47 protein-coding genes and 2 pseudogenes (2 of these 49 running past the window's edge) are annotated in these 56,468 nt (G+C 69.8%); 27 read left to right on the top strand and 22 right to left on the bottom strand.

Features of this window, described 5'->3' with window-relative positions; translation table 11 throughout:
- A protein-coding gene (locus tag BLQ14_RS11195) for a GumC family protein (protein ID WP_092500661.1) crosses the window boundary here: on the top strand, window positions 1-1,668 show its 3' portion. Its footprint begins 510 nt before the window's first position; 1,668 of the gene's 2,178 nt are visible here — the last part of the coding sequence; the start codon falls outside the window, past its left edge; it ends in the stop codon at window positions 1,666-1,668.
- Window positions 1,669-1,722: 54 nt separating this feature from the next.
- Window positions 1,723-2,592, top strand: a complete 870-nt coding sequence (locus tag BLQ14_RS11200; RefSeq protein ID WP_092500662.1) for a phosphate acyltransferase — start codon at window positions 1,723-1,725, stop codon at window positions 2,590-2,592.
- Window positions 2,593-2,598: 6 nt separating this feature from the next.
- Here BLQ14_RS11200 and BLQ14_RS11205 read toward each other — a convergent pair whose 3' ends face one another.
- Window positions 2,599-3,753 (bottom strand): acetate/propionate family kinase, encoded by a 1,155-nt coding sequence (locus BLQ14_RS11205; RefSeq protein ID WP_092500663.1) that lies wholly within the window; start codon window positions 3,751-3,753, stop codon window positions 2,599-2,601.
- 1 nt (window position 3,754) lies between these two features.
- Window positions 3,755-5,533 (bottom strand): sulfoacetaldehyde acetyltransferase, encoded by a 1,779-nt coding sequence (gene xsc, locus BLQ14_RS11210; RefSeq protein ID WP_092500664.1) that lies wholly within the window; start codon window positions 5,531-5,533, stop codon window positions 3,755-3,757.
- Window positions 5,534-5,718: 185 nt separating this feature from the next.
- Here xsc and BLQ14_RS11215 point away from each other — a divergent pair.
- The 9 genes and pseudogenes from BLQ14_RS11215 to BLQ14_RS11255 all read left to right on the top strand — a co-directional run.
- Window positions 5,719-6,085 (top strand): annotated as a pseudogene (locus BLQ14_RS11215) (polyphosphate kinase 2); the annotation flags it as partial.
- A gap of 105 nt (window positions 6,086-6,190) precedes the next feature.
- Window positions 6,191-7,092 (top strand): annotated as a pseudogene (locus BLQ14_RS11220) (NAD-dependent epimerase/dehydratase family protein).
- A gap of 125 nt (window positions 7,093-7,217) precedes the next feature.
- Window positions 7,218-8,129, top strand: coding sequence for an AAA family ATPase (locus BLQ14_RS11225; protein ID WP_092500665.1), 912 nt, complete (start codon window positions 7,218-7,220; stop codon window positions 8,127-8,129).
- 13 nt (window positions 8,130-8,142) lie between these two features.
- Window positions 8,143-9,417: a vWA domain-containing protein gene (locus tag BLQ14_RS11230; protein ID WP_092500666.1), complete on the top strand. Its 1,275-nt coding sequence runs from the start codon at window positions 8,143-8,145 to the stop codon at window positions 9,415-9,417.
- A gap of 60 nt (window positions 9,418-9,477) precedes the next feature.
- Entirely contained in the window at window positions 9,478-10,482 is a 1,005-nt protein-coding gene (locus BLQ14_RS11235) for an XdhC family protein (RefSeq protein WP_092500667.1), read from the top strand.
- Entirely contained in the window at window positions 10,482-11,477 is a 996-nt protein-coding gene (locus tag BLQ14_RS11240; protein ID WP_092500668.1) for a molybdopterin-binding protein, read from the top strand. The genes BLQ14_RS11235 and BLQ14_RS11240 overlap by 1 nt, the downstream gene beginning before the upstream one ends.
- A 100-nt stretch (window positions 11,478-11,577) precedes the next feature.
- A complete protein-coding gene (locus tag BLQ14_RS11245) occupies window positions 11,578-12,060 on the top strand; it encodes a (2Fe-2S)-binding protein (RefSeq protein ID WP_092500669.1) in 483 nt (160 codons plus the stop codon).
- 126 nt (window positions 12,061-12,186) lie between these two features.
- Window positions 12,187-14,553 (top strand): xanthine dehydrogenase family protein molybdopterin-binding subunit, encoded by a 2,367-nt coding sequence (locus BLQ14_RS11250; protein WP_092500670.1) that lies wholly within the window; start codon window positions 12,187-12,189, stop codon window positions 14,551-14,553.
- A gap of 112 nt (window positions 14,554-14,665) precedes the next feature.
- On the top strand, window positions 14,666-15,457 hold the full coding sequence (locus BLQ14_RS11255) for an FAD binding domain-containing protein (RefSeq protein ID WP_092500671.1): 792 nt from the start codon (window positions 14,666-14,668) through the stop codon (window positions 15,455-15,457).
- An 82-nt stretch (window positions 15,458-15,539) separates the two neighbouring features.
- On the opposite strand, the gene infC is transcribed toward BLQ14_RS11255, so the two are convergent.
- The 6 genes from infC to BLQ14_RS11285 all read right to left on the bottom strand — a co-directional run bounded on the left by infC (window position 15,540) and on the right by BLQ14_RS11285 (window position 20,343).
- Complete coding sequence (gene infC, locus BLQ14_RS11260; protein WP_425412110.1) at window positions 15,540-16,115, bottom strand: translation initiation factor IF-3; 576 nt, start codon at window positions 16,113-16,115, stop codon at window positions 15,540-15,542.
- A gap of 66 nt (window positions 16,116-16,181) precedes the next feature.
- The gene (locus tag BLQ14_RS11265) at window positions 16,182-17,024 is read right to left on the bottom strand and encodes a ferredoxin--NADP reductase (RefSeq protein ID WP_092500878.1); all 843 of its coding nucleotides are present in this window, start codon (window positions 17,022-17,024) and stop codon (window positions 16,182-16,184) included.
- A gap of 85 nt (window positions 17,025-17,109) precedes the next feature.
- Complete coding sequence (locus tag BLQ14_RS11270; RefSeq protein WP_092500673.1) at window positions 17,110-17,496, bottom strand: DUF934 domain-containing protein; 387 nt, start codon at window positions 17,494-17,496, stop codon at window positions 17,110-17,112.
- A gap of 97 nt (window positions 17,497-17,593) precedes the next feature.
- Window positions 17,594-18,358, bottom strand: coding sequence for a phosphoadenylyl-sulfate reductase (locus BLQ14_RS11275; RefSeq protein WP_092500674.1), 765 nt, complete (start codon window positions 18,356-18,358; stop codon window positions 17,594-17,596).
- Window positions 18,348-20,015: a nitrite/sulfite reductase gene (locus tag BLQ14_RS11280; protein WP_092500675.1), complete on the bottom strand. Its 1,668-nt coding sequence runs from the start codon at window positions 20,013-20,015 to the stop codon at window positions 18,348-18,350. The genes BLQ14_RS11275 and BLQ14_RS11280 overlap by 11 nt, the downstream gene beginning before the upstream one ends.
- Window positions 20,008-20,343: a DUF2849 domain-containing protein gene (locus tag BLQ14_RS11285; protein ID WP_092500676.1), complete on the bottom strand. Its 336-nt coding sequence runs from the start codon at window positions 20,341-20,343 to the stop codon at window positions 20,008-20,010. The genes BLQ14_RS11280 and BLQ14_RS11285 overlap by 8 nt, the downstream gene beginning before the upstream one ends.
- Before the next feature lie 120 nt (window positions 20,344-20,463).
- Here BLQ14_RS11285 and BLQ14_RS11290 point away from each other — a divergent pair, with 120 nt between their 5' ends.
- Window positions 20,464-20,952 (top strand): Lrp/AsnC family transcriptional regulator, encoded by a 489-nt coding sequence (locus tag BLQ14_RS11290; protein ID WP_092500677.1) that lies wholly within the window; start codon window positions 20,464-20,466, stop codon window positions 20,950-20,952.
- Window positions 20,953-21,218: 266 nt separating this feature from the next.
- Here BLQ14_RS11290 and BLQ14_RS11295 read toward each other — a convergent pair whose 3' ends face one another.
- The 4 genes from BLQ14_RS11295 to BLQ14_RS11310 all read right to left on the bottom strand — a co-directional run bounded on the left by BLQ14_RS11295 (window position 21,219) and on the right by BLQ14_RS11310 (window position 26,308).
- Complete coding sequence (locus BLQ14_RS11295; protein WP_092500678.1) at window positions 21,219-22,388, bottom strand: type III PLP-dependent enzyme; 1,170 nt, start codon at window positions 22,386-22,388, stop codon at window positions 21,219-21,221.
- 224 nt (window positions 22,389-22,612) lie between these two features.
- Window positions 22,613-24,109, bottom strand: coding sequence for an NAD(P)(+) transhydrogenase (Re/Si-specific) subunit beta (locus BLQ14_RS11300; RefSeq protein ID WP_092500679.1), 1,497 nt, complete (start codon window positions 24,107-24,109; stop codon window positions 22,613-22,615).
- 13 nt (window positions 24,110-24,122) lie between these two features.
- A complete protein-coding gene (locus BLQ14_RS11305; protein ID WP_092500879.1) occupies window positions 24,123-25,694 on the bottom strand; it encodes a Re/Si-specific NAD(P)(+) transhydrogenase subunit alpha in 1,572 nt (523 codons plus the stop codon).
- 170 nt (window positions 25,695-25,864) lie between these two features.
- The gene (locus BLQ14_RS11310) at window positions 25,865-26,308 is read right to left on the bottom strand and encodes a methyltransferase family protein (RefSeq protein ID WP_092500680.1); all 444 of its coding nucleotides are present in this window, start codon (window positions 26,306-26,308) and stop codon (window positions 25,865-25,867) included.
- Between the two features lie 213 nt (window positions 26,309-26,521).
- Between BLQ14_RS11310 and BLQ14_RS11315 the strand changes: the two genes are divergently transcribed.
- Together BLQ14_RS11315 and dusA are read left to right on the top strand one after the other, a co-directional pair.
- Entirely contained in the window at window positions 26,522-27,592 is a 1,071-nt protein-coding gene (locus BLQ14_RS11315) for a DUF475 domain-containing protein (protein WP_211295332.1), read from the top strand.
- Window positions 27,593-27,775: 183 nt separating this feature from the next.
- Window positions 27,776-28,783 (top strand): tRNA dihydrouridine(20/20a) synthase DusA, encoded by a 1,008-nt coding sequence (gene dusA / locus BLQ14_RS11325; RefSeq protein ID WP_092500683.1) that lies wholly within the window; start codon window positions 27,776-27,778, stop codon window positions 28,781-28,783.
- A gap of 10 nt (window positions 28,784-28,793) precedes the next feature.
- Here dusA and BLQ14_RS11330 read toward each other — a convergent pair whose 3' ends face one another.
- From BLQ14_RS11330 to ccmI, 3 genes are read right to left on the bottom strand one after another with little or no spacing between them, the layout of a single operon-like run.
- A complete protein-coding gene (locus BLQ14_RS11330) occupies window positions 28,794-29,054 on the bottom strand; it encodes a DUF1289 domain-containing protein (RefSeq protein WP_245657088.1) in 261 nt (86 codons plus the stop codon).
- Window positions 29,044-29,532, bottom strand: coding sequence for a Holliday junction resolvase RuvX (gene ruvX, locus BLQ14_RS11335; protein WP_092500685.1), 489 nt, complete (start codon window positions 29,530-29,532; stop codon window positions 29,044-29,046). The genes BLQ14_RS11330 and ruvX overlap by 11 nt, the downstream gene beginning before the upstream one ends.
- Window positions 29,529-30,761 carry a c-type cytochrome biogenesis protein CcmI gene (gene ccmI / locus BLQ14_RS11340; RefSeq protein WP_092500686.1) on the bottom strand — a complete coding sequence of 411 codons (1,233 nt, stop codon included), beginning with the start codon at window positions 30,759-30,761 and terminating at the stop codon, window positions 29,529-29,531. Before ccmI ends, ruvX begins: the two co-directional genes overlap by 4 nt.
- Before the next feature lie 221 nt (window positions 30,762-30,982).
- Here ccmI and BLQ14_RS11345 point away from each other — a divergent pair, with 221 nt between their 5' ends.
- The 7 genes from BLQ14_RS11345 (at window position 30,983) to rarD (ending at window position 38,497) form a co-directional block, all read left to right on the top strand.
- Window positions 30,983-32,227 (top strand): sarcosine oxidase subunit beta family protein, encoded by a 1,245-nt coding sequence (locus BLQ14_RS11345; RefSeq protein ID WP_092500687.1) that lies wholly within the window; start codon window positions 30,983-30,985, stop codon window positions 32,225-32,227.
- A complete protein-coding gene (locus tag BLQ14_RS11350; protein ID WP_092500688.1) occupies window positions 32,227-32,748 on the top strand; it encodes a hypothetical protein in 522 nt (173 codons plus the stop codon). Before BLQ14_RS11345 ends, BLQ14_RS11350 begins: the two co-directional genes overlap by 1 nt.
- 4 nt (window positions 32,749-32,752) lie before the next feature.
- Complete coding sequence (locus tag BLQ14_RS11355) at window positions 32,753-33,082, top strand: sarcosine oxidase subunit delta (protein ID WP_092500689.1); 330 nt, start codon at window positions 32,753-32,755, stop codon at window positions 33,080-33,082.
- A gap of 85 nt (window positions 33,083-33,167) precedes the next feature.
- Complete coding sequence (locus BLQ14_RS11360) at window positions 33,168-36,170, top strand: sarcosine oxidase subunit alpha family protein (protein WP_092500690.1); 3,003 nt, start codon at window positions 33,168-33,170, stop codon at window positions 36,168-36,170.
- A gap of 1 nt (window position 36,171) precedes the next feature.
- Window positions 36,172-36,741 carry a sarcosine oxidase subunit gamma gene (locus BLQ14_RS11365; RefSeq protein WP_092500691.1) on the top strand — a complete coding sequence of 190 codons (570 nt, stop codon included), beginning with the start codon at window positions 36,172-36,174 and terminating at the stop codon, window positions 36,739-36,741.
- Between the two features lie 105 nt (window positions 36,742-36,846).
- On the top strand, window positions 36,847-37,455 hold the full coding sequence (locus BLQ14_RS11370; RefSeq protein WP_092500692.1) for a superoxide dismutase: 609 nt from the start codon (window positions 36,847-36,849) through the stop codon (window positions 37,453-37,455).
- Between the two features lie 100 nt (window positions 37,456-37,555).
- The gene (rarD, locus tag BLQ14_RS11375; RefSeq protein WP_092500880.1) at window positions 37,556-38,497 is read left to right on the top strand and encodes an EamA family transporter RarD; all 942 of its coding nucleotides are present in this window, start codon (window positions 37,556-37,558) and stop codon (window positions 38,495-38,497) included.
- Here rarD and BLQ14_RS11380 read toward each other — a convergent pair.
- Window positions 38,434-38,988, bottom strand: a complete 555-nt coding sequence (locus BLQ14_RS11380) for an LOG family protein (RefSeq protein WP_092500693.1) — start codon at window positions 38,986-38,988, stop codon at window positions 38,434-38,436. The genes rarD and BLQ14_RS11380 overlap by 64 nt on opposite strands.
- 117 nt (window positions 38,989-39,105) lie before the next feature.
- On the opposite strand from BLQ14_RS11380, the gene BLQ14_RS15545 reads away from it, so the two are divergent.
- Window positions 39,106-41,130: a LysM peptidoglycan-binding domain-containing protein gene (locus tag BLQ14_RS15545; protein ID WP_245657089.1), complete on the top strand. Its 2,025-nt coding sequence runs from the start codon at window positions 39,106-39,108 to the stop codon at window positions 41,128-41,130.
- 14 nt (window positions 41,131-41,144) lie between these two features.
- Here BLQ14_RS15545 and BLQ14_RS11390 read toward each other — a convergent pair whose 3' ends face one another.
- Entirely contained in the window at window positions 41,145-41,606 is a 462-nt protein-coding gene (locus tag BLQ14_RS11390) for an Lrp/AsnC family transcriptional regulator (protein WP_092500694.1), read from the bottom strand.
- A gap of 141 nt (window positions 41,607-41,747) precedes the next feature.
- On the opposite strand from BLQ14_RS11390, the gene putA reads away from it, so the two are divergent.
- Window positions 41,748-45,233 carry a bifunctional proline dehydrogenase/L-glutamate gamma-semialdehyde dehydrogenase PutA gene (putA, locus tag BLQ14_RS11395; protein ID WP_092500695.1) on the top strand — a complete coding sequence of 1,162 codons (3,486 nt, stop codon included), beginning with the start codon at window positions 41,748-41,750 and terminating at the stop codon, window positions 45,231-45,233.
- A gap of 92 nt (window positions 45,234-45,325) precedes the next feature.
- Here putA and BLQ14_RS11400 read toward each other — a convergent pair whose 3' ends face one another.
- Window positions 45,326-47,080, bottom strand: coding sequence for a hydantoinase B/oxoprolinase family protein (locus tag BLQ14_RS11400; protein WP_092500696.1), 1,755 nt, complete (start codon window positions 47,078-47,080; stop codon window positions 45,326-45,328).
- On the bottom strand, window positions 47,077-49,131 hold the full coding sequence (locus BLQ14_RS11405) for a hydantoinase/oxoprolinase family protein (protein WP_092500697.1): 2,055 nt from the start codon (window positions 49,129-49,131) through the stop codon (window positions 47,077-47,079). Before BLQ14_RS11405 ends, BLQ14_RS11400 begins: the two co-directional genes overlap by 4 nt.
- Before the next feature lie 108 nt (window positions 49,132-49,239).
- Here BLQ14_RS11405 and BLQ14_RS11410 point away from each other — a divergent pair, with 108 nt between their 5' ends.
- Both BLQ14_RS11410 and BLQ14_RS11415 read left to right on the top strand, forming a co-directional pair.
- Window positions 49,240-50,637 (top strand): hypothetical protein, encoded by a 1,398-nt coding sequence (locus BLQ14_RS11410; protein WP_245657090.1) that lies wholly within the window; start codon window positions 49,240-49,242, stop codon window positions 50,635-50,637.
- 81 nt (window positions 50,638-50,718) lie between these two features.
- Window positions 50,719-52,011, top strand: a complete 1,293-nt coding sequence (locus tag BLQ14_RS11415; protein WP_092500698.1) for an ABC transporter substrate-binding protein — start codon at window positions 50,719-50,721, stop codon at window positions 52,009-52,011.
- A gap of 159 nt (window positions 52,012-52,170) precedes the next feature.
- Here the strand turns inward: BLQ14_RS11415 and moaA are convergent, their stop codons facing one another.
- Window positions 52,171-53,178: a GTP 3',8-cyclase MoaA gene (gene moaA / locus BLQ14_RS11420; protein WP_092500883.1), complete on the bottom strand. Its 1,008-nt coding sequence runs from the start codon at window positions 53,176-53,178 to the stop codon at window positions 52,171-52,173.
- Between the two features lie 86 nt (window positions 53,179-53,264).
- Here moaA and BLQ14_RS11425 point away from each other — a divergent pair, with 86 nt between their 5' ends.
- Complete coding sequence (locus tag BLQ14_RS11425; protein ID WP_245657091.1) at window positions 53,265-53,789, top strand: hypothetical protein; 525 nt, start codon at window positions 53,265-53,267, stop codon at window positions 53,787-53,789.
- A gap of 4 nt (window positions 53,790-53,793) precedes the next feature.
- Complete coding sequence (locus tag BLQ14_RS11430) at window positions 53,794-55,416, top strand: AMP-binding protein (RefSeq protein ID WP_092500699.1); 1,623 nt, start codon at window positions 53,794-53,796, stop codon at window positions 55,414-55,416.
- A gap of 64 nt (window positions 55,417-55,480) precedes the next feature.
- Here BLQ14_RS11430 and BLQ14_RS11435 read toward each other — a convergent pair whose 3' ends face one another.
- Both BLQ14_RS11435 and glmS read right to left on the bottom strand, forming a co-directional pair.
- Window positions 55,481-56,185 carry a DNA alkylation repair protein gene (locus BLQ14_RS11435; protein ID WP_425412105.1) on the bottom strand — a complete coding sequence of 235 codons (705 nt, stop codon included), beginning with the start codon at window positions 56,183-56,185 and terminating at the stop codon, window positions 55,481-55,483.
- Window positions 56,178-56,468 carry the end of a glutamine--fructose-6-phosphate transaminase (isomerizing) gene (gene glmS / locus BLQ14_RS11440; RefSeq protein ID WP_092500700.1) on the bottom strand. The gene runs 1,536 nt beyond the window's last position, so the window shows 291 of its 1,827 coding nt (coding positions 1,537-1,827); its start codon lies beyond the right edge, outside the window — the gene reads right to left on this strand; its stop codon occupies window positions 56,178-56,180. Before glmS ends, BLQ14_RS11435 begins: the two co-directional genes overlap by 8 nt.

The raw sequence follows: 56,468 nt of genomic DNA on the forward strand, positions 1-56,468 counted from the left end.
GGGCTCACCCAGGTTTTCGAGATCTCCGTGACGGCGCGTGAGCCGGAGCGCGCTGCACGCATCGCCAATGCGGTGGCCGAGGCCTATCTCGAGGGCCAGATCGCGGCGCGCACCCGCGTCGTCGAGCACGCGCGCGAGCTGTTGCGGGCCGAGGTTGCGCGCGCGCGCCAACGCCTCGCCGATGCCAACGCCGCCTTCGACGCCTTTCTTGCAGAGAATGTCGAGTTGCTGGTGAGCGACGCCGGCCGCGGCGACGTGCGCGCGCTCGATGCGGCGCTCGCCGAGCTTGCCGCCCGCCAGCGCTCCGTCGGCGAGAGCCTTGCCGCGGCCCAGCGCGCCGCAGGGGCCGGAGACTGGCAGGCGCTCCCCGAGCGGCTGTCGGATGCCGCGCTCGCCGCGCTGATCGACAAGCGCGAAGCCTTTCGCCGCCAGCTTTCACGCACGCCGCCGGACAGCCCGGCAATGGCCGACCTTCGGCGCGTCATTGCGTCGCTTGACGAGCGCATCGAGGCCGAAACCGATGCTGCGCTGCAGGACATGCGCGCCGAACTGGCCGAGATCGAGCGCCGCAAGGGCGAGATCGGCGCCGAGCTGCGGCAGGCGGTGCTTGGCGGTGCGCTGTCGTCAACCGCGCTGGCGCGACTGCACGAGCTGCGGCAGGAGGCGGGAATCGCCCGCGAGCAGCACGCCGCGCTCCTCGCGCGCCAGCGCGCGCTCGAGGCGCAGGCTCCCATCCAGGTCGCCGATGCGCGCATCGTCTCGCCGGCGCTCGCGCCCGGCAGCCCCTCCTTTCCCGACCGCGGCCTTGTCCTCTCAGTGGGCGCGCTCGTCGCCGCGGGCCTCGGGTTCGGCTTCGCGCTGATGCGCGAGCTCTGGTTCGGGGCTATCGTGTCGCCGGCGCAACTCGAATCCGCCGTCGCGCGGCCCCTTGCGGCGGTCATTCCCCGGCACGGGGGCCGCGAACCCCCGGCCGATGCCGTGGTGACCGCGCCGCAGGCACCCTGTGCCGAAGGCGTCCGCGGCCTTCGCGCCGCGATCGACAGGCACCTTCCGGCGGGCCGCCCCGGCGGGCGGGTCGTCATGCTCGCCTCCGCCGCCCCCGGCGAGGGCAAGTCGACCCTGGCGCTTGCCCTTGCCCGCGCCGAAGCGCAGATCGGCCGGAGGGTCATCGTCGTCGATGCCGATCTGCGGCGGCCCCACCTGGCCGCGCTTCTCGGCGCAACGCCCCTCTACGGGCTTGCCGATTACCTCGCCGAGCCCGACATCGAACCGGAGGGAGACGGGTTTCTGATCCCCGACCCGCTCAGTGAGGCCTCGGTTGTGGTTGGCCGCCCCTGGAGGGAGGGGCCGACCGACCGGCTGATCCTGTCCCCCGCCTTCGCGACGGTGATGCGGCATCTGCGCAGCATTGCCGACCTCGTGGTGATCGATACGCCGCCGCTTCTGGCCGTGGTCGATGCGGAGATTCTTGCCAACCATGCCGATGCGGCGGTGCTGGTCACGCGCCACGGGCGGACAGCGCAGGCGGACGCGCGAATGGCCGCCGCGCGCCTCGCCTCCGCGATGGGGTCCGAAAAGCCGCTCCTGCCGGTTCTCAACGCCTGTGGCAGAGGTGATGCCGCCTATGGGCTTCCGCCGTCTGGCTTGCCCGGCTGGGCGGGCTATTGACCTGCGTCCGGCCTGCTGGCCCATTGAGGAAGGCGGATTGTCAGGAGGGCGGCAATGGCGGGCGTGCTCGAGCGGGCAATGGAACGTGCCAGGGCGCGCGCGGCGCGCGTGGTCTTTCCCGAGGCGGAAGAGCCGCGGGTCGCGGCGGCGATTGCACGGATGCAGGCGGAGGGCATCTGCCGGCCGGTGCCGCTCGTTGCAGAGCCGGCCGAGGCGCATGTCACCGCGCTCGCCGAGCGGCGTGGGGTGAAGCCGCAGATCGCGCGACGGATGCTCGCGCGCCCGCTCTACCGCGCCGCGGCGATGGTGGCCGCGGGCGAGGCCGAGGCGATGGTTGCCGGGGCCGACGCGCCCACCCGCCGGGTGATCGAGGCCGCCTCCATGGTCATCGGGCTCGCGCCCGGTGTCTCCACCGTCTCCTCCTTCTTTCTGATGCTCTTTCCGGGCGGGCGCGAGATGATCTTTGCCGATTGCGCCGTCAACGTCGCGCCCACCGCCGGGGAGCTTGCCGACATCGCCCGTGCCACCGCGGCTTCGGCGCGCGCGCTTCTGGGCGAGGCGCGGGTGGCGCTTCTGTCCTATTCCACCGGCAGCTCGGGCGCGGGCGCTTCGGTGGAGATCGTGCGCGCGGCGGCCGAGGCCACGGGCTTTCCCGGGCCCTTGCAGGCCGACGCCGCGCTCAACGCATCAATCGCCGCGAAGAAGGGCGCGCCGGGCGGGGGAGAGGCCAATGTGCTGATCTTTCCCTCGCTCGATGCCGGCAACATCGCCTACAAGCTCGCCCAGGAGCTTGCCGGCGCGCAGGCCGTCGGGCCGTTCCTGCAGGGCTTTGCCCGCCCTGTCTGCGACCTCTCGCGCGGCGCGCGCGTCGAGGACATCATCGCCGCCACCGCCGTCACCGTGGCGATGGACGCGCCCGGCTGAGCCCTCTCACCCCGCCCCGAGCAGCGCTAGCGCATCCGCCGCAATCACCCGTTCCTCCTCGGCGGGCACAACCCACAGTCCGATGGCCGAGTCGGGCGCATGCAGGCGCGGGCCACCGGCCGCGTTTGCCGCTGCGTCGAGTCGCGCGCCGAGCCAGGTCATGCCGGCCGCGATGCAGGCGCGGATGGGCGCGGCGTTCTCGCCGATGCCGCCGGTGAAGGCCACAGCGTCCACCCCGCCCATAGCCATGATGAGCGAGCCCGCGTGCCTCAGCGTCCAGTAGCAGAAGTGCTCCACCGCGAACGCAGCCTCGGGCGTGCCCGCCGCGAGCAGCTTGCGCATGTCTGAGATGCCGCCCGAGAGCGCCTTGAGCCCGCTGTCGTGGTTGAGGATCGCCTGTGTGCGCTCAAGCCCGTGAATCTCCACCATCCTCAGCACGGCGGTCGCGTCGATGCTGCCCGCCCGCGTGCCCATGGGCAGCCCGTCAAGCGGCGAATAGCCCATGGTGGTGGCGACCGATCGGCCCTCGAGAATGGCGCAGGCCGAGGCGCCGTTGCCGAGGTGAAAGGCCAGAAGCCGCCGGGGCAGGGGCGCGCCCGAGATCTCGGGAAGCCGCGCGACAAGCGAGGAATAGCTCAGCCCGTGAAAGCCGTAACGGCGGATGCCGCGCGCCTCCTCCGCGCGCGGGATGGCGTAGCGCACCGCCACCTCGGGGTTGCTGGCGTGAAAGGCGGTGTCGAAACTGGCGAACTGTGGCAGCCCGGGGGCAATCTCGGCCAGCGCCTCTATGGCGGCGAGGTTGTGGGGGTTGTGCAGGGGCGCAAGCGGCACGCAGGCGCGGATCGCGGCCAGCGTTTCGGCCGTGATCCGCACCGGCCGCGTGAGCGCCGCGCCGCCATGCACCACCCGGTGGCCGGCCGCGCGAAGGCGCTTCACCTGAACGCCAAGCGCGGCCAGCGCCTCGAGCACCGCGGTGAGCGCGGCGCGGTGGTCGGGCAGGGCCAGCGTGCGCGCCCGCCCGTCGATCACGAGGCGGGCATCACCGCCGATGCCGGCGGCAATGCCCCGGTGCCGCTCTCCAAGCGCGCCATCGAAGAGCGCGAACTTGATCGAGGACGACCCCGCGTTCAGAACCAGAATGTCGCCGGCCGCACCGGCCACTTCAGGCGCCCTTCTGCGGGCGCATGTCGGCGGGGTCGATCCCGGCCACCTCCACCGGCTTCTTCATCGCATCGCGCCGGAAGGGCTCGCCCAGCTCCTGGTTGATGAGCGCCTCGATGAGCGTGGTGGTGTTGTTCTCCATCTGGTCGCGGATCGCCTCGTTGAGCGCCGCGGTGAGCTCGTCCATGGTGCGCACCACCACGCCCTTCAGCCCGCAGGCCTCAGCGATTCCTGCATAGGAGACATCCTCGTCAAGCTCGGTGCCGACGAAGTTGTCGTCATACCACAGCGTCGAGTTCCGCTTCTCAGCCCCCCACTGGTAGTTGCGGAACACGATCTGCGTGATCGCCGGCCACTCGGGCCGGCCGATGGCGGTGAGTTCGTTGACGGCGATGCCGAAGGCGCCATCCCCGGCAAAGCCCACCACCGGCGTGTCGGGGCAGGCGATCTTGGCGCCCACGATCGCCGGCAGGCCATAGCCGCAGGGGCCGTAAAGGCCGGGGGCGAGGTATTTCCGCCCCTTCTCGAAGCTCGGATAGGCATTGCCGATGGCGCAGTTGTTGCCGATGTCCGAGGAGATGATGGCATCGCGCGGCAGCGCTTGCATGATCGCCCGCCAGGCCATGCGCGGACTCATCCAGTCGGGCTTGGCCTTGCGCGCGCGCTCGTTCCAGGTGGTGCCGGGGTCGTCCTCCTCGTGATCCATCGAGGAAAGCTCCTGCGCCCAGCGCGACTTGGTCTGCGCGATCAGATTGCGCCGCTCCTCGCGGCCCGCGTCTCCGGCCGTGTCCGAAAGCCGCTCGAGAATGGCGCGCGCCACCTTGCCCGCGTCGCCGACGATGCCGACGTCGATCTTCTTGGTGAGCCCAATGCGGTCGGGGTTGATGTCGTTCTGGATGATCTTCGCCTCGCGTGGCCAGTAGTCGATGCCATAGGCAGGAAGCGTGGAGAAGGGGTTGAGCCGGTTGCCGAGCGCCAGCACAACATCGGCCCTTGAGATGAGCTCCATCGCCGCCTTTGAGCCGTTGTAGCCCAGAGGCCCCGCATGCAGCGGGTGCGAGCCGGGAAAGGCGTCATTGTGCTGATAGCCGCAGCAGACCGGCGCATCGAGCCGCTCGGCGAGCGCCACCGTGTCGGGGATGGCGCCGGCAAGGATCACGCCTGCGCCGTTGAGGATGACCGGAAACTTCGCCTCCGACAGAAGCCTTGCCGCTGCCTCGACCTCGCTTTCGCCGCCGGCGGGGCGCTCGAACCAGATGGGCTCGGGAAGCTCGATGTCGATCACCTGGGTCCAGAAGTCGCGCGGGATGTTGATCTGCGCCGGCGCCGAGGCGCGCCAGGCCTTCATGATCACGCGGTTGAGCACCTCGGCCACCCGCGAGGGGTCGCGCACTTCCTCCTGATAGGCGACCATGTCCTGGAAGACATGCATCTGCTCCACTTCCTGAAAGCCGCCCTGGCCCATGGTCTTGTTGGCCGCCTGCGGGGTGACCAGAAGAAGGGGGGTGTGGTTCCAGTACGCGGTCTTCACCGCGGTGACGAAATTGGTGATACCGGGGCCGTTCTGGGCGATCATCATGCACATCTTGCCGCTCGCGCGGGTGAAGCCGTCGGCCATGAACCCGCCCGAGCCTTCATGCGCGCAGTCCCAGAAGGTGATGCCCGCCTTCGGAAACAGGTCCGAGATCGGCATGAAGGCCGAGCCGATGATGCCGAAGGCATGCTGAATTCCGTGGCGCTGCAACACCTTCACGAAGGCTTCCTCGGTGGTCATCCGCATCTGGCGCTCTCCCTGACTTGCACCTGACCGGCCCGCGGGCCGTCCTCTTGCGCGCGGACCCTACTGCCCTCTACCCGCCCCCGATAGGGCCAGAGAAGAGGTGGCGATAGATCCAGTCTTGCCCGCAGAAGCAGGAAGCAGATGGGGCGTCAAACCTGCGCAGCTGACGGCGCGCCTGCCCGTGCCGCCGCTTCAGGGGCCGCGAGACCGGCGCGCTCAAGCAGTGGAAGCTCCCGCCTATCGACAGGACCAGCCGCGACAAATGGGACGACTGCACCGCGGCGAAGGAGGCGATGTTCTTCCACACCGACACGGCTGACGCGCCGTGGACGATCGTCAAATGGGATGACAAGAAGCGCGCGCCTCGATTACGTGCGCCACTTCCTGCATTCGCTCGACTACCCCGGCAAGGATGCCGGGCTCGTCCATGTCCCCGGCCCGCTGATCGTTGGCTGCGCGCAGGTCGTCGTCCTGCATTCCGACCGCATCCGCGGCGTCTACCCGCATCCGCACACCCGTACGCGTCGCGCGAAGACTTGCGGAGGCACTTGACTGCAACCCGTGCGGCGGGGGACAAGGCCCTGCTCCAGACGCCCCCGCAGGCAAGGGCGGGCGAGGACACGGGGGCGCGGGAACAGCAGGACGCGAGGCTGCAGGATTCGCATTCTCCTCACCGGCGGCACCGGCAAGGCCGGCCGCCACGCCGTCGCTTACCTGATCGAGCGCGGCCACCGCGTGCTCAACGTCGATCTGAAACCGCTCGACGCCCCGGTATGGACAACCGCATCGCCGACATCACCGATGCGGGGCAGATGTATGACGTGATGTCCTCCTATGCCGGATTCGACGAGCTCGAACCGGGCACCGGCGTGCCGCGCTTCGATGCAGTGGTGCATTTCGCCGCCATCCCGCGCATCCTGATGACCGCCGACAACGAGTGCTACCGCACCAATGTGCTCGGCACCTACAACGTCATCGATGCGGCGCTGAAGATGGGCGTGCGCAAGATCGTCTTCGCCTCCTCCGAGACCACCTACGGCATCTGCTTCGCCGATGGGGAGGTAAAGCCCGACGACCTGCCCATCGACGAGGATCACCCCACCGTGCCGATGGACAGCTACGCCATGTCGAAGGTCTGCAACGAGGCCACGGCGGGCAGCTTCCAGCGCCCCTCGGGCGCCGACATCTACGGCCTGCGCATCAACATCGTCTTCGAACCCCATGAATACCAAGATAATTTTTCTGCCTACATCTGCATGGAGAATTACCGGCTGGGAGACTTCTTCGCCTGTATCGATGCCCGCGACCTCGCCGCGGCCGTCGAGGCCTGCCTGCGGACGGACGGGCTCGGCTACCAGATCTTCAACGTCTCCAACGACGACCATTCGGTGAATCTCACCACCTCCGAGATCCTCGAGCGCTTCTATCAGGGCATGCCGGTGAAGCGCGCGCTGGGCGAGAGGGAGACGCTCCATGCCAATGACAGGCTCAAGCGCATGACCGGCTGGCGGCCGCGCCACAGCTTGCGAGACTGCCTTGACGATCCAGCACGCGCCTGATCCCATCATCCTGGTGAAAATACCCTTGCCGAAGGCACGCGCCCGGCACGGGCGCGGCCGCCCCCTTGTGCGCGCCCGCGCAACGTGCAGCATGGGGGCGCGCAGGAGCAGCGGGAGGCCGGGCAGTGCTCAGGGATGTGAAGTCGATCGAGGAGGTGCAAGAGCTTCTGGCCGGGCAGAAATACGTCTGCGGCCGGGCGCTGGCCACGGTGGTGTTTCTGGCGCTGAAGCTGAACAAGCCCCTGTTTCTCGAGGGCGAGGCCGGCGTCGGCAAGACCGAGATCGCCAAGGCGCTTGCCGGGGCGCTGGGGCGCGAGCTGATCCGCCTGCAGTGTTATGAGGGGCTTGATGCCGCCTCGGCCGTCTATGAATGGAACTTCGCCGAGCAGATGATCGCCATCCGCACCGCCGAAGCCGTGGGCGGGGCCGACCGCGAGACGCTGAAGGATGAGCTCTTCAGCGAGGAATACCTCATCGAGCGGCCGCTTCTGAAGGCGCTGCGCCCGCATGTGGACGGCCCGCCGGTGCTGCTCATCGACGAGATCGACCGCACCGACGAGCCCTTCGAGGCGTTTCTTCTCGAGGCGCTTTCCGACTATCAGGTGACCATCCCCGAGCTTGGAACGGTGCGCGCGCTCACCCCGCCGATCGTGGTGCTCACCTCCAACCGCACCCGCGAGGTGCATGACGCGCTCAAGCGCCGCTGCCTCTACCACTGGGTGGATTACCCGAGCTTCGAGCGCGAACTTGAAATCCTGCACGCTCGCGTACCCGAGGCGGCCGAGAGCCTCAGCCGCGAGGTGGTGGCCTTCGTCCAGCGGCTGCGCGAGGAGGATCTGTTCAAGAAACCCGGTGTGGCCGAAACCATCGACTGGGCGAAATGCCTGCTCGCGCTCGACGTGGTTTCGCTCAGCCCCGAGGTGATCGCCGACACGCTCGGCGCGATCCTGAAATACCAGGACGATATCATGCGCATCCAAGGCTCGGAAGCCGCGCGCCTTCTCAACGAGGTCAGGGCGGAGCTCGCCCCGGCGTGAGCGGGTCGCGGCAATGACGGACGGCGAGAGAACAGCCACCCCCCTCGACATCCCCGAGGACGGCAGGCTTGCCGAAAACATCACCCACTTCGCCCGTGCGCTGCGCAAGGCCGGGCTGCGCGTGGGCCCCGGCCACACCATCGAGGCGATCCGCGCGGTGCAGGCGGCGGGCTTCACCGAGCGGGCCGATTTCTACTGGACGCTGCACGCCGTCTTCGTCTCCCGCCCCGAGGAGCGCGCGGTTTTCCATCAGGTCTTCCGCCTCTTCTGGCGCGACCCGCGCTATCTTGAGCACATGATGGCGATGCTCCTGCCGGCGGTGCGCGGCGTGCAGGAGGAGCGGCGCGCAAAACCCGCCGAGAAGCGGGCGGCCGAGGCGCTGCTTGACGGGGTGGAGCGCGAGGCGCCGTCTCCGCCCGAGCCGCCGGAGGAGAGCGAGGAGCTTGTCATCGACGCTTCCCGCACCGCCTCGGCCGAAGAGCGGCTCAGAAGCCTCGATTTCGAGCAGATGTCGGCCGCCGAGATCGCCGAGGCCAAGCGGATGCTCGCGCGCCTCGCCCTGCCGGTGCCCCCCATCCGCTCGCGCCGCACCGAGACGAGCCGCCTTGGCCGCATGGCCGACTGGCGGCGCACCCTGCAAAAGGCGGCGCGGCAGGGCGGCGAGATCCGCGCCCTGTCGATGAAGTCGCCGCGCATCCGCTGGCCCAACCTCGTGGTGCTTTGCGACATCTCCGGCTCGATGTCGCAATACAGTCGGATGATCCTGCATTTCATCCATGCCGTGGCCAACAGACGGGGCGCAGGCTGGGCCAGGGTGCATGCCTTCACCTTCGGCACGCGGCTGACCAACATCACCCGGCACCTGCGCCAGCGCGATGTCGATGCCGCGCTCGCCGCGGCCGGCGCCGAGGCGCAGGACTGGGAGGGCGGCACGCGCATCGGTGCGTGCCTGCATGAATTCAACCGCGACTGGTCGCGGCGGGTGATGGGGCAGGGGGCGGTGGTGATTCTCATCACCGACGGGCTTGACCGGGGCGACCCGGAGGAGCTCGCCCATGAGATGGAGCGGCTGCACCTCTCGGCGCGCAAGGTGATCTGGGTCAACCCCCTCCTGCGCTTCGAGGGCTTCGCGCCGCTTGCCCGCGGGGTGCGGGCGATGCTGCCGCATGTGGACAGCCTGCGCGCCGGCCACAACATCGACTCGCTCACGGCACTGGCCGAGGCGCTGGCCCGCCCCGACGAGATCGGCGAGCAGGGCCGCCTCGCGGCGCTGGCGCGCGCGGGGTGAGCATGGCGACTGGCGCGGGGCGCCGCGCCGCGCCATATTCGGCGGGCAAGGAGGAGGCGCATGACCACGACCGACCGCACCGATCACGAGGATATCCCCGCCATCGCGCTTGACTGGCACCGCGCCGGCAAGGGCGCGGTGCTGGCCACGGTGGTGGAGACCTGGGGCTCGGCGCCGCGGCCGGTGGGCAGCCAGCTCGTGGTCTCGGGCGCGGGCGAGATCGAGGGCTCGGTCTCGGGGGGCTGCGTGGAGGGCGCGGTGGTGGTCGAGGCCATGGACGCGCTTGCCGACGGGCGCGCGCGCATCCTCGAGTTCGGCGTCTCCGATGACGAGGCCTTCGCGGTGGGGCTCGCCTGCGGCGGGCGCATCCGGGTGATGGTGGAGCCGGTCGGCGCGCAGATCCCCGAGGCGATGCTGGCCGAGCTTGTCGCCGCCCGTGCCGCGCGCGAGCCCATCGCCTATGTCGTGGATACAGAGAGCTGGACGCGCCGGCTTGCCCGCCCCGGCGACGCGGAACTCGGCGAGACGCTCGCCGCGCGTTTCCGCGCCGACCGCTCCGGCTTCGAGCCCGACGGCAGGACCTTCATCGCCATCCACAACCCGCCCTTGCGCATGGCCGTTGTGGGCGCGGTGCACATCGCCCAGCCGCTGATGGTGATGGCCCGGCTCGCGGGCTATGACGCCGCGCTCATCGACCCCCGCGAGACCTTCGGCTCGGCCGCGCGATTCCCCGGCGAGCGGATCATCGACGACTGGCCCGACGAGGCGCTCGCCGCCTTCGGGCTTGACGCGCGCACCGCCGTCGTCACCCTCACCCATGACCCCAAGCTCGACGACCCCGCCATCGAGGCGGCGCTCAGGTCGGACGTCTTCTACCTCGGCTGCCTCGGCTCCACCCGCACCCACGCCAAGCGTGTGGCGCGGCTCAAGGAGCGCGGCTTCACCGATGAAGAGATCGCCCGCATCCATGCCCCCGTGGGGCTCGACATCGGGGCGATGTCGCCCGCCGAGATCGCCATCGCGATCATGGCCGAGATCACCCGCGTCTTGAGAAAGGGCGCCTGATGCGCTTCGGCCCGGTTCCCGTCGCCGCCGCCGAGGGCGCCATTCTGGCCCATTCCGTGCCGGTGGAGGGCGGGCGCATCCGCAAGGGGCAACTCTTGCAGGCCGATGACATCGCCCGCCTCGCCGCGGCGGGGCTCGGCGAAGTCGTGGTGGCCCGGCTCGAGCCCGGCGACATGGGCGAGGATGCCGCTGCCGAGGTGGTGGCGGCCGCGCTCGTGCCTCAGCCGGAGGCGGCGGGCCTCACGCTGACCCCGGCGGCGACGGGGCGGGTCAACGTCTACGCGCGCGGCCCCGGCGTGCTGCGGGTCGATGCGGCGGCGATCCATGCCGCCAACCGGGTCGACCCGATGATCACCATCGCCACGCTGCCCGACTTCTCCCGCACCGGCGAAAGGCTCATGGTGGCCACGGTGAAGATCATCTCCTACGGCGTGCCGGCGGCCTCGGTGGAGGCGGCGGCGCTCGCGGCGCGCGGGGCGCTGCGGGTGGCGCCGGTGCGGCTGAAGACGGCGAGCCTGATCATCACCGACATCGGCAGCGGCCCCGGCAAGGGCGAGGAGGCGACGCGCGCGCGGCTTGCCGCGCTCGGGATGGAGCTTGCCGAGGTGAGGGTGGTGCCCCACCGGGTCGGGCTGCTCGCCGGGGCGCTCGCGGAAGTGACCACCGACCTCGCCCTGATCCTCACCGCCTCGGCCACCTCCGACCCGCGCGACGTGGGCCCCGAGGCGGTGCGGCGCGCGGGCGGGGTGGTGGAACGGTTCGGCATGCCCGTCGATCCGGGCAATCTCCTGTTTCTGGGCCGCATCGGCGCACGGCCGGTGATCGGGCTTCCGGGCTGTGCGCGCTCGCCGGCGCTGAACGGGGCGGACTGGGTGCTCGAGCGGGTGGTCTGCGGGCTTTGGCCGAGCGCTGACGACATTGCCGCCATGGGGGTGGGGGGGCTTCTCAAGGACATCCCCGCGCGCGGCCTGATGCGCGAGCGCGCGCGCCGCTGACGCCGCCCCCTGGCGAATCGGTGCACAAGCAAAATCAGGGGCTTCTCATTCGCCTGAACCCGTGCTTCACTCTCGCCCGAACAATCATGGGAGGAGCAAGATGGCACAGGTCTCCATGACCGTGAACGGCAAGCCCGTGACCGGCGAGGTCGAGGGGCGCACGCTTCTGGTCGATTTCCTGCGCAACGGTCTGGGGCTCACCGGCACGCATGTGGGCTGCGACACCAGCCAGTGCGGCGCCTGCGTGGTGCATGTCGATGGCCGCGCGGTGAAGTCCTGCACGATGCTCGCGCTCGAGGCCGAGGGCGCGGAGGTGAAGACGATCGAGGGCATGGCCAACCCTGACGGCTCGCTGTCGGTTATCCAGCAGGCGTTTCAGGACCATCACGGTCTCCAGTGCGGCTTCTGCACGCCGGGGATGGTGATGAGCGCGGCCGCGCTCCTGGCCGAGAACCCCAAGCCGACCGAGGCGGAGATCCGCCATTATCTTGACGGCAACCTCTGCCGCTGCACCGGCTATCACAACATCGTCAAGGCGATCCTCGCCGCCTCGGGGCAGGATGTGAGCATCGCCGCCGAATAACCGCTCCCGCATGCGCCCGGCGGCGCGCGGTCATGCGCCCGCCCCGCCGCGCGAGACGGGAGGAGGCGCCGCAAGGCGCGGGCCGGAGCGCAAGGCGCCGGCCGCAGGAGACAAGGGAGGAAGGAAATGCCAAAGGATCATGGCATTGGCGCCAGCCAGAAGCGGCGCGAGGATGTCCGGTTTCTCACCGGGCGGGGGCGTTACACCGACGACATCAACCTGCCCGGACAGGCCTACGTGGCTTTCGTGCGCAGCCAGGTGGCGCATGGCATTCTGAAGGGCGTCGACACCTCGGCGGCCGAGGCGAGCCCCGGTGTCCTGCGTGTCTTCACCGGCAAGGATTTCGAGGGCGTGGGCGGGCTGCCCTGCGGCTGGCAGGTGACGGACCGTTTCGGCCAGCCGATGCAGGAGCCCGCGCACCCGGTGCTTGCGCAGGGCAAGGTGCGCCATGTCGGCGAGATCATCGCCGCGGTGGTGGCCGAGACCTACGAGCAGGCGCGCGACGCGGCCGAGAAGGTGGTGCCCGACATCGAGGAGCTGCCGGCTGTGGTGGACATGCGCGCCGCCCTCGCCGACGACGCGCCGAAGGTGCACGACGATCTGAAGAACAACCTCTGCTATGACTGGGGCTTCGTCGAGGAAAACCGCGAGGCGGTGGACGAGGCGATCCGCAACGCGCCGCATGTCACCACGCTCGAGCTCGTCAACAACCGGCTGGTTCCCAACGCCATGGAACCGCGGGTGGCGATCGGCGACTACAACCCCGGCACCGACGAGTCGACGCTCTACACCACCTCGCAGAACCCGCATGTGATCCGGCTTCTGATGGGCGCCTTCGTGCTCGGCATCCCCGAGCACAAGCTGCGGGTGGTCGCGCCCGACGTGGGCGGCGGCTTCGGTTCGAAGATCTTCCACTATGCCGAGGAAGCCTTCTGCACCTTTGCCGCCAGACAGCTCAAGCGGCCGGTCAAATGGACGGCGCAGCGCTGGGAGTCCTTCATGTCGGACGCCCACGGCCGCGACCATGTGACGAAGATCGAGCTTGCGCTCGACAAGGAGGGGAACTTCCTCGCCGTCCGCACCGAGACGCTGGCCAACCTCGGCGCGTATCTCTCGACCTTCGCGCCCTCGGTGCCGACGTGGCTGCACGGCACGCTGATGGCGGGCAACTACAAGACCCCGCTCATCTATGTGAACGTGAAGGCGGTGTTCACCAACACCGTGCCGGTCGATGCGTATCGCGGGGCCGGGCGGCCGGAGGCGACGTATCAGCTTGAGCGCGTGATCGACAAGGCTGCGCGCGAGCTGGGGATGGACCCCATCGAGATCCGGCGCAAGAACTTCATCACCGAGTTTCCCTATCAGACGCCGGTGGCGCTGGTCTACGACACGGGCAACTACCATTGCACCATGGACAAGCTCATCGAGATCGCCGATCTCGACGGCTTCGAGGCGCGGCGCAAGGCGAGCGAGGAGAAGGGCCTTCTGCGCGGGCTCGGGGTGAACTGCTACATCGAGGCCTGCGGCATCGCGCCCTCGAACCTCGTCGGCCAGCTCGGCGCGCGGGCAGGGCTCTACGAGAGCGCCACGGTGCGGGTAAACGCCACCGGCGGCGTGGTGGTGATGACTGGCGCGCACAGCCACGGGCAGGGGCATGAGACGACCTTCCCGCAGGTGATCGCCGAGATGATCGGCATCGACGAGTCGATGGTCGAGATCGTCCATGGCGACACCGCCAACACGCCGATGGGCATGGGCACCTATGGCTCGCGCTCCATCGCGGTGGGCGGCGCGGCAATGGTGCGGGCGGCCGAGAAGGTGATCGCCAAAGCCACGAAGATCGCCGCGCATCTGATGGAGGCGGCACCCGAGGACATCGAGCTGAAGGGCGGGGAGTTCATCGTCAAGGGCACCGACAAGCGGATTGCCTGGGGTGACGTCTGCCTTGCGGCCTATGTGCCCCACAACTACCCGCTCGAGGAGCTCGAGCCGGGGCTTGAGGAGACGGCCTTCTATGATCCGGCCAACTTCACCTTCCCCGCCGGCGCCTACGCCTGCGAGGTGGAGGTTGACCCAGAGACCGGCAAGGTCACCATCGACCGCTTCGCCGCCGCCGACGATTTCGGCAATGTCATCAACCCGATGATCGTCGACGGGCAGGTGCATGGCGGGCTCGGCCAGGGCATCGGCCAGGCGCTGCTTGAAGGCTGCGTCTATGACGAGAACGGCCAGCTTCTGACCGGCTCCTACATGGACTACGCGATGCCGCGGGCCTCGAACCTGCCATTCTTCACCGTCGACCATTCCTGCAAGACGCCCTGCACCCACAACCCGCTCGGAGTGAAGGGCTGCGGGGAGGCCGGTGCCATCGGCTCGCCGCCGGCCGTGGTCAATGCGGTGATCGACGCGCTGCATCGCGCAGGCCACACCCATGTGACCCATATCGACATGCCGCTGACCCCGGCGCGGGTGTGGCAGGCGATCCACGGCTGAGCGTATCGGGCGGCGGCGCGCCCGGTTCCGCCGCCGGAATTGGGTATTTGGACCAGGATGATGGGAGCTTCGGGGTGCTTGATCCCGAACGTCCCGCCCGAGGAGGAACGAGATGTACGAATTCGAATTCGCACGCCCCACAAGTCTCGCCGAGGCGCTGGCAGCGCTGAAGGCCGAGGATGCCCAGCCGCTCGCGGGTGGCCAGACGCTGATACCGACCCTCAAGCAGCGGCTCGCAAGCCCGTCGGTGCTGGTGAGCCTGTCTGCGATCGAAGAGCTCAAGGGCGTGCGCCGGGAGGGCGACACGCTCTGCATCGGCGCGGCCACCACCCATGCCGAAGTGGCGCGCGAGGCGGCGGCGCACTACCCGGCGCTCGCCGCGCTCGCCGGGGGCATTGGCGATCCGGCGGTGCGCAACCGCGGCACCATCGGCGGCTCACTTGCCAACAACGACCCGGCGGCCTGCTACCCGGCCGCGGTTCTGGCCTCGGGGGCCACGGTGGTGACCAACGCCCGCGAGATCGCCGCTGACGACTTCTTCCAGGGGCTGTTCACCACCGCGCTCGAGGAGGGCGAGATCATCACCGAGGTGCGCTTCCCGATCCCGCAGGCGGCGAACTACCAGAAGTTCGAGCAACCGGCGTCGCTGTTCGCGCTTGTCGGCGTGTTCGTGGCGCGCTTCGCCGACGGGGTGCGCGTTGCGGTGACGGGGGCCTCCGAGGAGGGCGTCTATCGCTGGGAATCGGCGGAGGAGGCGCTTTCCAAGGAATTCCGGCCCGATGCGCTGATGGGGCTGAGGATGAACCCCGCGAACATGATTCACGACATCCACGGCACCAAGGAATACCGCGCCCATCTCGTGGGTGTGCTTACGCGCCGGGCGGTGGCAGCGGCGCGCGGCTGAGCCGCGGCAACGCCGCCAAAGACGACGCCCCGCCAGTGGCGGGGCGTTTTCCTTGCGGTACCTGAACTCGGCCCGGCGCGTGTCAGCGGCTGACCGGCCCGATCATCATCACCATCTGCCGGCCTTCCATCTTGGGCATGTTCTCGACCTTGCCGAGGCCCTCGACATCGGCCGCGACGCGCTCGAGAAGCTGGCGGCCGAGATCCTGATGCGCCATCTCGCGGCCCCGGAAGCGCAGCGTCACCTTCACCTTGTCGCCATGCTCGAGGAAGCGCTTCACGTTGCGCATCTTGACCTCGTAGTCATGCTTGTCGGTGTTGGGGCGGAACTTGACCTCCTTGACCTCGATGGTCTTCTGCTTCTTCCGCGCCTCGGCCTCCCGCTTCTGCTGCTCGTACTTGAACTTGCCGAAGTCCATGATCTTGCAGACGGGGGGGGTCGCGTTGGGCGAGATCTCCACCAGGTCAAGGCCCACCTGCTGGGCCAGCGCCAGCGCCTTTTGCGGTGGCACCACCCCGAGGTTCTGTCCATCCGGGCCGATCAGGCGAATCTCGGGCGCCCTTATCCGTTCGTTGACGCGGGGGCCGGTATCGCGAACGGGCGGGGCGTGGTGCGGTCTGCGGGCTATGGCTGTATCTCCCTGGTCACTGCCGAAAATCGAGACCGGAAACTACCTTTCGCCCCGCGCCGTTTCAAGCGGCAAAATCGCGTCCGGCGGCCCGTTTCAGTCAAGAAAGGCCTTCTCGACCACATAGGTCTGGGGATCGGAGTTGGCGCCCTCCTCAAGCTCCCAGTCCTCGAGCAGCGCCTTGAGCTCGAGGTTGAAGGCAAGATTGCCGCAGATCATCGCCCGGTCCTTCTCAGGCGTGATCGGGTCGAGCCCGAGATCCTCGAACACCTCGCCCGAGCGCAACAGGTCGGTGATGCGGCCCATCTTGTGGCTCTCCTCGCGGGTGGTCGTGGGGTAGTAGTGGAGCCGCTTCTCGAAGCCCGCGCCAAAGAGCTCCTGATAGAGTTCATTGGTGCGCAGGTCCTCGATGAGCTCGCGCCCGTAGGTCAGCTCGCCCACCTCCCGGCAGGTGTGGGTCAGAATGACCTGATCGTATTTCTCCCAGGTTTCCGGCTCGCGCAGGAGCGAGGCGAAGGGGGCGATCCCGGTGCCGGTGGCGAAGAACCAGAGCCGCTTGCCGGGCAGGAGCGCGTCATGCACCAGCGTGCCCACGGGTTTGGGGCGCAGGATGATCTGATCGCCCGGGCGAATGTGCTGAAGCCGCGAGGTCAACGGCCCGTTCGGCACCTTGATCGAGTAGAACTCGAGCTCGTCTTCCCAGCTCGGCGAGGCGATCGAATAGGCGCGCAGCAAGGGCTTGCCGTTGTCGCCCATGAGCCCGATCATCACGAATTCGCCGGCGCGAAAGCGGAAGCTCGGCGGCCGCGTCACCCGGAAGCGGAACAGCCTGTCGGTGTAATGCTGCACCTCGGTCACGGTCTGCGCATCGGGCAGGGCGGGCTTCCTCGGCGCGGGGGTGGCGGCGGCGGTGTCGGTCACGGGTCTGAGCTCGGTCATCTTCATGCATCATCCGGCGGGGTCGGTGGCCCGATACCGCCGGAGCCTCTGATAGTCGTTGATCTGGATCAGGAAAAGGGCCGCATCAGCCGCGCAGCCGCGACTGATGGTCGTGCTCGCGCCAGTTGGCGCGGGAAAGCCACTGCTCTTCAGGCTGGCGGCGGGCGAGCGCATCATCGATCTCGACCTCGTCGAACCCCGAGCGCCGGGCCATGGCATACTGCTCGGCAATGACGTGACCCGCCGCCCGCAGCCGCCCGCGATAGCCCATCAGCCGCAGCCGCCGGGCAATGGTGAAACCGCGCCCGTCGGCAAAGCTCGGAAACAGCACGCGGATCATCTCCACGCCGTCGAGCCGGCCGGCAAGCTCCAGAACATTCGTGTCCGGAGCCAGCTCGAGCGCGCGCGGCGCCTCGAAGCCGCCCTGCCAGTCGTCGGGCGAAAAGCCCTTGTCGGTCACGATCACCGTCATGTCCTGTCCTCCAACCCGGGGCCGTGCCGGGTGTCATCATCCTGGTTCAAATACCCTCGCCGAAGGCGCGCGGCGCAAGCCGCGCTCCCCCCGCGCCTCAGCCGCGCGCCGCCGCTCCGTCGGGGCCGGGGCCGCGCACCGCGCGCCCACCGATGAAGTGGATGCCGCATTCGGTCTTCGCCCGGCCCGGCCAGCGCCCGGCGCGCGGATCCTCGTCGTCCGAGGTCGGCTGGGTGCAGGGCGCGCAGCCGATCGATCGGTAGCCGAGGCTCACCAGCGGATGGCGCGGCAGCTCGTGTGCGTCCATGTAGCCGCGCACCTCCTCGGCCGACCAGCGCGCCAGCGGATTGATCTTCAGGCGTCCCGTTCCGGTTTCCGCCTCGACCACCGGCAGCGCGCGCCGGGCACCGCCCTGATAGCGCTTGCGCCCGGTGATCCAGGCGGCAAAGCCCTCGAGCGCGGCCGCGAGCGGCTCGGTCTTGCGCAGGGTGCAGCATCCGTCCGGGTCCGACAGGTGCAGGATGCCGTCGGGATCGCGCCTGAGCACCTCGGCGCGGTCGGGGGTGATCCGGCGCACGTCTTTGAGGCCCAGTTCCTCGGCCAGCCGCCGCTGATAGGCCAGCGTCTCGGCAAACAGCATCTCGGTGTCGAGAAACAGCACCGGCAGCGACGGCTCAAGGCGCGAGACCATGTGCAAGAGCACCACCGACTCGGCGCCGAAGGAGCTGACCAGCGCAAGCGGGGCCAGCGCCTCCTCGGCCAGCGCGGCGGCAAGGATCTCCTCCGCCGCCGCTCCCTCGAGACGGGCGTCAAGCGCGGCCGCCCGCTCCGCGAGCGTCCGGGTTTCGGCATCAAGCGGCATCGGCCTTCTCCTCGCCATAGAGCGCGGCGTGGAAGGGCGCGTGGCCCACCCGCCGCAACGTCTCGCCAAACCGTTCCGCGGGGCTCTCGCGCAGCTCGAGATAGGCCAGCATCAGCCGCTCCACCGCGGGCACGATCTCGTCGTAGGAGAAGCCCGGGCCGGTCCGGCTGCCGATGGCCGCCTCGGGCCCGGCGTCGCCGCCCAGCGTGATCTGATAGGTCTCCACGCCCGCACGCTCGAGGCCGAGAATGCCGATGTCGCCCAGGTGATGGTGGCCGCAGGCGTTGATGCAGCCCGAGATCTTGATCTTCATCGGGCCCACTTCATGCTCGATCCTGAGTTCCTCCACGCGCCGGGCAATGCCCTGGGCGACGGGAATGGAGCGCGCGGTCGCGAGCGCGCAGTAATCCATGCCGGGGCAGGAGATGATGTCGGAGGCAAGCCCGACATTGGCCGTGGCCAGCCCCGCGGCCTTCAGCCGGGCGTGGATCTCGGGCAGATCGGCCTTGTGGACATGCGGCAGCACGAGGTTCTGCTCGTGGCTCACCCTGATCTCGCCGTGGCCGAACTCCTCGGCGAGATCGGCGACAAGGCGCATCTGCGCGGCGGTGGCATCGCCCGGCGTCGCGCCATGGGCCTTCAGGCTGATGGTCGCGATGGCGTAGCCCTCGGTCCGGTGGGGGGCGAGGTTGGTGTCGGCCCAGGCGCGGAAAACCGGGTCGGCCGCGCGGGCGGCCTCGAAGGGGGCGGTGTCGCGGCGGACGAAATCGGGTGCGCGGAACATCCGCGCAATCCGCGCGAGCACCTCCTGATCGACGCCGGTGAAGCTGGGGCGCAGCTCGGCAAAGCGGGCCTCCACGAGCTCGCGGATGCGCTCGATGCCCAGCTCGTGCACGATGATCTTGATGCGCGCCTTGTACTTGTTGTCGCGCCGTCCGAACTCGTTGAAGACGCTCAGGATCGCCTCGACGTAGGGCAGCAGGTCTTCCTTGGGCAGGAAACTGCGCACGACCTTGCCGAGCATCGGCGTGCGCCCGAGCCCGCCGCCCACCAGCACCTCGAAGCCTTCCGCCCCGTCGGCGTTGCGCACGATCCTCAGCCCGATGTCGTGAACAGCCGTCGCCGCCCGGTCCCGCGGGCTTCCGGTGATGGCGATCTTGAACTTGCGCGGCAGGAACTGGAATTCGGGGTGGTCGGTGGACCACTGGCGCAGAAGCTCGGCCCAGGGGCGCGGGTCGGCGATCTCGTCGGCGGCGGCGCCGGCGAAGTGATCGGCGGTGACATTGCGCACGGTGTTGCCCGAGGTCTGGATGGCGTGCATGTCGACCTCGGCCAGCGCCTCGAGGATGTCGGGAATGTCGATCAGCCGCGGCCAGTTGAACTGGATGTTCTGGCGCGTGGTGAAATGGCCGTAGCCCTTGTCCCACCGCTCCGCGATCATGGCGAGCTGGCGCAGCTGGCGCGGGTTGAGCGTGCCGTAGGGGATGGCCACCCGCAGCATGTAGGCGTGCAGCTGCAGATAGACGCCGTTCATCAGCCTCAGCGGGCGGAATTCGTCCTCGGTCAGCGAGCCGTCGAGCCGGCGCGCGACCTGGGCGCGGAACTGCCTGATGCGCTCGGCCAGAAAGGCGCGGTCCTCTGCGGAATACTCATACATTTCCCAGGGCCTCCTGCTTGCCGTGGGGGTAGTTGGAAGGACCCTTGGCGCGGAACGCCTCGCGGAAATGCGCAGGCTCGACCGCGCCGCCAGGGCCGCGGCGGGCGGGGGCGAGATAGGCGCCGACCACCCGGTCGGGCTGGCCCTGCGCGAACAGAAGCCGGATCTGCGCATGCGCCTCGTCCTCGATCAGCTCGGCCTCGGCAATGCGCGGTGTCCAGCGGTCATCGGCGGTGAGATACACCACCTCGCCGCCCAGAAGCTCGTTGGCGGTAACCACCTGCGCCTGGGGTGCGCCGGGTTTGCGCCTCGGTGATGCGCTCGTCATGGCAACCTCCTGCTCTGCATGGCTTGCCTTTGGCGGGAAATTAGGAGATTTTCCCCACGAAACGCCATAGGGTCGGAAAAATAAGAACACTTGTTCTCCAAAAGGTGAAGGGAAAAGACGATGTCCCAAGATCGGGCGAAGGAGGAAACGCCGGTCCGGCTTGACGAGCTTGACCGGAAAATCCTCGCCGAACTGCAGCGCGACGCCTCCCGCTCGCTTGACGAGATCGCCCGCGCGGTGGGCTCGTCGAAGACCCCGGTATGGAACCGCATCCGCAAGCTCAAGGCCGCCGGCGTGATCCGCAAGGAGACGGTGATTCTCGACCCGGACGCTCTGGGGCTCGAGGCCTGCTTCTTCGTGCTCGTGCGCACCTCCGAGCACGAGGCCGGCTGGCAGGCGCGGTTCCTCGAGGCCTTGCGCGCGCGCCCCGAGGTTCTCGAGGCGCACCGGCTCGCAGGCGAGATCGACTATATCCTGAAGGTGCGGGTGAAGAACGCGCGCGCCTATGACGCCTTCTACCAGGCGCTGATCTCGGAGGTGAAGATCTTCAACGTCACCGCGCTCCTGTCGATGGAGGAGATCAAGGCCACCACCGAGCTGCCGTTGTAGAGCGCGGTGCGCTCACTCGACTTCATTCCGCCCGGGGCGCGGGACGCGGCCCGGGCATGCGCCCGCCCGCCCCCTGGCGGGCGCATTCGCGCCCACCCGGGCGGCCGCATGCCCTCCGTTCGGCTTTCCGGCAAATCGGTTTGGCTTCCACATGCTGCAAGAGCGGGATGAGGTCGAATGGAACCGCCCGCTCCGCGGCACCGCGATGACGCGGTGCGTTGCCCTTGCCGATTCAACCCCGCTTCATCTCGTTCCAGCTGCGCGCCTCAGATCGCCACCACCTCGAGCGGCGGAAAGCCGTTGAAGCCGACAGAGGCGTAGGTGGAGGTGTAGGCTCCGGCGTTGCGGATGATCACCCGGTCGCCGGCGGCGAGCGAGAGGGGAAGCATCACCGGCCGGCGCTCGTAGAGCACATCGGCCGAATCGCAGGAGGGACCGGCGAGGATGCAGGGGCCCGTCGCCTCGCCATCCTTCTCCGTCAGGATCGGATAGCGGATCGCCTCGCCCTCGCACTCCGCAAGCCCCGAGAAGCGGCCGATGTCGAGATAGACCCAGCGGTGCAGATCCATGGGCGACTTGCGCGCCACAAGCAGCACCTCAGCCCCGATCGCGCCCGCCTCGGCGACAAGCCCGCGCCCCGGCTCGGCCATGATCTCGCGCGCGTCGGGAAAGCGCGCGTCCACCTGCGCCATCACCCCCTCGGCGTAAGTCCGCGGCGCGGGCACGGCGCTGTCGTAAGCCGCGGGAAAGCCGCCGCCGATATTCAGAAGCCGCAGGTCATGACCTGCCGCCCGCGCCGCCGCCCAGACCGCGGCGACCTGATCGAGCACCGGCCGCCACATGGAGGGCGCGCGCGTCTGCGAGCCGACGTGAAAGGAAAGCCCCGCCGGCTCGAGCCCCAGCGCGCGCGCCCGGTCAAGGAGCGCAAGCGCCGTCTCGGGCGCGCAGCCGAACTTGCGGCTCAGCGGCCAGTCGGCCTCGCTCGAGGCGACGGCAAGGCGGATGTAGACCGAGGCGCCGGGCGCGTGCGCCGCGATCTTGTCAATCTCCTCCTCCGCGTCGGCGGCAAAGAGGCGCACGCCCGCGGCATGGGCGAAGGCGATGTCCGCCGGCCGCTTGATGGTGTTGCCGAAGCTGATGTCGGCGCCGCGCGCGCCCGCGGCGATGCAGGACTCGATCTCGGCGCGGGAGGCGGCATCGAAGCGACAGCCCTCGGCGGCGAGGCGGGCGAGGATCGCGGGGTGCGGGTTGGCCTTCACCGCGTAGTGGATCGCGGCCCGCCCGAGCCCCGCTGCAAGCGCGCGGTAGCGCGCGGCAACGGCCTCGGTGTCGATCACCAGCGTCGGCCGCTCAAAGCGGCTCCCGGCGATGAAGCGCTCGGCACGGGTGAGGCAAGCGAAGCGAGGGGCGCGGGCGCCCTCGGGCAGCGTGGTCATGGGTCTCTCTCCAACAGACCGGGGGCCGGACAGGGCCCGAGTTCCAGCGGGGAGACGTTACCGTCGCTGCATGGGCGCGAAGCCGGGGCTCCGGCCAGAGGCGCGTGCGTTGGCGTCCGTGGCGCGCGACATGGCTGTTCCGGTCGCGAAAATCAAGAAAAAAATGCGGCCGGCGCACATTCCGCACGCCGGCCGCCGGGTCTGCCGCGCGCGGCGGCAGGATCTCAGTCGATGCGCGACAGGAGCGCGTCGATGGACTCGCGCGCATCGCCATAGAGCATGCGCGTGTTCTCCTTGTAGAACAGCGGGTTCTCGATGCCCGAATAGCCCGTGCCCTGACCGCGCTTGAGCACGATCACGTTCTTGGCCTTCCACACCTCCAGAACCGGCATGCCGGCGATGGGCGAGTTCGGATCCTCCTGCGCGGCGGGGTTCACGATGTCGTTGGCGCCGATGACGATGACGACATCGGTATTGGGGAAGTCGTCGTTGATCTCGTCCATCTCCAGCACGATGTCATAGGGCACCCGCGCCTCGGCCAGAAGCACGTTCATGTGCCCCGGCAGCCGCCCGGCGACGGGATGGATGGCAAAGCGCACCTCCTTGCCCTTCGCCCGCAGCTTGCGCGTGAGCTCGGCGACGGCGTTCTGTGCCTGCGCCACCGCCATGCCGTAGCCCGGCACGATGATGATCGAATCGGCCTCCTCAAGAAGCGCGGCCGCGCCGTCGGGGTCGATCGGCACCATCTCGCCCGAGACCTCGGCCGCAGGCCCGCCGGTGCCGCCGAAGCCGCCGAGGATCACCGAGATGAAGGAACGGTTCATCGCCCGGCACATGATGTAGCTCAGGATCGCACCCGAGGAGCCGACGAGCGCACCCACCACGATCAACAGGTCATTGCCGAGCGAGAAGCCGATCGCCGCGGCCGCCCAGCCCGAGTAGCTGTTGAGCATGGAGACGACCACCGGCATGTCGGCTCCACCGATGCCCATGATGAGGTGATAGCCGACGAAGAGCGCGGCGAGCGTCATCACGAGGAGCGGCAGAAGCCCGCCGCTCTGGAAATACCACACGATGCACAGAAGCGAGACGAGCGCGGCAGCGGCGTTGAGCGCGTGCCCCCCCGGCAGCTTCTTCGCCGCCGAGGTGATCTTGCCCGCGAGCTTGCCGAAGGCCACCACGGAGCCCGTGAAGGTCACCGCCCCGATCAGGATCCCGAGGAAGAGCTCGAGCCTGAGCACCGCGATCTCGGCAGCGGTCTTCTTGGCCACGACCGCGGCGAAGCCCTGAAACTGGCCGATCACCGGCTTGGCCGCCGCCACCACATCGGCGTTGGCGTGCTCGGGCAGCGGAAAGGGGATCCCGGCGGCCATGTAGGCGGCGGTGACGCGCCCGATCTCGAGATGGGCGTTGAAGCCCACGAAGACGGCCGCGAGGCCGACGAGGCTGTGCATGGCCGCGACAAGCTGGGGCATCTCCGTCATCTGCACCCGCTTGGCCACATACCAGCCGATCACGCCGCCCGCGGCGATCAGGATCAGCGACAGCCCCCAAAGCCCCGCACCGGGCCCGGCGAGCGTGGCGACGACCGCCAGCGCCATGCCGACGATGCCGTACCAGACGGCGCGCTTGGCGCTCTCCTGGTTCGACAGCCCGCCCAGCGACAGGATGAAGAGGACGGCGGCAACGACATAGACCGCAACGGTGAAACTGGTTCCCATGATCTCCGCCTCCTCAGGACTTCTGGAACATGGCGAGCATGCGCCGGGTGACGAGGAAGCCGCCGAAGATGTTGATCGCGGCCATGAACACCGAGGCGGCGGCAAGCACCACCACGAGCCATGAACCCGATCCCATCTGCATGAGCGCGCCCACGATGATGATCGAGGAGATGGCGTTGGTGACTGCCATCAGCGGCGTGTGCAGGCTGTGGGCGACGTTCCAGATCACCTGGAAGCCGACGAAGACGGCGAGCACGAAAACGATGAAATGGGCCATGAAGCTCGCCGGCGCATAGGCGCCCACAAGCAGCATCGCAAGGCCCCCGAGCGTCAGCAGGCTCACCTGCCGGCGCGTGGCGGCGCGGAATTCGGCAAGCTCCTGGGCGCGTTTTTCTTCGGGCGTCAGCTCCTTGGGCTTGGGTGCCTTCGCCGGCGAGGCGATGGCCTGCACCTTCAGGGGCGGCGGTGGCCATGTGATCTCGCCGCCATGGGTGACGGTGGCCGAGCGGATGACGTCATCCTCCATGTTCACCACCGCCACGCCGTCCTTGTTCGGCGTGAGGTCGCTGACCATGTGGCGGATGTTGTTGGCATACATCGTCGAGGCCAGAGGCGCCATGCGACTCGGAAAGTCGGTGTAGCCGATGATGATGACGCCGTTTTCGGTGACGATGCGCTCGTCGGGCACGGTGAGATCGCAGTTGCCGCCGCGCTCGGCGGCGAGATCGACGATCACCGAGCCGCGCTTCATGGCCTTGACCATGTCCTCGGTCCACAGCTTCGGCGCCGGGCGGTTGGGGATGAGCGCGGTGGTGATGACGATGTCCATCTCGGGGGCAAGCTCGCGGAACTTCTCGAGCTGCTTTTGCCGGAACTCCTCGGACTGCGGCGCGGCATAGCCCCCCGTGGCCGCCGAATCCTGGTTCTCGTCGAATTCGAGAAAGACGAACTCCGCCCCCATCGACTTGATCTGCTCTGCCACCTCGGGGCGCACGTCGAAGGCATAGACCTGCGCGCCGAGGCTCACCGCGGCGCCGATCGCGGCAAGCCCCGCCACGCCCGCGCCGACCACCAGCACCTTGGCCGGCGGCACCTTGCCCGCCGCCGTGACCTGACCGTTGAGGAAGCGGCCGAAATTGGCGCTCGCCTCGATCACCGCGCGGTAGCCGGCGATGTTGGCCATGGAGCTCAGCGCATCCATCTTCTGGGCGCGCGAGATGCGCGGGACCATGTCCATCGCGATGACGGTGGACTTCTTCTCGGCGCAGAGTTTCAGAAGCTCCTCGTTGGCGGCCGGGTAGAAGAAGGAGATCAGGATCTTGTCCTTCGTCAGCCGCTTGGCCTCGGTCTCGGTGGGCGGGCGCACCTTGGCCACGATGTCGGCGGCCTTCCACAGACCGGCGGCCGTCTTGACCACTTCGACACCGGCTTCTTCATATTCCGCGTCGGAAAAGCCTGCCGCCTCGCCCGCGCCCGACTCGATCAGGCATTCATAGCCCAGCTTCTGCAGAGCACGGGCGCTCTCGGGGGTCATGGCGACCCGCGCTTCCCCCCTTGCCACCTCCTTTGGCGTGCCGATCTTCACGTCTCTCGCCCCTTTTCGCACAACCGCCGCCTCTTCGGGCGGCCGGAAGGTTTCATATACCACCGATCAGGAATGCGCCACATTTCACGGGAATGCGCCCCTCAACCGAAAGTTTGCGACATCCTGCCGCGCGCGCGCAACAAAGTTTCGTGCCGGGTTCCCACGGCCGCTCAGATCCAGCGCCGCGTGCGCTCGGCCCACCGCTCCCAGGCCGGGCCGAAGGAGGCGCGCAGGCGGCGCTCCTCGGGGATGATGAACCGCCGCTGCAGCACCCAGGCGAAGACGGGGATCAGCAGAAGCGGAAGCGCGGCCCCGAGCCAGACCAGAAAGCCCGCCAGAAACAGCACATCGCCGAGATAGATCGGATTGCGCGAGAAGCGGTAGATGCCTGTCGTCACCAGCGCCCGTGCCTCGCGGTGGGGCACAACCGTCGTGCGATGGCGGCGCAGCTCGACGACGGCGGCAAACATCAAGACCAGCCCTGCGGCCACAAGCACCGGCCCCACCGGCACCGACCAGGGCCCCAGCGGCGGCTCGGGCAGGAGCACCGCAAGCCCCCAGCCCATGGCACAGAAGGCGGCAAGCCAGACCGGCGGGGTGTCGATCCACTTCATGGGCCACTTCATGGCGCCGAGCCTAGGCGTCGGGCGGGCGGCGGGCAAGGCGGCGCGCAGGGGGCGGAGCGGGCCGCTGACGCGAAAGCGCCGCACCGGCCGCGGCCGTCGTCTTGCAAGGACGCTGGCGAGTTCATAGCTCGGGGGCGTGTTCAACGCCCTCCCGGCAGCCGGCATCCGGGGCCGTGAAGGAGGCATGATGGCAGGCCGACGATGACCACAGCGATGCGATATTTCCGCTGGGCCTTTGCCGTGACGGCGCTCGGCATCGTGCTCGCCGGATGGCTCGGCTGGGTGACGCATGGCACGCTTTCGGGCGTGATTGCCTTTCTTGTCATCGGCGTCGTGCTCGCGGCGCTGGAGATCTCGCTTTCCTTCGACAATGCGATCGTCAATGCCAACCGGCTGAAGACCATGAGCCCCGTCTGGCAGCAGCGCTTCCTGACCTGGGGCATCCTGATCGCCGTCTTCGGCATGCGCATCGTCTTCCCGCTGGCGGTGGTGGCCTTCGCCGCGCGCCTTGGGCCGCTCGCGGCGGTGGAGCTCGCCGCCGTGAAGCCGCAGGAATATGCCCGCATCATGAACGAGGCGCACCTGTCGATCGCCGCCTTCGGGGGGGCGTTTCTGATGATGGTGGCGCTCAACTACTTCATCGACGAGGGCAAGGAGGTGCACTGGATCCACGCCCTCGAGACGCGGCTGCGGCGGCTCGCGCCGATCCGGGGCATGCAGATTACCGTGGTCCTCGTGGTGCTACTCGCCTTTGCGTCGCGGCTGCCCGAGGCGAAGAAGGCCGAGTTCCTGTTCGCCGGCCTCCTGGGGCTCGTCGTGTTCACGGTGGTCGAGATCGCCTCCCACCTTCTCGATTCGCGTGACCGCGCTCTCGCGGCGGCGGGGCGCTCGGGGCTCGGGGGCTTTCTCTATCTCGAGGTGCTTGACGCGAGCTTCTCCTTCGACGGGGTGATCGGCGCCTTCGCGCTGACGCAGAACCTCTTTCTCATCGCCATTGGCCTTGGCGTGGGCGCGATGTACGTGCGCTCGATGACCATAATGCTGGTCGAGCGGCAGACGCTCACTCAGTTCCGCTTTCTCGAGCATGGCGCCTTCTATTCGATCTTCGCGCTGGCGCTGATCATGTTCGCCCAGTCGATGGTGCACATCCCCGAGCTCGTGACCGGCTTCATCGGCGCGGGGCTGATCGGGACGGCGCTGTGGTCCTCGGTGTGCTGGAACCGCAGGAACGGCGCCGCGCTCTCCGGGAGGCCGGAGACGGCGGGTGAGTGAGCGCGGCGCGCCCGGAAGGCGAAGCGGGGCTTGCGCCGCGGCCCGCAGGCTGCCTCCGGCGGGGGTATTTGGGCCAGGATGATTGGATCGGGGCTGGTTCGGTGCTTGCGGGCGGCAACTGGCCGTGGCAGCGGATGGCGCGCGCGGGGCAGGCGCGCGGGCGGGACGAGACATGGTGACGGAATGAACGCAATCGGTACTGCGGCGCGGCTTTCGGTCGCGCCGATGATGGACTGGACCGACCGCCACTGCCGGTATTTCCACCGGCTGATGAGCGCCCACGCGCTGCTCTACACCGAGATGGTCACCTCGGCGGCGCTCGTTCGCGGGGGTGCGCGGCATCTCATCGCCTTCGATCCCGCCGAGCACCCGGTGGCGCTGCAGCTTGGCGGCTCGGACCCGGCCGAGCTGGCGCATGCCGCGCGGATCGGTGCCGATGAGGGCTATGACGAGATCAACCTCAATGTCGGCTGCCCCTCGGACCGGGTGCAGTCGGGCTGCTTCGGCGCGGTGCTGATGAAGACCCCGGCGCTTGTCGGCGACTGCGTGGCAGCGATGGCGGCGGCGCAGGCGCGGGAGGTGACGGTGAAGTGCCGCATCGGCGTGGACGAGGACGAGCCGCGCGAGGTGCTGCCGCGCTTTCTCGAGGTGATCCGCGCGGCCGGGGTGCGGCGGGTGACGGTCCATGCCCGCAAGGCCTGGCTCAAGGGTTTGTCGCCAAAGGAGAACCGCGAGATTCCGCCGCTCGACTACGGCCTTGTGCACGAGATGAAGCGCGCCTTTCCCGATCTTCACATCTCGCTCAACGGCGGGATCGCCGGCCTTGCCGAGGCGCGGGAGCATCTGGCCGCGGGGCTTGACGGGGTGATGATCGGGCGCGCCGCCTATCAGCGCCCGGCCGACATCCTGATTGCCGCCGATGGCGAGATCTTCGGCAGCGCGCCGCGGTTTTCCGACCCCGTCGAGGTGGCCCGGGCGATGCGCCCCTATCTCGCGCGCCATCTCGAGGCGGGCGGGCGGCTGCACGCGGTCACGCGGCACATGCTGGGGCTTTTCGCCGGCCGTCCGGGCGCGCGGCTGTGGCGGCGCATGCTCTCGGAGGGGGCAGCGCGGCCGGGCGCGGGCCTTGAGGCCTATGACGCGGCGCTTTCGGCGGTGGAGGAGGCGGCTGCGGAACTTTCCGCGTCCTGAAGCGGGCGGCTCAGTCCTTGCCTGCGCCGCGCGCCTGCCGGCGGGCCGCGCCGCGCGCCCGGCCGCCGCGGCGCCGGGCGATGCGGCCCGCGCGCGCGGGCAGCTCCCCGATCACCTGCCGGCGTTCATCGGGGGTCATGGCGCTCCAGCGGGCGATTTCCTCGATGCTGCGCAGGCAGCCCACGCAGAGCCGCGCCTCGGGGTGGATCACGCAGACCTTCACGCAGGGGCTTTCCACCTCGTCGCGGCGCCAGATGTCGTCACTCGCCACCGGCGCGCTCCCTGTGGAGATGGGCGAGCCGGTCGAGCGCGCCCTGAAGGATGTAGCCGGCGGCGACATGGTCGATCACCTCGCCGCGCCGCCTGCGCGACGCATCCGCCTCGAGGAGCGCGCGCTCGGCGGCCACGGTGGACAGGCGCTCGTCCCAGAAGGTGATGGGCAGATCGACAAGGCGTGCAAGGTTGCGGGCAAAGGCGCGGGTTGACTGGGCGCGGGGGCCTTCGCTGCCGTCCATGTTGCGCGGCAGGCCGAGGACAAGGCCCACGATGGCGCGCTCGGCGACGAGCGCAAGCAGCGCCTCGGCATCGAGCGTGAACTTGCGCCGCCGGATCGTCGTCAGCGGGCTCGCCACGCGGCGTGAGGTGTCAGAGACCGCGACACCAATCGTCTTCGTCCCCAGATCGAGGCCCGCGAGCGCCCCCTGGGCGGGCAGGGCGGCCGCGAAATCCGCGATCTCCTCGAAGATCACTGCGCCACCCCCGCGCGCTCGGCCGCCGCGCGCACCGTGGCAAGTGCGGCGGTGTCTCCGGCGAAGACCTCCTGCGCCTCGCTCCAGATCCGCGCCGCCTCCTCGCCCCGGCCCAGCACGCCAAGTGCGGTGACAAGCCGCGCCCAGTCCTCGGGCGGGCCGCCCTCGGAGGCGAGGCGGTCGGAAAGCCGCGCCACCATGCCCTCGATCATTGCCTGGCGCTCCTGGACGCTCATCTGGCCCGCGGCCTCGATGTCCTCGGCCGTGGGCCCAGGCCGGGCGCCGCCGGCGGAGGGCGGGCTGTAGCGGATGCCGGCATCCGCGGCGATCTCGGTGATTCGCTCGCGGATCGGCGCCGCCCAGGGCGCATTGGGCGCGCTCTCCTCCAGAAGCGGGCGCCAGATGCGGAAGGTCACATCGGGCCGGCCGTTCTGGGCAAACATCAGCCCCGAGTAGAAGCGCGCCACCGGATTGTGCGGGTCATCCGCGAGTACCCGGCTCAAGGCGGCTTCCGCCTCAGGCGAGACGTAGCCGTTCGCTGCCCGGATCATCAGTTCGGCAAGCGTCAGCCAGTCCTCGGGCGAAGCGGACTCGCCCTTCAGCTCGATGACCTTGGCCTGAGCCCGCCAGGCGGCGCCGTAATTGCCGATGCGCGCCTCGTTCTGAGCGAGCAGGATCTGCCCCTGCAGATCGTCCGGCCGTCCGGCGACCACCTCGCGCAGCCTCTCCATCAGCTCGGCATAGCGCGGATCGAGCTCGGCCATCGAGGGCGGCGTCTGGCCGATCTCGGCCTCCATCTCGGCCTGGCGCGGGCGCTCGGCGCGCGCCTTCTCGGCCTCGGCCAGCCGCTCGGAAAGGGGCAGGTCGGGATAGCCCGGTGCACCCAGATAGCGGTAGGCGGCAAGCGAGCCGGCGGTGACGACGATCACCGCGAGCGCCGCGGCCGCCAGCGTTGCCCCGCGCGGTGCCGCGCCCGCGCGCTGCCTGCCGCGCGCGGCGCGGTCTGCCTCGAGCAGGCGGCGCTTGATTTCCAGCCGGGCGCGCTCGGCCTCCTCGGCGCCGATCACGCCGCGGGCAAGGTCGCGATCCACCTCGGCAAGCTGGTCGCGGTAGACCTGAATGTCGGTCGCCTCGGCGCCGTCCTCCCCGCTCTGCCCGCGCACAAGCGCAAGCGCGATGCCGCCCGCCACGGCGAGCGCGAAGAGCGCGGCGACTGTCCAGAAGATCATCTCGGGCCTCTCCCTTTCATGGTCCTCCCATCTAGGCCGCCACGACGGAAGGGAAAAGGCCCGCGGCTTCACCGATGTGTAACCGCGCGCGCCGATCCGGCGCCCGGGCGCGCATCACCATGTCGGAAAACCCCGCCTGAGTGCCGCACTCCGCCTTGGCAAGCGCGCGCCCGCGCGGCATACCCCGGGCGCGAGGGGCCCTAGCTCCGGGGGATCGGTCCATGAAACGCTATTCCGCCTTTGCCATCGTCCGCGAGGCGTTCCGCCAGCACACCGGCTGGCCGCGCGCCTGGGCCTCGCCCGAGCCGCGCGAGCGCTACGACGTGATCATCGTCGGCGCCGGCGGACACGGCCTTGCCACCGCCTATTACCTCGGCCGCAACTTCGGCATCACCAATGTCGCGGTGCTCGAGAAGGGCTGGCTTGGCGGCGGCAACACCGGGCGCAACACCACCATCATCCGCTCCAACTACCTGCAGGATGCCTCCGCGGCGATCTATGAGAAGGCGCGCTCGCTCTACGAGACGCTGAGCCAGGAGCTGAACTTCAACCTGATGTTCAGCCCCCGCGGGGTGATGATGCTCGCCCAGACCGAGCATGAGGTGCGCGGCTACAGGCGCACCGCCGAGGCCAATGCGCTGCAGGGGGTGGAAACCGAATTCATCGGGCGCGAGCGCGTGAAGGAGCTCTGCCCGATCATCAACATCGAGGGCCCGCGCTATCCTGTCCTCGGCGCGCTCTGGCAGCCGCGCGGCGGCACCGCGCGCCACGATGCGGTGGCCTGGGGCTATGCGCGCGCCTGCTCGGACATGGGCATGCACATCATCCAGAGGTGCGAGGTCACCGGCATCCGCACCGAGGGCGGGCGCGTCACCGGGGTGAGCACCACCCGCGGCGACATCGGCTGCAACAAGCTCGGCATCGTCGTTGCCGGGCACTCGGGCGTGCTCGCGCAGATGGCCGGCTTCCGCCTGCCCATCGAGAGCGTGGCGCTGCAGGCGATGGTCTCCGAGCCCGTCAAGCCCTGCATGGACGTGGTGGTGATGGCCAACACCGTGCACGGCTACATGAGCCAGTCCGACAAGGGCGAGATGGTGATCGGCGGCGGCGCGGACGGCTTCAATAACTACACCCAGAGGGGCTCCTTCCACCACATCGAGGAGACGGTGCGCGCGCTGTGCGAGACCTTCCCGATCATCTCGCGGCTGAAGATGCTGCGTCAGTGGGGCGGGATCGTGGACATGACCGGCGACCGCTCGCCGATCATCTCGAAAACGCCGGTTGAGAACATCTTCATCAACTGCGGCTGGGGCACCGGCGGCTTCAAGGCCATCCCCGGCTCGGGCTGGGCGATGGCCGAGCTGATGGTCAAGGGCGAAAGCCCGCTCGCCGCCGAGTTCGGGCTGAACCGCTTCCGCGAAGGCCGCTTCATCGACGAATCCGTCGCCGCGGGGGTGGCGCACTGATGCGCGCGGGCGCGGCCCTCACCCTCGCCACGCTGCTGCTTCTGGCAGGCGCTCCGGCGCGCGCCTTCCACGACGAGTTCGGCGACACCTACCAGCTGCGCCTTGGCGACTTCACGCTCGTCGGCCGCTACCGCGCCGGCTCCTGCGCGCTGCAGGGCAGCTTCCGCAGCCTGCGGGGCGCGCGCACCATTTTCACCGTCTACTGGCTGCCCGGCCGCTCGCTCCATCTGGCCACCCATCACTCGCAGGTGGCGCGGGTCAGCGGCCGGCAGACGATGCAGTTCCGCTTTCCCGACGGCACGGCGATGGCCTTCGCCACCACCCGCAACGGCAACCAGCTGCAGACGCGAATTGGCTTCGGCGCGGCCGCGCAGCGCTTCTACGAGGCGATCGAGCGCAACCCGTCCATGCGCATCGAGCTTCCGGCAGTGGGCGACGCGGTCAATGTCAGCCTCGAGCAGCGCGAGGAGGCCGTGGCCGCGATGTTCCACTGCCGCGACGACTACCTGCACAGGAGATGAGGCGATGCTGATCCTGCACTGCCCCTATTGCGGCGTGATGGCCGACGAGACCGAGCTCGCCCCCGGCGGCGAGGCGCATCTGCGCCGCGCCGGCCCCGAAAGCTCCGACGAGGAATTCATGGCCTATCTCTTCGAGCGCGAGAACCCGCGCGGCGTGCATTTCGAGCGCTGGCGCCACGCGCTGGGCTGCGGCAAGTGGTTCCACGCCGCGCGCGACACCGCCACGCTCGAGGTCTTCGGCACCTATCCCGCGCAAGTGACCGAACCGCCCGAGGCGCTTCTCGAGACGATCCGCGAAAAGCGCCCCGGCTGGCAGTGGAGGGATCTGAAATGATCCATCATCCTGGTTCAAATACCCCCGCCGGAGGCAGGCGCGCGCCAGCGCGCCTCACCCCGCCCCGCACCGGGAGGGCCCGCCGATGAGCACGCGCCTTGCCGCGGGCGGGCGGCTCATCGACCGCTCCCGCCGCCTCGAGTTCACCTTCAACGGCCGCCGCCTCGCCGGCCACCCCGGCGACACGCTGGCCTCGGCGCTCCTGGCCAACGGCCAAATGCTGGTGGGCCGCTCCTTCAAGTATCACCGCCCGCGCGGCATCCTCGCCTCCGGCCCGGATGAGCCGAACGCGCTCGTGGGCCTCGGCAGCGGCGCGCAGTTCGAGCCCAACCAGCGCGCCACCATGACCGAGCTCTTCGACGGGCTCGCGGCCACGAGCCAGAACCACTGGCCGAGCCTCGAGTTCGACATCGGCGCCATCAACAACCGGCTCGCCCGCTTCTTCCCGGCGGGCTTCTACTACAAGACCTTCATGTGGCCGCGCGCGGCTTGGAAGCGGCTCTACGAGCCGGTGATCCGCCGCACCGCAGGGCTGGGCCGCCCGCCCGCCGAGCCCGATCCCGACCGCTACGAACACTTCCATGCCCATGTCGATGTGCTGGTGGTGGGCGGGGGCATCGCAGGGCTTGCCGCGGCGCGCGCGGCCGGCCTCTCGGGCGCCTCGGTGCTCCTGATCGAGCAGACCGCGCACTGGGGCGGGCGCGCGCCGGTGGATGGCGCGGTGATCGACGGCAAGCCGGCCGAGGAATGGATCGCCGACACCATCGCCGAGCTCGAGGCGATGGAGAACGTGCGCCTGCGCCGCCGCTGCATGGGCGCGGGCGTCTACGACCACGGCTATGCCCTCGCCTGGGAGCGGCTCACCGACCACGCTCCGGGCACCGACGCGCCGCGCCACCGGCTGTGGAAGATCCGCGCCCGCCGCATCGTCTCGGCGATCGGCGCCATCGAGCGGCCCATTGCCTTTGCCGGCAACGATGTCCCCGGCGTGATGCTGGCCTCGGCGGTGCGCGATTATCTCGTCAACTGGGCGATCTCGCCGGGCGACCGCACCGTCGTTGTCACCGCCCACGACGATGCCTACCGCACCGCGATCGCGCTGAAGGAGGCGGGGCTCGAGGTGCCGGCGATTCTGGACGCGCGGGCCGAGGCCGACGGGCCCCTGCCCACCCGCGCCCGCGAGCTGGGGCTGAGGGTGATGACCGGGCGCGGCGTGGCGAAGGTGCTCGGCCGCAAGCGCGTCACCGGCGTCGTGGTCTGCGCCCACGCGGGCGAGGGTGCGCCCCTCGAGACCATCGCCTGCGACGCCGTGGCGATGTCGGCGGGATGGTCGCCGGCGGTGCATCTGTGGTCGCACTGCGGCGGCAAGCTCCTCTGGGACGAGGCCGAGCACTGCTTCCGTCCTGATCCCGACCGCCCGCCCACCGGCCACGACGGCACCGGCTTCGTCATCTGCGCGGGCAGCTCGAGCGGCGCGGTGACCACCGCCGAGGTGCTCGCCGATGCCCACGCGGCAGGCAGGCGCGCGGCGAAGGAGACGGGCCACAGCGCCACCCGCAAGGCCGCGCCGAAGGCCGAGGCGGAGGCGCGCGGGCCGTCCGGCGCGCTGTGGCTGATGCCGCAGGGGGCGAGTGCCGAGAAACGCGCCAAGGCCTTCCTCGACTACCAGAACGACGTGAAGGTCTCCGACGTGGAGCTTGCCGCGCGCGAGGGCTACACCTCGGTCGAGCACACCAAGCGCTACACCACGCTCGGGATGGCCACCGACCAGGGCAAGACCTCCAACATCAACGGCATCGCGGTGCTCGCCCAGGCGCTTGCCGAGCCGATCCCGCAGGTCGGCACCACCACCTTCCGCCCGCCCTGGTCGCCGGTGACGCTCGGGGCGATCGCGGGCGAGGCGAAGGGGCCGCTGTTCCAGCCCATCCGCAAGACGCCGATGCACGGCTGGCACGAGGCCCATGGCGCGGTGTGGGAGCCGGTGGGCCAGTGGCGCCGGCCCTACACCTATCTGCGCGCGGGCGAGGACAAGCGTGCGGCGGTGAACCGCGAGATCACCAACACCCGCACGAATGTCGGGCTCCTCGATGCCTCCACGCTCGGCAAGATCCTCGTCAAGGGGCCGGACGCGGGGCGTTTCCTCGACATGCTCTACACCGGCATGATGTCCACGCTGAAGCCGGGGCGCTGCCGCTATGGGCTCATGTGCAACGAGAACGGCTTTCTCATCGACGATGGCGTCGTGGCGCGGCTCGATGAGGAGACCTTCCTGTGCCACACCACCACTGGCGGGGCCGACCGCATCCACGCCCACATGGAGGAATGGCTGCAGACCGAGTGGTGGGACTGGAAGGTCTACACCCTCAACCTCACCGAGCAGTATGCCCAGATCGGGGTTGTGGGCCCCAGGGCGCGCGATGTGCTCGAGGCGCTGGGGGGCATGGACGTTTCCGAGGAGGCGCTGCCCTTCATGGGGTGGGCGGAGGGCACGCTTGGCGGTTTCGACGTGCGCATCTTCCGCATCTCCTTCTCCGGCGAGCTGAGCTTCGAGATCGCGGTGCCGGCGGGGCAGGGGCTTGAGCTGTGGGAGGCGCTCCATGCCGCCGGCGAGCCCGTCGGCATCATGCCCTACGGCACCGAGGCGCTGCATGTGATGCGCGCCGAGGTCGGCTTCATCATGATCGGCGACGAGACCGACGGCACGGTGATTCCGCAGGATCTGGGCCTTGACTGGGCGATCTCGAAGAAGAAGCCCGACTATCTGGGCAAGCGCGCCCAGATGCGCCCGCACATGACCGACCCCGAGCGCTGGAAGCTCGTCGGTCTCGAGACGCTCGACGGCTCGGTGCTGCCCGAGGGCGCCTATGCGGTGGAGGAGGGGGTCAACGTCAACGGCCAGCGCCGCACCCAGGGCCGCGTGACCTCGACCTACTACTCGCCCACGCTCCAGCGCGGCATCGCGCTGGGTCTCGTGCGCCGCGGCCCCGAACGGATGGGCGAGGTCATCGACTTTCCGCGCCGCGACGGAACGGTCATCAAGGCGCGGATCGTCTCGCCCGTCTTCCACGAGCCCAAGGGGAGAGCATGAGATGCTGGTGAAGGTCGACAGGCGGCGCGGTGCGGAGGGCTTCTGCTCGGTCAGCGAGCTCGCCCCCCGCGGCATGATCACCCTGCGGGGCGATCTTTCGGCGAAGAAGCTGCAGGCGGCGGCGATGGCGGCGGCGGGGGTGAAGGCCTTTCCGGGCCGGCTCGGCGCGGTGGTGGAGGGCGAGCGCGCCATCCTGTGGTTCTCGCCCGATGAGCTCCTGATCCTCTGCCCAAAAGCGGAGGTGGGCGAGGCGCTCGAGAAACTGGGCAAGGCGCTGAAGGGCACGCATCATCTTGCGGCCGATGTCTCGGATGCGCGCGCGATCTTTGCCGTGGCGGGCAAGAGCGCGCGCGAGGTGCTGGCCAAGCTGACCCCGGCCGATGTCTCGCCCGAGGCGCTGCCGGCGGGCATGGTGCGGCGCTCGCGGCTGGCGCAGGTGCCGGCGGCGTTCTGGCCGTCGGGCGAGGATCGCTTCGAGATCATTGCGTTCCGGTCTGTGGCTGACTACGTGTTCGAACTGCTCGCCACCGCGGCGCGGACGGGCGGCGAGGTGGGCTGGTTCGCGCGATGAGAGGAACGCGGGGCGCAAATTCGCGCGCTTCGCCTTGACCTTCGCCGCGCCTTAAGGTCCATCTCGAAAAAGACAAGTTCCGGATTCCAGATTATGGAGGCTCAGATGGCTTTCGAACTTCCCGATCTTCCCTACCCGCATGACGCGCTTGAAAGCCTCGGCATGAGCCGGGAGACGCTGGAGTATCACCACGACCTGCACCACAAGGCCTATGTGGACAACGGCAACAAGCTCATCGCCGGCACCGAGTGGGAGGGCAAGTCGGCCGAGGAGATCATCCGCGGCACCTACCAGGACGGCGCGGTCGAACAGAACGGCATCTTCAACAACATCTCGCAGTACTGGAACCACTGCGAGTTCTGGAAGATGATGAGCCCGAAGCAGACCGGCATTCCGGGCGAGCTGGAGAAGGCGCTGAACGAGTCCTTCGGCTCGGTCGATGAGTTCAAGAAGCAGTTTACCGCCGCCGGTGCGGCGCAGTTCGGCTCGGGCTGGTGCTGGCTGGTCAAGGACGCCGATGGCGGGCTCAAGGTGACGCGCACGCCCAACGGCGTGAACCCGCTGTGCTTCGGTCAGACCGCGCTTCTGGGCTGCGACGTGTGGGAGCACTCCTACTACATCGACTACCGCAACCGCCGGCCGGCCTATCTCGAGAATTTCGTCAACCGGCTGGTGAACTGGGAATACGTCGCCGAGAAGCTCGCCTCGGCCTGAGCCGGGAGCGGCGCGCCGGCACGCCGCCATGGCGCGCGCCGGCGCGGCATGTTTCGGGGCCGTCCCCTGGCGGGGGCGGCCCTGAGCAATGGAGAGGGCGGTGAACGAGGCGCAGAAGGGCATTCTCGCGGTTGTGGGAGCGGGCAGCATCTGGGGCCTCTCGCCGCTCTACTACAAGCTTCTTGCCCATGTGCCGCCGCTCGAGGTGCTCAGTCACCGCACGCTGTGGTCGCTGGTCTTCTTCGGCGGCGTTCTGGCGCTGCAGGGGCGGCTGCGGCTGGTGCCGGCGCTGATTCTCAGCCGCGACATCGTCAAGCTGGTGCCGGCGGCGGCGATGATCTCGCTGAACTGGTTTCTCTTCATCCACGCGGTGCAGACGGGGCGCGGCGTGGAGGCGAGCCTTGGCTACTACATCCTGCCGCTCGTGGTGGTGCTCCTCGGCATGGTGGTCGTCGGCGAGCGGCTGCGGCGGGCGCAGGGCGTGGCGGTGGCGCTTGCGGCGCTGGCCGTCACCGTGCTCTCGATCGGCCTGGGCGCGGCGCCGGTGGTGCCGCTCGCGCTGGCGTTCTCCTTCGGCTTCTATGCGCTCATCAAGCGGGGGATGGCGGCCGGACCCACGGCTTCGGTCACCGCCGAGGTCGCGCTGCTGGCGCCGCTCGCGGCGCTGTGGCTGTGGGGCGTGCACGCGCAGGGCTGGAACGGAATCGTCGGGCGCAACCTCGCCACCTTCGGCGCCTCGCTGCCGGACAGCCTGCTTCTGATGTTCTCGGGCCCGATCACCGCGTTGCCGCTGATCCTGTTTTCCTATGGCGCGCGCCACGCCTCGATGGCAACGGTGGGGCTTGTGCAGTATCTCAACCCGACGCTGCAGTTCCTGTGCGCCACGCTGGTCTTCGGCGAGGTCGTGACCTTCTGGCACGCCATGGCGCTGCCGCTGATCTGGGCGGCACTCGCGATCTACTCGATCGACAGTCTCCGTCAGGGCAGGGCGGCGCGCAGCTCCGCCTCGAGCGCCACCGCGGAGGGGGCGACCCCGACGTAATCCTTCAGCGAGGGATCGGCGAAGCCCTGGGCGATGACATGGTCGAGAAGCGCGATGAGCGGCGACCAGAAGCCCCCGGTATCGAGCAGGAAGATCGGCTTGCCGTGCAGGTGCAGCTGCCGCCAGGTGAGAATCTCGAAGAACTCGTCGAGCGTGCCCGCGCCACCGGGCAGCACCACGATAGCGTCGGAGTTCATGAACATCACCTTCTTGCGCTCGTGCATGGTCTCGGTGACGACAAGCCCCGCGCGATCGCCGCGCGTGCGCTCGAGCTTCATCAGATGCACCGGGATCACGCCCAGCGTCTGGCCACCCGCGGCCTGCGCGGCGCTGGCCACGACCCCCATGATCCCCACATCTCCGGCGCCATAGACGAGCCGCCAGCCGTTGGCGGCGATGAGCTCGCCGAGCCGTAGCGCCTCCTCGGCGATGGCCGGATCATGCCCGGAGCGGGAGCCGCAGAAGACGCAGACGGATGCGGTGATGGACATGGGCGCACATCCCTTTATCTGATTGCCTTGGTGCCAGAGATACGGGGGCAGTGATAGGGCGTGGGCTATTGTGGCTCAAGCACCTCTCCTGTATCGCAGGGCAAACGGAGAACAGTCATGGCGTTCTTCACCGGAAAGGGAGCCGGAGCAGGGCTGACGGTGGGCGCGGCCGTCACCGCGGTGGTCGCGCTTGCGGCCGCGCTGGGCTGGCGCATGGCCAATCCCACGGCTCCGGTCGAGCCGCCCGCCGCGGTGACGCCGTCGCCGCAGGCCGCGCTGCCGGGGTCCGCCGCCCCGGCCGGCGGAGAGGTGGAACCTCGCCGGAGCACCCCCCCGGGCCCGCCCACGGAGACAGCAAGAGCCGGTGACGCCGGCCCGACCGCGAGTGACAAGGCCCGCACGCCCTCCGCGACCGCCGGGGGCGGCGGCGCCACAAGGGACGCCACCGAGGCGGCGGACGCCGCGGCGCCGAGCTTCGACATCCTGCGGGTTGACGCGGAAGGAGCGGCGCTCGTGGCCGGGCGCGCGGCGCCGGGCGCGCGTGTGGCGGTTCTGCTTGACGGCGAGGTCGTCGGGGAGGTCGAGGCCGATGGCAGCGGCGGTTTTGTCGCCTTCTTCGATGTGGCGCCCTCGGCCCAGCCCCGCGTCGTGACGCTCCGCGCCGAGCTCGCCGACGGCCGCAAGCTCGCCTCCGAGGCCTCCGCGATCATCGCGCCGAGCCTGGTGGAGTCGCCGGTTCCGGGCGAGGCGCCGCAGCTGGCCGGCACCGCCCCGCCCCTTGTGCGGGAGGAACCGGGCGGCGAGCGCGTCGCGCTGGCCGAGGCGCCCCTGCCGCCTGCGGGCGGTGCGGCCCCGGCCGCCGATACCGAGCTCCCGCCCCCTCCCGCACGGCGCGAAGCCGGGGCGGGTGGCGAAGTACCGGCGCCTTCCGTCGAGCCCTCCGCGATTGCGGAGGAGACAGGCAGCACAGCGACGGGCGAAGCAGCGGCAGAGGCGGAAGAGCCGGCGGATACGATGGAGGTCGCCCGCTCCGAGGCCGTTGCGGATCGGCCTGCTGCGGCAGCTACGGTCGCGCCTGCCGAGGAGACAGCGGCAATGACCGCAGCAACGCCGCAAGGCGCGCCCCGCACCCCGCCCCAGACGGAGGAGGAGACGGCGGCGACTGCGCCACAGGCCGCGCCGGGTGCACTCGAGCCCGAACCCACGGGCGAGACGGCAACCACCGTTGCCGCGGCGCAGACCGATGGCGCGGCAGATGCGCGCCCGGCCGGCGGTGCCCGGTCCGGGTCGGTCATGCCCGCACAGCCTGCGACCGGCGCGGTGGGCGGCGACGCAACCGAGGTTGCCGCAGAGGAGGGCGGCGACGTGCCTTCGCAGGCTTCCGGCGAGCCCGCGCGCCCCGCCGAGGTGGCGGCAGCGAAAGCCGAGGCGGGCGCAGCCACTGCCCCGGCACCGGAGGTGGTGGCCTCGGTTGAGGCGCCGGGCGCGCCTTCCGCCGGATCGCGCCCCGAAACACCGGCACTCCCCGCCGAGGGCGCCGCGCCCGCGAGCGCGGCACCGGCGGCGCCCCGCGTGCTTCTGGCCGATGACAGCGGGGTGAGGGTGCTCCAGCCCGGCGGCGAGGAGGTGGAGGTCTCGACGGTGATGATCGACACGATCTCCTACGACCCGGCCGGCGAGGTCGCGCTCACCGGTCGCGGCGCGGGGAACGCCTTCGTGCGCATCTATCTCGACAACCGCCCCGTGCTCACCGCGCCCATCGCGCCCGACGGGCAGTGGCAGGCCGCGCTGCCCGAGGTCGACACCGGCGTCTATACCCTGCGGGTGGACGAAGTGGATGCCGAGGGCCGGGTGATCTCGCGCGCCGAGACGCCCTTCAAGCGCGAGGAGCCCGAGCTTCTGGCGCGGCTCGCGGGCGACATCGAGCCGCCCGAACAGGGCGCGCGCGCGCGGGTGGTGACCGTCCAGCCCGGAAACACGCTCTGGGGAATCGCGCGGAAGAACTACGGGCGCGGCATCCTCTATGTGCATGTCTTCGAGGCCAATCGCGACCAGATCCGTGACCCCGACCTGATCTATCCGGGCCAGGTCTTCACCGTGCCCGCGCTCGAGATCCCCGAACGTGCAGAAGGGGCGAACTGAGGCGGGGCCGAGTCTCAGCCCGTCTCCTTCACCGCCTCCATGCTCACATGGGTCGAGGTCGCGGCCACATGGGGCAGGGCGGAGATCACCTCGCCCAGCACCTGCCGATAGCTGCGGATGTCCTTGGTGCGTACCTTCAGAAGGTAGTCGAAGGCGCCCGCGATCATGTGGCACTCCTCGATCTCGGGCACGCGCCCGACGGCGGCGTTGAAGGCCGAGAGCGCGGCCTCGGTGGTGTCGGAAAGGCGCACCTCGACGAAGGCGACATGCTCACGCTCGAGCAGGGCAGGGTCGATGACCGCGCGAAAGCCACGGATCGCGCCCGTCTCCACAAGCCGTTTGAGCCGCTCGCCGGTTGGCGTCTTCGACAGGCCGATGCGCCGGGCAAGTTCCGTGACCGACATCCGCCCGTCATGGGCGAGCGCGTCGAGAATGGCCCGATCCCATCGGTCAAGTTTCCTGTCTTGTGGCTTCATGTGAGGAGAAATCACTCATTTGTCGCGGATATTCATTCCATTACACTGCAAGAGCGCGAAAACAAGGAAAACAGCCGCTTCGGACCGGGTTAGACTGCACCCAGGCTTGCCCGATTCTGGCTTCGAGGAAAGGCTCTCGCCATGACTCTCGCATCTCCCGGCCGCGACCGGATTCGCGCCTGTCACTTCCGCGATGAAGGCGCGCTGATTGCCGAGCTTGTCGCCGACGCCGCCATCGCGCCCGAGACCCGCGCCGCCGCGACCGCCCGCGCCGTGGAGTGGGTGAGGACGATCCGTGTTGCCTCGCATCCGGGGCTGATGGAGGCGTTCCTTGCTGAATACGGGCTTTCCACCGACGAGGGCGTGGCGCTGATGTGCCTTGCCGAGGCGCTCTTGCGCGTGCCCGATGCCGAGACCATCGACGCGCTGATCGAGGACAAGATCGCGCCTTCGCAATGGGCGCGGCACCTCGGCCGCTCCTCCTCGCCGCTCGTCAACGCCTCCACCTGGGCCTTGATGCTCACCGGCAAGGTGCTTCGGGAGGGCGAAGGCGTGGCCGAGGTGCTGAAGGGCGCGATCCGCCGGCTGGGCGAGCCGGTGATCCGCGCCGCGGTGGCGCGCGCCATGCGCGAGATGGGCGCGCAGTTCGTGCTCGGCCAGACCATCGGGGAGGCGCTCACGCGCGCCCGCGAGGACGTGGCCCGCGGCTACACCCACTCCTATGACATGCTGGGCGAGGCGGCGCGCACCGCGGCCGATGCCGAGGCGTATTTCAGGTCGTACGAGACCGCGATCGAGGCGATCTCGGCCGAGGCCGGCGGCGGGGCGGAGGTGGTCTCCGCCCCCGGCATCTCGGTCAAGCTCTCGGCCCTTCACCCCCGCTACGAGGAAACCCAGAAGGACAGGGTGATGGCCGAGCTCGTCCCGCGCGTGGCCCATCTTGCGCGCATCGCCGCGGCCGCCAACATCGGCTTCAACATCGACGCAGAGGAGGCCGACCGGCTGGAGCTTTCCCTCGACGTCATCGAGGCGGTTCTGGACGAGCCCGAGCTTTCCGGCTGGGAGGGTTTCGGCGTCGTCGTGCAGGCCTATGGCCGGCGAGCTTCGCCGCTTCTCGACTGGCTCCACGAGCTGGCGCGGGCGCGCGGGCAGCGGCTCATGGTGCGGCTCGTGAAGGGCGCCTACTGGGACAGCGAGATCAAGCGCGCCCAGGTGGAGGGGCTGCCGGGCTTTCCCGTCTTCACCCGCAAGGTCTCGACCGATGTGAGCTATCTGGCCTGCGCGGCGCGGCTTTTGCGCATGGCCGACCGGCTCTACCCGCAATTCGCCACCCACAACGCCCATACCGTCGCCACCGTTCTGGAGCTTGCCGGCGACCGGCGCGACTTCGAGTTCCAGCGCCTGCACGGCATGGGGGCGGCGCTCCATGATCTGGTGATGCGCGAGGCCGGCACCCGCTGCCGCATCTACGCCCCCGTGGGCCGGCACCGCGACCTTCTGGCCTATCTGGTGCGCCGGCTTCTCGAAAACGGCGCCAACTCGAGCTTCGTGCACCGCATCGTCGACGAGTCGGTGCCGCCCGAGGAGGTTTGCGCCGACCCCTTCGAGCATCCCCGCCTCGGCACGCCCAACCCCGCCGTCACCCCGCCCGAGGCGCTGTTCGCGCCCGAGCGCGTCAACAGTCGCGGCCATGACCTGCACGACCGCGCCGAGATGGCCCGCATCGAGGCCGCCCGCGCACCCTTCGCCACCGCCCGCTGGCGCGCCGCCCCGATCCTCGCCACCGGCACGGCCGAGGGCCGCCCACCCCAGCCGGTGGAAAATCCCGCGCGCCCCGGGGACTGCCCCGGCGAGGTGATCGAGGCCACGCCCGCCGATGCCGCCCGCGCGCTGGCCGCCGCCCGGCCCTGGCGCGCGAGCCCGGCCCGGCGCGCCGAGGTGCTCAACCGCGCCGCCGACCTCTACGAAGAGCACTTCGGCGAGTTCTACGCGCTTTGCGCCCGCGAGGCCGGCAAGACGCTTCTCGATGCCGTGGCCGAGCTGCGCGAGGCGGTGGATTTCCTGCGCTACTACGCCGCCCGCGGACGCGAGCTCGAGGCCCCGCCGCGCGGGCGCATCGTGGCGATTTCGCCGTGGAACTTCCCGCTCGCCATCTTCACCGGCCAGATCGCGGGCGCCCTTGCCGCCGGCAATGCGGTGATCGCCAAGCCCGCCGAGACCACGCCGCTCATCGCCCACCGCGCCGTGGAGCTTCTGCACCGGGCCGGGGTGCCGCGCCCGGCGCTGCAATTCCTGCCCGGCGCGGGCGCCGAGATCGGCGCGCGGCTGGTGGCCGACGCGCGCACCAATGGCGTCGTCTTCACCGGCTCGACCGCCACCGCCCGGCGCATCGCGCAGGGCCTTGCCGAGGCGGCCGAGCCCGACGCGCTCCTCATCGCCGAAACCGGCGGGCTCAACGCCATGGTCGTCGATTCCACCGCCCTGCCCGAGCAGGCCGTGCGCGACATTGTCACCTCCGCCTTCCGCTCCGCCGGCCAGCGCTGCTCGGCGCTCAGGATGCTCTACCTCCAGCGCGACGTGGCCGACGACATCCTTGAGATGCTCACGGGCGCGATGGACGAGCTTCGCCTCGGCGACCCGTGGGAGCCGGCAACCGACGTCGGCCCCGTGATCACCGCCGCGGCGCGGGCCGACATTCTCGCGCATATCGAGGCCGCCCGCGCCGAGGGGCGCATCCTCCATGAGCTCGCCGCACCCCCAGAGGGCCATTTCGTGGCGCCAACGCTCATCGACCTGCCCGGGGGCATCGCCGATCTCGAACGCGAGGTGTTCGGCCCTGTCCTCCATGTGGCGCGCTTCGCCGCCGAGGAGCTCGAGTCGGTCGTCGAGGCGATCAACGCGCGCGGCTACGGACTCACCTTCGGCATGCACAGCCGCATCGATGACCGGGTGGAGGCGGTCACAAGCCGGCTCAGGGTCGGCAACCTCTACATCAACCGCAACCAGATCGGCGCGGTTGTGGGCTCCCAGCCCTTCGGCGGCGAGGGGCTCTCGGGCACCGGCCCCAAGGCGGGCGGCCCGCATTACGTGGAGCGCCTCGCCGCCAGCCCCACGGTGACGATGGCGCCCGTCGCAGGCGCCCAGGCCGAGCCTTCGGCGGTGCAGGCGCTGATCGACGCCGCCCGCCCCGAGCCCGGCCCGGTCGCGAGCTTCGACATGCCCGGCCCGACCGGCGAGTCGAACCGCCTCTCGCTCCATGGCCGCGGCGTCGTGCTCTGCCTCGGCCCCACCGCGCGCGCGGCCGAGATCCAGGCCCGCGCCGCCCGCGCCGCAGGCGCCGCGGCGGTCCTGGTCGCCCCCGGCGTGCGCGGGCCCGGTGCGCTCGATGGCCTGCTCGACCGCGCGGCACTGACCACGCTGAGCGGCATCGCCGCCGTCGCGCTCTGGTCCGACGAGGCCGACATGCGCGCCGCCGCCCGCGCGCTCGCCGCGCGCAAGGGGCCGATCGTGCCGCTCGTCTCGGCGCGCGATCCGGGGCCGTGGAGCATGGTCGAGCGGCACCTGTGCATCGACACCACCGCCGCGGGCGGCAACGCGCGCCTTCTCGCCGCCGCCGGCGATGACTGAAATGAGCGACGGGCTTCATCATCCTGGGTGCAAATGCCCGCGGGGGTGAATGCCGCGAAGCGGCAGAGGGGGCGGCAGCCCCCTTGCCCCGCTCAGCCGCCTGCGCGGGCGCGCAGCGCCTCGGTTGCCGCCTGATCGACCTCCGGCGGCGCGCCCCTCACGATTACGCCGAAGAGCCGGGCCGCCTCCTCCACCGTGTAGCGCCCGAGCGCCACGTCGCGTGCCACCGCCGCCGGATCGCGCGTGAGCGGGTCGCCATAGCCGCCGCCGCCGGGCGTCTTCACCCGCACCCGGTCGCCGGGCGAGAGCGGGATGTCCTGCGCCTTCGACAGATGCTCGGGCACATGCGCCACGCCGCCCTGCCAGACGGTCACCTCGTTCACCGCCCCGTCGAGCCCGCCGAGCACGCCCTGCGGGCCGAAACGGCCGTGATCCATCACGAAGCTCGCCTGCGCCGTCCCGCGCCGCAGTTCCACCTCGTAATCCACCCCGAAGCCGCCGCGGTGCCGCCCGGCCCCGCCCGAGCCCTCGCGCAGCGCGTAGCGGCGGTAGAGGACGGGAAAGCGCGCCTCCATGATCTCGATCGGCGGCGCCTTGGAGATGCCGATGGTCGAGCAGCCGTTGGTCAGCCCGTCATGGTCGGCATTGCCGCCGTAGCCGCCGCCGGAGAGCTGGTACATCACATAGTCCTGCCCGCGCGCGGGGTCGTGCCCGCCGAGGGCGAAATTGCCCGAGGTGCCGGCAGGCGCGGCGGTGACCCTGCCGGGGATGGCCTTGACGAGCGCGGCAAAGACCGCCTCGGCGATGCGCTGGCTCACCTCCGCCGCGCAGCCCGAGACGGGGCGGGGATAGCGCGCATCGAGAAACGTGCCCTCGATCCCCGCCACATGCAGGGGCTGAAAGGCGCCCGCCGAGATCGGCACCTCGGGGAAGATGTGCCGCATGGCGAGATAGACCGACGAGAGCGTCGTTGCGCGCACCGAGTTCATCGGCCCCCGGCAGGGCGGGGCGGAGCCGGTGAAGTCGAAGTGCAGATCCTCCCCGCGCCGCTCCACGGCGAGGCGGATGGCCAAGGGCTCGTTCACCACCCCGTCGCTGTCCACCCATGCCACGCCCTCGAAGCGCCCCGTGGGGATTTCCGCGATCGCCGCGCGCATCTGGCGCGCCGCGCGCGCCTTGAGCTCGGCGATGGCCGCGGCCACCGTCTCGTCGCCATAGCGGTCCATCAGCGCATGAAGCCGCGCCTCGCCCACGTGAAGCGCGGCGGCCTGGGCGCGCACGTCGCCGATGCGCTGTTCGGGGATGCGGATGTTGGAGCAGATGATCGCGTAGATTTCGCCATCCATCTCGCCGCGCTTGAAGAGCTTGACGGGCGGCAGGCGCAGCCCCTCCTGCTCCACCGCCGTGGCCGAGGCCGAAAATCCCCCCGGCACCGCGCCGCCCATGTCGGGCCAGTGGCCGGTGTTCGACAGCCACGCAAAGAGCCGCCCCTGCCGGAAGAAGGGCTTGGCAAAACGCACATCCATCAGATGCGTGCCGCCGAGGTAGGGGTCGTTGACGATGTAGATGTCCTCCGGCTCGGGCGGGGCGGTCAGGCCCTTGCGGATGCGCTCGATGAGAATGCGCGTCGATTCCTGCATCGTGCCGACGAAGACGGGCAGGCCCCCCACACCTTGCGCGATCAGCGCGCCGTCCTCGGCGGCATAGATGCCGTCGGAGCGGTCATTGGCCTCTGCGATCACCGGCGAGAAGGCAGCGCGGGAGAAGGCCAGATCCATCTCGTCGCAAACCTGCGCAAGCCCCGCCTGAATGACCGACAGCGTGATCGGGTCGAGCGCGCCCTTCATGCCGCGCCTCCGATCCCGATGACGAGATTGCCCATCGCGTCGCTCCGCGCCCGGTCGCCGGGGGCGAGCAGAATCGTCGTGTCCATCTGCTCGATCACCGCAGGCCCGGTGATTTCCGCCGCAAGCGGCAGACGCTCGCGGCGAAAGACGGGCGTGTCGCGCCACGCGCCCTCGAAATGCACCGGCCGCGTGCCGGTCTGCGCCTCCCTGAGCGTTGCCGCGCGGCCGGCGGGGTCGATGAGGGTGGAAAGGTCGAGCGGCGGGCGCGCCCCGATAACCGAGGTGTTGACGTTGACGACATGGGCGCGGATCTCGGGCAGGCGCACGCGGAAGCGCTCGAAATAGACCTCGTCAAAGCGCGCGCGCAGCGCCTCGGGCCTGATGGCGGGGTCATCGACCGGCACGCGCAGAAGATGCGTCTGGCCCGAGAACTGCATCTCCACCGAGCGCACATGCCGGATGCCGGTGAGCGCCACGCGCTCTGCCGCCAGAAGCCGCTCGCCCTCGGCCGCCTGCGCGGCGAAGACCTCGGCGAGCGCGCCGGGGGCGAGCGCGTCAAGGGGCGTGTTCAGCGTCTGCACGAAGTCGTGGCGCAGATCGGCCACCACGCAGCCGATGGCGTTGGTGATGCCCGGCCGGCCCGGCACCAGCACGCGCGGCAGGCCAAGTTCGCGGGCAAGCGCGCAGGCATGCAGCGGCCCCGCGCCGCCGAAGGCGAAGAGAGCGAAGTCGCGCGGATCGGCGCCGAGCGAGAGCGAGACCATGCGGATCGCCCCGGCCATGCGCATGTTGGCAATGCAGATCACGGCGGCGGCGGCCTCCACGGCGTCAAGCCCGAGCGGGGCGCCGAGGGTCTCGGCGAAGATGGCGCGCACCTCCTCCACATCCACCCCGCCTTCCACCGGCAGGCTGGCGGGGTCGAGCCGGCCGAGGAGGAGGTTTGCGTCCGAGATCGTCGGCGCGCGCCCGCCCCGGCCGTAGCAGATGGGGCCGGGGTCGGCGCCGGCGCTCTCCGGGCCCACCTCGAGAAGGCCTGCGGCATTGACCCGCGCGATCGAGCCGCCGCCCGCGCCGATGGTGCGCACATCAACCATCGGCACATGGATGGGCATGGCGTATTCGAGCTCGATCTCGCTCGAGACGGCAGGCTCGGCGCCGCGCACCAGCGCCACATCGGTGGAGGTGCCGCCCATGTCATAGGTGATGAGATCGGGGATGCCGGCGATGCGCCCCGTGTAGGCTGCGGCCATCACGCCCGAGGCCGGGCCCGACATCACCGTCTTCGCGGCCTCGCGCGCCACGGCGCGGCCCGAGACCATGCCGCCATTGCCGTTCATCACCAGAAGCTCGCCGCCGTAGCCGCCGCGTGCGAGCTCGTCGCGGAGCCGGGCGATGTAGCGCTCCAGAATCGGCTGAACGGCGGCGTTGACGGCCGCCGTCACCCCGCGCTCGAACTCGCGGCTTTCGCTCAGAAGCTCATGGCCAAGCGTGATGTGGCCGTTGGGCCAGAGCCGCCCGATGATCTCGCCCGCCCGCCGCTCATGGGCGGGGTTGGTGTAGGCGTGCAGGAAATGCACCACGACCGACTCGCAGCCCCTCTCGAGAAGCGCGCGCGCCGCAGCTTCCACCGCCGCTTCGTCGAGCGGGACCAGCACGTTGCCCTCGGCATCCATCCGCTCGGGCACCTCGAGGCGCAGATCGCGGGGAATGACCGGCTCGAAGCTGCCGGTCATCCCGTAGGGCTGCGGGCGGGTGCGCCGGCCGAGCTCGAGGATGTCGCGGAAGCCCTCGGTGGTGATGAGCCCGGTGCGGGCAAGCTTGCGCTCGAGCACCGCGTTCGTGGTGGTGGTGGTGCCATGCACGATCAGATCGACGGCGGAAAGATCGACCCCCGCGGCGGCGAGCGCGTCCATCACGCCGAAGGCCTGATTCTCGGGCGTCGAGGGCACCTTGGCGAGCCGCACCGCGCCGGTTGACGTGTCAAGCTCGAGAAGATCGGTGAAGGTGCCGCCCACATCGACGCCCACCACCTTGCCCCCCGATCGCTCCATTGCCCGGTGCTCCCGCTTCGCCCGGGGTTGAGCCTTCGCGCGACGCGGCGTTTTGTCAATGCGGCGGGGGCCTGTGCGCGGCCGAAGCGCGGCGCTATCCTTGCCCCCATGCGCCCGCTTGCCGCCATCGCGCCCGCCCTCTTCGCCGCGCTCTGCGTGCTTGCGCCTCAGACCGCGCGCGCCCATGCCACCGAACAGGGCTTCGTGCTCCTGTTGCCGACGGAGCTCTACACGGCGGCGGGCACGGCGGCGGTGGCGCTGACGGTGCTCTTGGTGGCCTTCCTGCCCGCGCGCGCCGCGCGCAGCCCCTTCCGCCCGCTTGCGCTGTGGCGGGTGCGCCCCATGCCGGGGCGGGGGCTCGTCAATGCCGCCGCGACGCTCCTCTTGCTTGCGCTCATTGCGGCGGGCTGGTGGGGGCCGCGCGACCCCCTCGAGAACCCGCTCACGCTTGGCGTCTGGACGGTGTGGTGGGTGGCGCTCGTCACGCTTCAGGGGGTTCTTGGCGACATCTGGCGATGGCTGAACCCCTTTGCGCTTCCCGCCGCGCTGGCCGCGCGGCTGGGGAGCGGGGCGCGCCGCCCCTGGCCGCGGGCCCTGGGCCGCTGGCCCGGCGTGGTGGTGTTCGTGGCCTTCGCCGGATTTCTCATGGCCGATCCCGCCCCGGCCGACCCTGCGCGGCTGGCGCTGGCGGCGGCGGGGTATTTCGCGGCGGTGATGCTCGGCGCCTTCCTCTTCGGGCCGCGCTTCGTGCTCTCGGCGGAAGGCATTGCGCTGGCGATGCGCGCCTATGGGCGGATGGGAATCTTCGGCCGCCACCGGGGCAGGGTGGCGCTCGGGCTGTGGGGCTGGAAGATCGCCGGCGCGCGCGCGCCCGGCCTGTCACTGGCGGTGCTGCCCCTCGTACTCCTCGCCTGCGGCAGTTTCGACGGGCTCAACGAGACCTTCTGGTGGCTCGCACAGCTCGGGATCAACCCGCTCGAGTTTCCCGGCCGCTCGGCGGTGATCTGGCAGAATCTGGTGGGGCTCTCCCTGATGAACCTTGCGCTGCCGCTTGCCTTTGCGCTGACCATCGGCGGGGGGCTCTGGCTGGCCGGCCGGCCAGTCGGGTGGGGGCAGGCTTTCCGCCTCTTGGCGCCGTCGGTGCTGCCGATCGCGCTTGGCTACCATGTCGCCCATTACCTCACGAGCTTTCTCGTCGAGGGCCAGTATGTGCTGGGCGTGTTGAGCGACCCCTTCCACCTTGGCTGGGATCTGCTGGGGCTCGGGCATCACCACGTGACGACCGGTTTCTTCAACACCCGCGACACGGTGCGCCTGATCTTTCTCACCCAGGCCGGGGCGATCGTGCTTGGCCATGTGCTCGCGGTGCTGCTCGCCCACGCGCTGGCGGTGCGCCTTTTCGGCTCGAGCCCGCGCGCCGCCCTCGCCCAGGCGCCGCTTGCCGCCTTCATGGTGGGCTACACGCTCTTCGGCCTTTGGCTTCTGGCATCCCCGCGCGGGCTGTGACCGCGCGCCCGCTGGACAAGCGGGCAGCGTCGGGCGCAGGATAGGGCGCGTGAACAAGCTGCCTCCAAGGGGGAACTCGCCATGACCGACAAGACCGACAGGAAACTTCTGACCCGCCGGGGCGCGCTGAAGACGGTTGCCGCCGGCGGCGCAGCCGCGGCGAGCCTGCCGCTCTGGGCGCGGTTCACCGAGGCGCAGACATCGGCGCCGATCCGCATCGGCTTTCAGCAGCACGTCACCGGGATCGGCGCGGCCTACGGCCGCTGGTACGGCCGCACCACCGAGGCGGCGGCAAAGCTCATCAACGAGATGGGGGGCATCAACGGCCGGCCGGTGGAGATCGTCGCCGAGGATGACGGCACCGACCCCAAGCGGGGTGCCGAAGTGGTGGAGAAATTCGCCAATCAGCACAAGGTGGATGTGGTCTTCGGCACGCTGTTTTCCCATGTGGTGATGGGCTCGGCGCCGCGCGCGGGCGAGTTGAAGATGCCCTATTACGTGGTCTCCGAGGGCCATCACGTGGCCTCGGGCGCGCTCAACCGCTACACGCTCCAGCCCGGCATCACCGATGTGAAGAGCCAGGTGCGGGCGATGGCGCCCTTCGTTCTCGGCAATCTCGGCAAGAAAGTCACCATGATCTTTCCCGACTACGCCTTCGGCCACGATCACCGCGACTTCTTCACCGAGGCGGTGCGCGAGGGCGGCGGCGAAGTGGTGGCGCACATCGCCATCCCGCCCACCGAGACGAGCTTCACGCGCTACTTCCCCAAGATCCCGCGCGAGACGGAGGTGCTCTATCACGTCATGGTGGGGCCCGCGGTGCTGACCTTCGTCAAGGAACTTGGCGAGTTCTTCGGGCCGAGCCGCCCGGAGATGTTCGGCTTCATCGACAGCCTCGAGGCGGTGGACATCGCGAGCCCCGGTCTCGAGTTCCTGGAAGGCACCTATTTCTGGGAAGGCAACCCGCGCTACGCCCAGCCTGACCAGTCGCCCTACGACAGGTTCTTCCGCGAGCGCGTCGGGGTGGACGAGAACGGCGCCTCGGTGACCGACCCGCGCGATGTCTCGACCTATTCGCACATGTTCGGCTGCTGGGAGACGCTGTTTGTCATCAAGCAGGCGATGGAGGCTTGCGGCTATCGCGGCCCGCAGGATCGCCCCGCGCTCATCGAGGCGACCGAGGCGATCACCGAGATGCCCCATTCCAACGAGCACCCGCAGGGGCCGAAGATATTCAACGGCAGGACCCATCAGGTCTTCGGCGTGCAATACATCAGCCGCGTCGAGGACAGGCGGCTGAACGTCAAGCACGTCGCCCCGATCGAGGATGGGCTCTATCCCGACGAGGTCGATTACACGACCCAGCCGCTGTGAGGGGAACGCGCCGCCCCACATGGGGCGGCGCGTGCCTTCGGCGAGGGTATTTGCCCCAAGGTGATGAACAGACCCGGCAGCCCCCGGAGACCCCGGGCTGCGGCGCGCCGTTCCCGGGCGCGATGGTGCCGGTAACGGTGCCGGCGCCGTGGCCTGACGTCAGCCGCCGGTGTGGCTCATGTGCCGGCTCACCTGGCCGCGCACCCTCTGGCGCGAATAGTCGAAGTCATGCCCCTTGGGCTTGCGCATGATCGCGCGCCGGATTGCCGCTTCGAGAGCGGAATCGTCATCGGGGTGGTCACGCAGGGGCTTGCGCAGGTCGGCGCGATCCTCCTGGCCGAGGCACATGTAGAGCTCGCCGGTGCAGGTCATGCGCACGCGGTTGCAGCTCTCGCAGAAATTGTGCGTGAGCGGGGTGATGAAGCCGATCTTCTGGCCGGTCTCCTCCACCCGCACATAGCGCGCGGGCCCGCCGGTGCTCTCTGCCAGATCGGTGAGGCGGTAGCGCTCCTCAAGCCGCGCGCGCAGGTCGGTGAGCGCCCAGTACTGGCCGATTCGCTCCTGCTCCTCCATCTCGCCCATGGGCATCACCTCGATGAAGGTGAGATCCATGCCGCGGCTGGCGCACCATTCGGTAAGGGTGAAGAGCTCGTCCTCGTTGAAGCCCTTCAGCGCCACGGTGTTGATCTTGATCTTCAGCCCCGCCTCCTGGGCTGCGTCGATCCCTTCAAGCACCTGGTTGAGGCGGCCCCAGCGGGTGACGCGGGCGAACTTCTCGGCATCGAGCGTATCGAGCGAGACATTCACCCGCCGCACGCCCGCAGAGGCAAGCTCGCCCGCGAAACGCTTCAGCTGCGAGCCGTTGGTGGTGAGTGTCAGCTCGTCGAGCGCGCCCGAGGCAAGGTGGCGCGACATGGCATGGAAGAAGGTCATGATGCCCTTGCGCACCAGCGGCTCGCCGCCGGTGACGCGCAGCTTCCTGACCCCGAGCCGGATGAAGGCCGAGCACATGCGGTCAAGCTCCTCGAGCGTGAGAAGCTCGCGCTTGGGCAGGAAGGTCATGTTCTCGGCCATGCAGTAGACGCAGCGGAAATCGCAGCGGTCCGTGACCGAGACGCGCAGGTAGCTGATGGGCCGGTTGAACGGGTCGATGAGCGGTGCTTCCATGCGCCGGAGCATAGGAGCGCCGGGGACGCTCGGCAAGCGCATCGCCCGTTGCAGCAACGGCCGTTGCGTCCTAGGCTCGGGCCATGATGAGGCGTGCTGCTTTTCTGTTTGCCCTGGCGCTTGTCCCCTCCGGCTGCGGGTTGCAGGACATGCGGTTTCTCGACCGTTTCAACCGTGGCGCGGCCGACGAGACACAGGCTTCGGGGGAGACGGGGACGGAAGCGGAAGCGGGGGCGCCGCTCTCGGCGCTGAGCACGGCGCCGCCACCTCCCGCCGGTGCCGCCACGGCCGAGGCGTTCGACACCACCCTGCCGGAGGAACGCGAGGCGGCGGTGCGAGCGGCGCAGGAGATGAGCGGCGAGCGGCTTCTGGGCGAAACCGTCACCTCACTGGGCGATCCCACGATCCCGGGTTTCTGGATGGAGACGCCGCTTGTGAGCGAAGCCAGGCAGGGCAGGGTGGAAAATCCCCTCACCGGCAAGAGCGTCACGGTGGAGCTGAGGCCTTCGGGTGGGGCGCCCGGCTCGGGAAGCCGGCTGTCGCTGGCCGCCTTCCGCCTTCTCGGCGCCGATCTCAGAAGCCTCGTCACCCTCAAGGTCTATGCGCTCTGAGCCCATGCAGCGCCGCCTTCTCGACGCCTGGTCCGACATCCGCAACATGCAGGCGGGATTCCGCTGGCAGATCCCCGACCGGCTCAACATCGCGCATGTCTGTTGCGAGGCCTGGGCGGCAGCCGCGCCCGAGCGCACGGCGATCGTCCATGTCAGTGAAGACGGCCGCCGCGAGCTGTGGAGCTACGGGCGGCTGAAGGCGGTCTCCGATGCGCTGGCGCTCTCGCTTGCCGCACGCGGGGTGGGCCGGGGCGACCGGGTGGCGGTGCTGCTTGCACAATGCCCCGAGGTGTTGGCCGCACACATGGCGATCCACAAGCTCGGCGGGGTGGTGCTGCCGCTCTTCACCCTCTTCGGGCCCGAGGCGCTGGCCTTCCGTCTGGCTGATTCGGCCGCCCGCGCCGCCATCACCGACGCCGCGGGGGTGGAGAAGCTGATGGCGCTGCGCCCCGAGCTGCCCGAGCTTGCCGAGATCTACTCGATCGACCCCGCGCCCGCACCCATCCGCCACCTTGCCGATGAAATCGCCGCCGCCCATGGCGCCCCGCCGCCCGCGGACACCGCGGCCGAAGACCCGGCGGTGCTCATCTACACCTCCGGCACCACCGGCCCGCCGAAGGGCGCGCTGCATGCGCATCGCTTCATGATCGGCCACTGGCCCTCGATCGAGACGACCCACCCGCGCTTCGCCTCTCCCGGCGATGTCGGCTGGACGCCCGCCGACTGGGCCTGGGTCGGCGGGCTGATGGACATGGCCATTCCCTGCCTTGCCTATGGCGTGCCGCTCGTCGCGCACCGGATGCGCAAGTTCGACCCCGAGGCCGCCTTCGCGCTGATCGCGCGGGAGGGCATCAACCGGCTGTTCCTGCCGCCCACGGCGCTCAAGCTCATGCGCCAGGCGCCCGCGCAACAGCGGCTCTCGGTGCGCTCGATCACCTCGGGTGGCGAGAGCCTCGGCGCGGCGCTCTCGGAATGGGCTGAAGGCACGCTCGGCGCGCCCGTCAACGAGATCTACGGCCAGACCGAGTGCAACCTCGTCATCGGCTCCTGCCACGGGCTGATGGAGGTGCGCGAGGGCTCGATGGGCCTTGCCACCCCCGGCCACGAGGTCGCGGTCATCGACCCGGAGGGACGCGCGCTGCCGCCGGGCGAGATCGGCGAGATCGCCGTGCGCGCGCCCGATCCGGTTATGTTCCTTGGCTACTGGAACAAGCCGGAGAAGACGGCAGAAAAGTTCACCGGCAGCTGGATGCGCACCGGCGATCTCGCCCGGCGCGACGAAGACGGCTATTTCTGGTTCGTCTCGCGCGACGATGACGTCATCACCTCGGCCGGATACCGCATCGGCCCGAGCGAGATCGAGAACTGCCTCACCGGCCACGCCGATGTGGTCAATGCCGCGGTCATCGGGGTGCCCGACCCCGTCCGCACCGAAATCGTCAAGGCCTATGTCGTCCTTCGCCCTGGCGCCGCCTGGTCGGAGGCGCTTGCCGAAGAGCTGAAAGCACGGGTGCGCGCGCGCATCAGCCCCCACGTTGCGCCGCGCCTGATCGAACCCATCGACAGCCTGCCGATGACCGCGACCGGCAAGGTGATGCGCCGCGCGCTGCGCGAGAGAGCCACCTGAGCCGTCTTCGATCCTGCTTCCGGGCGTGCGTCGGTGCGCCCCCCTGCGCGGTCTACCGGTGACCTCAGCCAAGCCGCCGCGCCGCCTCGCGCCGGGCGAACGGCCGCATCCGCGCGCCATGCGCGTCAAGAAACCGGCGCACCCGCGCCGCGTCGCGCCGGGAGAGATCGCGCAGCCAGGAGGCCACCACCTTGTGAATGAACCAGTCCCGGTCATCGAGCAGCGCCGCGGCCCAGCCAAGCACGCGCTCGCGCACCGCGAGGTCGCGCGCCTTGGGGTGATTCATCCGCGCCCAGGGCAGCGTCATCACCAGCGCCGCGCGCCGGCTCCACATGTGCGCCCGATGCGTCCAGCCCTCGACCTCGTCGATGCGCGCAGGGTCGGCCACAAGGCGCTTCTGGCCGGCGATGCAGGCATGGTCGGCAATGGCCCAGGCGTCGAAGCTCTCCACCCACGAGGCGATCAGCGCCCAGGCGCCGTCGTCGGGGCGCATCCGCGCCTGGGTCAGAAGCCTTGCCGCGAGAATGCGCGCCTCGTGAATGTCCGTCTCCCACAGCGCCCGGGCAAGCGCGACGCGCTCGGGCGCGGGCAGGGTGCGGCGCAGGGGGCGCGCCAGCGCCTCGATGGCGGGATTCGCAACGCCAAGATAGCGCCGCGGCGCCTTGTGATAGGCCGCCATCGCCGCCGCCCGGTCGGGCTGGCCCAGATCCTTCAGCGCCGCAAGGAGCGCGGCGGCATCGGCCGGCGGGTCTCCAGCAGTGTCACTCAACGGTCACCGATTTCGCCAGATTGCGCGGCTGGTCCACATCGGTGCCCTTGGCCACGGCGGTGTGGTAGGCCAGAAGCTGCACCGGCACCGCATAGAGGATCGGCGCAAGGAGCGGCTCGACGGCCGGCATGGCAAGCTGCGCCCAGCTTCCCTCGGCGGCCTCGTCGATGCCGCGCTGGTCGCTGACGAGCAGCACCTGGCCGTGCCGTGCCATCACCTCCTGCATGTTGGAGACGGTCTTCGGAAACAGCCCGTCGCGCGGGGCGAGCACCACCACCGGCAC

Source organism: Meinhardsimonia xiamenensis, assembly GCF_900102905.1.
GTDB lineage: Bacteria > Pseudomonadota > Alphaproteobacteria > Rhodobacterales > Rhodobacteraceae > Meinhardsimonia > Meinhardsimonia xiamenensis.

What these genes read in the sequence shown, in the direction of transcription:
- BLQ14_RS11425 (WP_245657091.1), top strand. Translation starts at nt 53,265, where the DNA reads ATGAGGCGTGCTGCTTTTCTGTTTGCCCTGGCGCTTGTCCCCTCCGGC.
- BLQ14_RS11230 (WP_092500666.1), top strand. Translation starts at nt 8,143, where the DNA reads ATGACGGACGGCGAGAGAACAGCCACCCCCCTCGACATCCCCGAGGAC.
- moaA (WP_092500883.1), bottom strand. Translation starts at nt 53,178, where the DNA reads ATGGAAGCACCGCTCATCGACCCGTTCAACCGGCCCATCAGCTACCTG.
- xsc (WP_092500664.1), bottom strand. Translation starts at nt 5,533, where the DNA reads ATGCGGATGACCACCGAGGAAGCCTTCGTGAAGGTGTTGCAGCGCCAC.
- BLQ14_RS11200 (WP_092500662.1), top strand. Translation starts at nt 1,723, where the DNA reads ATGGCGGGCGTGCTCGAGCGGGCAATGGAACGTGCCAGGGCGCGCGCG.
- BLQ14_RS11290 (WP_092500677.1), top strand. Translation starts at nt 20,464, where the DNA reads ATGTCCCAAGATCGGGCGAAGGAGGAAACGCCGGTCCGGCTTGACGAG.
- BLQ14_RS11380 (WP_092500693.1), bottom strand. Translation starts at nt 38,988, where the DNA reads ATGTCCATCACCGCATCCGTCTGCGTCTTCTGCGGCTCCCGCTCCGGG.
- BLQ14_RS11270 (WP_092500673.1), bottom strand. Translation starts at nt 17,496, where the DNA reads ATGACGGTGATCGTGACCGACAAGGGCTTTTCGCCCGACGACTGGCAG.
- ccmI (WP_092500686.1), bottom strand. Translation starts at nt 30,761, where the DNA reads ATGATCTTCTGGACAGTCGCCGCGCTCTTCGCGCTCGCCGTGGCGGGC.
- BLQ14_RS11390 (WP_092500694.1), bottom strand. Translation starts at nt 41,606, where the DNA reads ATGAAGCCACAAGACAGGAAACTTGACCGATGGGATCGGGCCATTCTC.
- BLQ14_RS11365 (WP_092500691.1), top strand. Translation starts at nt 36,172, where the DNA reads ATGCTGGTGAAGGTCGACAGGCGGCGCGGTGCGGAGGGCTTCTGCTCG.
- BLQ14_RS11405 (WP_092500697.1), bottom strand. Translation starts at nt 49,131, where the DNA reads ATGGAGCGATCGGGGGGCAAGGTGGTGGGCGTCGATGTGGGCGGCACC.
- BLQ14_RS11235 (WP_092500667.1), top strand. Translation starts at nt 9,478, where the DNA reads ATGACCACGACCGACCGCACCGATCACGAGGATATCCCCGCCATCGCG.
- BLQ14_RS11355 (WP_092500689.1), top strand. Translation starts at nt 32,753, where the DNA reads ATGCTGATCCTGCACTGCCCCTATTGCGGCGTGATGGCCGACGAGACC.
- BLQ14_RS11360 (WP_092500690.1), top strand. Translation starts at nt 33,168, where the DNA reads ATGAGCACGCGCCTTGCCGCGGGCGGGCGGCTCATCGACCGCTCCCGC.
- putA (WP_092500695.1), top strand. Translation starts at nt 41,748, where the DNA reads ATGACTCTCGCATCTCCCGGCCGCGACCGGATTCGCGCCTGTCACTTC.
- BLQ14_RS11410 (WP_245657090.1), top strand. Translation starts at nt 49,240, where the DNA reads ATGCGCCCGCTTGCCGCCATCGCGCCCGCCCTCTTCGCCGCGCTCTGC.
- BLQ14_RS11315 (WP_211295332.1), top strand. Translation starts at nt 26,522, where the DNA reads ATGACCACAGCGATGCGATATTTCCGCTGGGCCTTTGCCGTGACGGCG.
- BLQ14_RS11255 (WP_092500671.1), top strand. Translation starts at nt 14,666, where the DNA reads ATGTACGAATTCGAATTCGCACGCCCCACAAGTCTCGCCGAGGCGCTG.
- BLQ14_RS11245 (WP_092500669.1), top strand. Translation starts at nt 11,578, where the DNA reads ATGGCACAGGTCTCCATGACCGTGAACGGCAAGCCCGTGACCGGCGAG.
- BLQ14_RS11275 (WP_092500674.1), bottom strand. Translation starts at nt 18,358, where the DNA reads ATGCCGCTTGATGCCGAAACCCGGACGCTCGCGGAGCGGGCGGCCGCG.
- BLQ14_RS15545 (WP_245657089.1), top strand. Translation starts at nt 39,106, where the DNA reads ATGGCGTTCTTCACCGGAAAGGGAGCCGGAGCAGGGCTGACGGTGGGC.
- BLQ14_RS11400 (WP_092500696.1), bottom strand. Translation starts at nt 47,080, where the DNA reads ATGAAGGGCGCGCTCGACCCGATCACGCTGTCGGTCATTCAGGCGGGG.
- BLQ14_RS11250 (WP_092500670.1), top strand. Translation starts at nt 12,187, where the DNA reads ATGCCAAAGGATCATGGCATTGGCGCCAGCCAGAAGCGGCGCGAGGAT.
- dusA (WP_092500683.1), top strand. Translation starts at nt 27,776, where the DNA reads ATGAACGCAATCGGTACTGCGGCGCGGCTTTCGGTCGCGCCGATGATG.
- BLQ14_RS11265 (WP_092500878.1), bottom strand. Translation starts at nt 17,024, where the DNA reads ATGACCGAGCTCAGACCCGTGACCGACACCGCCGCCGCCACCCCCGCG.
- BLQ14_RS11415 (WP_092500698.1), top strand. Translation starts at nt 50,719, where the DNA reads ATGACCGACAAGACCGACAGGAAACTTCTGACCCGCCGGGGCGCGCTG.
- BLQ14_RS11285 (WP_092500676.1), bottom strand. Translation starts at nt 20,343, where the DNA reads ATGACGAGCGCATCACCGAGGCGCAAACCCGGCGCACCCCAGGCGCAG.
- BLQ14_RS11370 (WP_092500692.1), top strand. Translation starts at nt 36,847, where the DNA reads ATGGCTTTCGAACTTCCCGATCTTCCCTACCCGCATGACGCGCTTGAA.
- BLQ14_RS11295 (WP_092500678.1), bottom strand. Translation starts at nt 22,388, where the DNA reads ATGACCACGCTGCCCGAGGGCGCCCGCGCCCCTCGCTTCGCTTGCCTC.
- BLQ14_RS11280 (WP_092500675.1), bottom strand. Translation starts at nt 20,015, where the DNA reads ATGTATGAGTATTCCGCAGAGGACCGCGCCTTTCTGGCCGAGCGCATC.
- BLQ14_RS11345 (WP_092500687.1), top strand. Translation starts at nt 30,983, where the DNA reads ATGAAACGCTATTCCGCCTTTGCCATCGTCCGCGAGGCGTTCCGCCAG.
- BLQ14_RS11300 (WP_092500679.1), bottom strand. Translation starts at nt 24,109, where the DNA reads ATGGGAACCAGTTTCACCGTTGCGGTCTATGTCGTTGCCGCCGTCCTC.
- BLQ14_RS11430 (WP_092500699.1), top strand. Translation starts at nt 53,794, where the DNA reads ATGCAGCGCCGCCTTCTCGACGCCTGGTCCGACATCCGCAACATGCAG.
- BLQ14_RS11310 (WP_092500680.1), bottom strand. Translation starts at nt 26,308, where the DNA reads ATGAAGTGGATCGACACCCCGCCGGTCTGGCTTGCCGCCTTCTGTGCC.
- BLQ14_RS11350 (WP_092500688.1), top strand. Translation starts at nt 32,227, where the DNA reads ATGCGCGCGGGCGCGGCCCTCACCCTCGCCACGCTGCTGCTTCTGGCA.
- BLQ14_RS11240 (WP_092500668.1), top strand. Translation starts at nt 10,482, where the DNA reads ATGCGCTTCGGCCCGGTTCCCGTCGCCGCCGCCGAGGGCGCCATTCTG.